This is a genomic window from Aeromonas eucrenophila (assembly GCF_000819865.1).
Classification (GTDB): Bacteria; Pseudomonadota; Gammaproteobacteria; order Enterobacterales; family Aeromonadaceae; genus Aeromonas; species Aeromonas eucrenophila.
On the sequence record NZ_CDDF01000005.1, the window covers coordinates 540127 to 597797 of the forward strand.

At 62.0% G+C, this 57671-nt stretch carries 50 protein-coding genes, 1 tRNA gene, 1 pseudogene and 1 riboswitch (1 of these 53 running past the window's edge); of the genes and pseudogenes, 31 read left to right on the forward strand and 21 right to left on the reverse strand.

What is annotated here, in order from left to right; all coding sequences use genetic code 11:
• The 12 genes from flgB to mgtE form a co-directional block, all read left to right on the forward strand.
• A protein-coding gene (flgB, locus tag BN1124_RS06415; protein WP_033131132.1) for a flagellar basal body rod protein FlgB crosses the window boundary here: on the forward strand, window positions 1-287 show its 3' portion. The gene continues 112 nt to the left of window position 1, outside the view; only the last 287 of its 399 coding nucleotides appear in the window; the start codon falls outside the window, past its left edge; it ends in the stop codon at window positions 285-287.
• Window positions 287-706, forward strand: coding sequence for a flagellar basal body rod protein FlgC (gene flgC / locus BN1124_RS06420; protein WP_005329775.1), 420 nt, complete (start codon window positions 287-289; stop codon window positions 704-706). Before flgB ends, flgC begins: the two co-directional genes overlap by 1 nt.
• Before the next feature lie 104 nt (window positions 707-810).
• Window positions 811-1536 (forward strand): flagellar hook assembly protein FlgD, encoded by a 726-nt coding sequence (locus tag BN1124_RS06425; protein WP_042640188.1) that lies wholly within the window; start codon window positions 811-813, stop codon window positions 1534-1536.
• Between the two features lie 23 nt (window positions 1537-1559).
• The gene (flgE, locus tag BN1124_RS06430; protein WP_042640190.1) at window positions 1560-2918 is read left to right on the forward strand and encodes a flagellar hook protein FlgE; all 1359 of its coding nucleotides are present in this window, start codon (window positions 1560-1562) and stop codon (window positions 2916-2918) included.
• A 146-nt stretch (window positions 2919-3064) separates the two neighbouring features.
• On the forward strand, window positions 3065-3811 hold the full coding sequence (gene flgF / locus BN1124_RS06435; RefSeq protein ID WP_042640192.1) for a flagellar basal-body rod protein FlgF: 747 nt from the start codon (window positions 3065-3067) through the stop codon (window positions 3809-3811).
• A gap of 14 nt (window positions 3812-3825) precedes the next feature.
• On the forward strand, window positions 3826-4614 hold the full coding sequence (flgG, locus tag BN1124_RS06440) for a flagellar basal-body rod protein FlgG (RefSeq protein ID WP_033131136.1): 789 nt from the start codon (window positions 3826-3828) through the stop codon (window positions 4612-4614).
• A 108-nt stretch (window positions 4615-4722) separates the two neighbouring features.
• Complete coding sequence (flgH, locus tag BN1124_RS06445) at window positions 4723-5394, forward strand: flagellar basal body L-ring protein FlgH (RefSeq protein WP_033131137.1); 672 nt, start codon at window positions 4723-4725, stop codon at window positions 5392-5394.
• A gap of 34 nt (window positions 5395-5428) precedes the next feature.
• Window positions 5429-6526: a flagellar basal body P-ring protein FlgI gene (locus BN1124_RS06450; protein ID WP_042640193.1), complete on the forward strand. Its 1098-nt coding sequence runs from the start codon at window positions 5429-5431 to the stop codon at window positions 6524-6526.
• A gap of 102 nt (window positions 6527-6628) precedes the next feature.
• Window positions 6629-7747, forward strand: coding sequence for a flagellar assembly peptidoglycan hydrolase FlgJ (flgJ, locus tag BN1124_RS06455; RefSeq protein WP_042640194.1), 1119 nt, complete (start codon window positions 6629-6631; stop codon window positions 7745-7747).
• Between the two features lie 3 nt (window positions 7748-7750).
• Window positions 7751-9748 carry a FlgK family flagellar hook-associated protein gene (locus BN1124_RS06460; protein ID WP_042640195.1) on the forward strand — a complete coding sequence of 666 codons (1998 nt, stop codon included), beginning with the start codon at window positions 7751-7753 and terminating at the stop codon, window positions 9746-9748.
• Window positions 9749-9751: 3 nt separating this feature from the next.
• Window positions 9752-10960 carry a flagellar hook-associated protein FlgL gene (gene flgL / locus BN1124_RS06465; protein ID WP_042640196.1) on the forward strand — a complete coding sequence of 403 codons (1209 nt, stop codon included), beginning with the start codon at window positions 9752-9754 and terminating at the stop codon, window positions 10958-10960.
• 199 nt (window positions 10961-11159) lie between these two features.
• A riboswitch (M-box (ykoK) riboswitch) is annotated at window positions 11160-11329 on the forward strand.
• A gap of 122 nt (window positions 11330-11451) precedes the next feature.
• Window positions 11452-12795: a magnesium transporter gene (gene mgtE, locus BN1124_RS06470; RefSeq protein WP_042640198.1), complete on the forward strand. Its 1344-nt coding sequence runs from the start codon at window positions 11452-11454 to the stop codon at window positions 12793-12795.
• Window positions 12796-12864: 69 nt separating this feature from the next.
• Here the strand turns inward: mgtE and ppx are convergent, their stop codons facing one another.
• From ppx to BN1124_RS06485, 3 genes are all read right to left on the reverse strand, one after another.
• Window positions 12865-14355 (reverse strand): exopolyphosphatase, encoded by a 1491-nt coding sequence (ppx, locus tag BN1124_RS06475; RefSeq protein ID WP_042640200.1) that lies wholly within the window; start codon window positions 14353-14355, stop codon window positions 12865-12867.
• A complete protein-coding gene (gene ppk1, locus BN1124_RS06480) occupies window positions 14345-16414 on the reverse strand; it encodes a polyphosphate kinase 1 (protein WP_042640202.1) in 2070 nt (689 codons plus the stop codon). Before ppk1 ends, ppx begins: the two co-directional genes overlap by 11 nt.
• 76 nt (window positions 16415-16490) lie before the next feature.
• On the reverse strand, window positions 16491-17003 hold the full coding sequence (locus tag BN1124_RS06485; RefSeq protein WP_042640203.1) for a glycine cleavage system transcriptional repressor: 513 nt from the start codon (window positions 17001-17003) through the stop codon (window positions 16491-16493).
• A 213-nt stretch (window positions 17004-17216) separates the two neighbouring features.
• On the opposite strand from BN1124_RS06485, the gene BN1124_RS06490 reads away from it, so the two are divergent.
• The 5 genes from BN1124_RS06490 (at window position 17217) to BN1124_RS06510 (ending at window position 23291) form a co-directional block, all read left to right on the forward strand.
• Window positions 17217-18068, forward strand: a complete 852-nt coding sequence (locus BN1124_RS06490; protein ID WP_042640204.1) for a DUF2726 domain-containing protein — start codon at window positions 17217-17219, stop codon at window positions 18066-18068.
• 268 nt (window positions 18069-18336) lie between these two features.
• Window positions 18337-19755 carry a sigma-54 dependent transcriptional regulator gene (locus BN1124_RS06495; protein ID WP_042640205.1) on the forward strand — a complete coding sequence of 473 codons (1419 nt, stop codon included), beginning with the start codon at window positions 18337-18339 and terminating at the stop codon, window positions 19753-19755.
• A 203-nt stretch (window positions 19756-19958) separates the two neighbouring features.
• Window positions 19959-20993 (forward strand): sensor histidine kinase, encoded by a 1035-nt coding sequence (locus tag BN1124_RS06500; RefSeq protein WP_042640206.1) that lies wholly within the window; start codon window positions 19959-19961, stop codon window positions 20991-20993.
• 88 nt (window positions 20994-21081) lie between these two features.
• A complete protein-coding gene (locus tag BN1124_RS06505; protein WP_042640207.1) occupies window positions 21082-22419 on the forward strand; it encodes a sigma-54-dependent transcriptional regulator in 1338 nt (445 codons plus the stop codon).
• Window positions 22420-22529: 110 nt separating this feature from the next.
• On the forward strand, window positions 22530-23291 hold the full coding sequence (locus BN1124_RS06510; RefSeq protein WP_042640208.1) for a Nif3-like dinuclear metal center hexameric protein: 762 nt from the start codon (window positions 22530-22532) through the stop codon (window positions 23289-23291).
• 217 nt (window positions 23292-23508) lie between these two features.
• On the opposite strand, the gene purN is transcribed toward BN1124_RS06510, so the two are convergent.
• Entirely contained in the window at window positions 23509-24147 is a 639-nt protein-coding gene (gene purN, locus BN1124_RS06515) for a phosphoribosylglycinamide formyltransferase (RefSeq protein WP_042640880.1), read from the reverse strand.
• Window positions 24148-24152: 5 nt separating this feature from the next.
• Window positions 24153-25190, reverse strand: coding sequence for a phosphoribosylformylglycinamidine cyclo-ligase (gene purM, locus BN1124_RS06520; protein WP_033131151.1), 1038 nt, complete (start codon window positions 25188-25190; stop codon window positions 24153-24155).
• A 175-nt stretch (window positions 25191-25365) separates the two neighbouring features.
• On the opposite strand from purM, the gene upp reads away from it, so the two are divergent.
• From upp to hda, 3 genes and pseudogenes are all read left to right on the forward strand, one after another.
• Window positions 25366-25992 carry a uracil phosphoribosyltransferase gene (upp, locus tag BN1124_RS06525; protein WP_005302745.1) on the forward strand — a complete coding sequence of 209 codons (627 nt, stop codon included), beginning with the start codon at window positions 25366-25368 and terminating at the stop codon, window positions 25990-25992.
• Between the two features lie 135 nt (window positions 25993-26127).
• Window positions 26128-27175, forward strand: a pseudogene (locus tag BN1124_RS06530) (DUF2066 domain-containing protein).
• A gap of 103 nt (window positions 27176-27278) precedes the next feature.
• Window positions 27279-27980 carry a DnaA inactivator Hda gene (gene hda, locus BN1124_RS06535; RefSeq protein WP_033131154.1) on the forward strand — a complete coding sequence of 234 codons (702 nt, stop codon included), beginning with the start codon at window positions 27279-27281 and terminating at the stop codon, window positions 27978-27980.
• Between the two features lie 95 nt (window positions 27981-28075).
• Here the strand turns inward: hda and aceA are convergent, their stop codons facing one another.
• From aceA to BN1124_RS06550, 4 genes are all read right to left on the reverse strand, one after another.
• Window positions 28076-29389: an isocitrate lyase gene (gene aceA, locus BN1124_RS06540; protein WP_042640212.1), complete on the reverse strand. Its 1314-nt coding sequence runs from the start codon at window positions 29387-29389 to the stop codon at window positions 28076-28078.
• A gap of 71 nt (window positions 29390-29460) precedes the next feature.
• The gene (aceB, locus tag BN1124_RS06545) at window positions 29461-31068 is read right to left on the reverse strand and encodes a malate synthase A (RefSeq protein ID WP_042640213.1); all 1608 of its coding nucleotides are present in this window, start codon (window positions 31066-31068) and stop codon (window positions 29461-29463) included.
• Between the two features lie 706 nt (window positions 31069-31774).
• A complete protein-coding gene (locus BN1124_RS21515; RefSeq protein WP_197066173.1) occupies window positions 31775-31915 on the reverse strand; it encodes a hypothetical protein in 141 nt (46 codons plus the stop codon).
• Window positions 31916-32205: 290 nt separating this feature from the next.
• Window positions 32206-32282, reverse strand: a tRNA-Pro gene (locus tag BN1124_RS06550).
• A 272-nt stretch (window positions 32283-32554) separates the two neighbouring features.
• Between BN1124_RS06550 and BN1124_RS21220 the strand changes: the two genes are divergently transcribed.
• From BN1124_RS21220 to BN1124_RS06585, 8 genes are all read left to right on the forward strand, one after another.
• Window positions 32555-32725: a hypothetical protein gene (locus BN1124_RS21220; RefSeq protein ID WP_156128104.1), complete on the forward strand. Its 171-nt coding sequence runs from the start codon at window positions 32555-32557 to the stop codon at window positions 32723-32725.
• Entirely contained in the window at window positions 32722-33261 is a 540-nt protein-coding gene (tadA, locus tag BN1124_RS06555) for a tRNA adenosine(34) deaminase TadA (protein WP_082041465.1), read from the forward strand. The genes BN1124_RS21220 and tadA overlap by 4 nt, the downstream gene beginning before the upstream one ends.
• 202 nt (window positions 33262-33463) lie before the next feature.
• Entirely contained in the window at window positions 33464-35701 is a 2238-nt protein-coding gene (locus BN1124_RS06560) for an ABC transporter permease subunit (RefSeq protein ID WP_042640216.1), read from the forward strand.
• 51 nt (window positions 35702-35752) lie between these two features.
• Complete coding sequence (pstA, locus tag BN1124_RS06565) at window positions 35753-37402, forward strand: phosphate ABC transporter permease PstA (RefSeq protein ID WP_033131160.1); 1650 nt, start codon at window positions 35753-35755, stop codon at window positions 37400-37402.
• Window positions 37403-37521: 119 nt separating this feature from the next.
• Entirely contained in the window at window positions 37522-38340 is an 819-nt protein-coding gene (gene pstB, locus BN1124_RS06570) for a phosphate ABC transporter ATP-binding protein PstB (protein WP_033131161.1), read from the forward strand.
• A 101-nt stretch (window positions 38341-38441) separates the two neighbouring features.
• Window positions 38442-39152, forward strand: a complete 711-nt coding sequence (phoU, locus tag BN1124_RS06575; protein WP_025327511.1) for a phosphate signaling complex protein PhoU — start codon at window positions 38442-38444, stop codon at window positions 39150-39152.
• Between the two features lie 193 nt (window positions 39153-39345).
• Complete coding sequence (locus tag BN1124_RS06580; RefSeq protein WP_042640218.1) at window positions 39346-40677, forward strand: polyamine export protein PaeA; 1332 nt, start codon at window positions 39346-39348, stop codon at window positions 40675-40677.
• Between the two features lie 165 nt (window positions 40678-40842).
• Window positions 40843-41385: a hypothetical protein gene (locus tag BN1124_RS06585; protein ID WP_042640220.1), complete on the forward strand. Its 543-nt coding sequence runs from the start codon at window positions 40843-40845 to the stop codon at window positions 41383-41385.
• A 69-nt stretch (window positions 41386-41454) separates the two neighbouring features.
• Here the strand turns inward: BN1124_RS06585 and BN1124_RS06590 are convergent, their stop codons facing one another.
• Complete coding sequence (locus tag BN1124_RS06590) at window positions 41455-42294, reverse strand: sterol desaturase family protein (protein WP_042640881.1); 840 nt, start codon at window positions 42292-42294, stop codon at window positions 41455-41457.
• Window positions 42295-42482: 188 nt separating this feature from the next.
• Between BN1124_RS06590 and BN1124_RS06595 the strand changes: the two genes are divergently transcribed.
• Window positions 42483-42854: a hypothetical protein gene (locus tag BN1124_RS06595; protein WP_042640221.1), complete on the forward strand. Its 372-nt coding sequence runs from the start codon at window positions 42483-42485 to the stop codon at window positions 42852-42854.
• A gap of 76 nt (window positions 42855-42930) precedes the next feature.
• On the opposite strand, the gene BN1124_RS06600 is transcribed toward BN1124_RS06595, so the two are convergent.
• The 3 genes from BN1124_RS06600 to BN1124_RS06610 all read right to left on the reverse strand — a co-directional run bounded on the left by BN1124_RS06600 (window position 42931) and on the right by BN1124_RS06610 (window position 45599).
• A complete protein-coding gene (locus BN1124_RS06600) occupies window positions 42931-43674 on the reverse strand; it encodes an amino acid ABC transporter ATP-binding protein (RefSeq protein ID WP_042640223.1) in 744 nt (247 codons plus the stop codon).
• A gap of 89 nt (window positions 43675-43763) precedes the next feature.
• Window positions 43764-44708, reverse strand: a complete 945-nt coding sequence (locus BN1124_RS06605) for an amino acid ABC transporter permease (RefSeq protein WP_042640225.1) — start codon at window positions 44706-44708, stop codon at window positions 43764-43766.
• 99 nt (window positions 44709-44807) lie between these two features.
• Window positions 44808-45599 (reverse strand): transporter substrate-binding domain-containing protein, encoded by a 792-nt coding sequence (locus BN1124_RS06610; protein WP_042640227.1) that lies wholly within the window; start codon window positions 45597-45599, stop codon window positions 44808-44810.
• 490 nt (window positions 45600-46089) lie between these two features.
• Here BN1124_RS06610 and BN1124_RS06615 point away from each other — a divergent pair, with 490 nt between their 5' ends.
• Window positions 46090-47217: a GGDEF domain-containing protein gene (locus BN1124_RS06615; RefSeq protein WP_042640882.1), complete on the forward strand. Its 1128-nt coding sequence runs from the start codon at window positions 46090-46092 to the stop codon at window positions 47215-47217.
• A 13-nt stretch (window positions 47218-47230) separates the two neighbouring features.
• Here the strand turns inward: BN1124_RS06615 and uhpC are convergent, their stop codons facing one another.
• From uhpC to BN1124_RS06655, 8 genes are all read right to left on the reverse strand, one after another.
• Window positions 47231-48565: an MFS transporter gene (uhpC, locus tag BN1124_RS06620; RefSeq protein WP_042640229.1), complete on the reverse strand. Its 1335-nt coding sequence runs from the start codon at window positions 48563-48565 to the stop codon at window positions 47231-47233.
• A gap of 27 nt (window positions 48566-48592) precedes the next feature.
• Window positions 48593-50110, reverse strand: a complete 1518-nt coding sequence (uhpB, locus tag BN1124_RS06625; RefSeq protein WP_042640231.1) for a signal transduction histidine-protein kinase/phosphatase UhpB — start codon at window positions 50108-50110, stop codon at window positions 48593-48595.
• Window positions 50107-50697, reverse strand: coding sequence for a response regulator transcription factor UhpA (gene uhpA / locus BN1124_RS06630; protein WP_042640232.1), 591 nt, complete (start codon window positions 50695-50697; stop codon window positions 50107-50109). The genes uhpB and uhpA overlap by 4 nt, the downstream gene beginning before the upstream one ends.
• A 179-nt stretch (window positions 50698-50876) precedes the next feature.
• Complete coding sequence (gene rnk / locus BN1124_RS06635) at window positions 50877-51272, reverse strand: nucleoside diphosphate kinase regulator (RefSeq protein WP_042640234.1); 396 nt, start codon at window positions 51270-51272, stop codon at window positions 50877-50879.
• A 375-nt stretch (window positions 51273-51647) separates the two neighbouring features.
• On the reverse strand, window positions 51648-52382 hold the full coding sequence (locus tag BN1124_RS06640) for a substrate-binding periplasmic protein (protein ID WP_156128115.1): 735 nt from the start codon (window positions 52380-52382) through the stop codon (window positions 51648-51650).
• An 81-nt stretch (window positions 52383-52463) separates the two neighbouring features.
• Window positions 52464-53147, reverse strand: a complete 684-nt coding sequence (locus tag BN1124_RS06645) for a hypothetical protein (RefSeq protein ID WP_042640238.1) — start codon at window positions 53145-53147, stop codon at window positions 52464-52466.
• A gap of 55 nt (window positions 53148-53202) precedes the next feature.
• A complete protein-coding gene (locus tag BN1124_RS06650) occupies window positions 53203-54582 on the reverse strand; it encodes an alkaline phosphatase (RefSeq protein ID WP_042640240.1) in 1380 nt (459 codons plus the stop codon).
• 11 nt (window positions 54583-54593) lie between these two features.
• Window positions 54594-55985 (reverse strand): alkaline phosphatase, encoded by a 1392-nt coding sequence (locus BN1124_RS06655; protein ID WP_042640242.1) that lies wholly within the window; start codon window positions 55983-55985, stop codon window positions 54594-54596.
• 348 nt (window positions 55986-56333) lie between these two features.
• Here BN1124_RS06655 and ylqF point away from each other — a divergent pair, with 348 nt between their 5' ends.
• Complete coding sequence (ylqF, locus tag BN1124_RS06660) at window positions 56334-57284, forward strand: ribosome biogenesis GTPase YlqF (protein ID WP_042640244.1); 951 nt, start codon at window positions 56334-56336, stop codon at window positions 57282-57284.
• The last annotated feature ends 387 nt before the right edge of the window (window positions 57285-57671 follow it).

Genomic DNA, 57671 nt, shown 5'->3' on the forward strand with positions numbered 1-57671 from the left:
TCAAGGCCAGGGACATCAACTTCTCCCAGGCGCTGCAGGATGCCCAGGGCCAGCAAGGCTTTGGCCTCGCCACCACCAGCGAGAAGCACTTCGCCTTGCAGATGGATGCCCCGGGCACGACCCAGTACCGCAACCCCCTGCAACCGGATACCGGTGACGGCAATACCGTGGATGTGCAACAGGAGCGCAGCGAGTTCCTGCGCAACAGCCTCGAGTATCAGGCCTCCCTCGAATTCATGAACGGCAAGATAAGCGGCCTGCTCAAGGCACTGAAAGGAGATCAATGATGAGTTTGTTCAAGGTCTTTGACATTGCAGGCTCAGCCATGAGTGCGCAGTCGGTTCGCCTCAACACGGTCGCCAGCAACATGGCCAACGCCGACAGCGTCAGCTCCAGCGTGGAAAAAACTTACCATGCCCGGCGGCCAGTCTTTGCCGCCCAGCTGGATCAGGCCATGTCCGACAAGCAGGCCTCGGTCGGGGTCGACGTGAAGGGCATAGTGGAGAGCGATGCGCCCCTGCTCAAGGAATACAACCCGAACCACCCCATGGCGGACAAGGATGGCTTCATCTTCAAACCCAACGTCAACATGGTGGAGGAGATGGCCGACATGATTGCCGCCTCCCGCAGTTACCAGACCAACGTCCAGGTCGCCGACGCGGCCAAGAAGATGCTGCAGCAGACGCTCGGCCTCGGCAAATCCTGATAGAGGTGAACCAGATGACAGAGACCTGTGACAGCCTGCCTGGCCGCAGCCATTGGCTCGGCCTGTGCGGCGCGCGGCAAACCCGAACAGAGGGGGGAGCATAAGTGGCAGATACCTATGACAGCCTGCTCGGTGTCAACCGGACGTCGACGAACCAGACCAGTACGGCCAACACCACGACCCAGAAGAAGGAGCTCGATCAGGCCTCCTTCCTCAAGCTGCTGACCATGCAGCTCTCCTATCAGGATCCGTTCAAGCCGGTGGACAACGCCCAGATGTTGTCCCAGATGACATCCATGTCGACTTCGGAGGGGATCAGCAGCCTCTCCACCCAGATGGGCAGCCTCAACAGCCTGATGACCTCCAGCCAGGCGCTGCAGGCGTCGGCGCTGGTGGGCCAGAATGTGCTCATCCCCTCCAACACCGGCTATCTGGAGAAGGGCGGGTCCGTCTCCGGCATGATCGCCACCGGCGACGGCGCCAGCAACCTCAAGGTGACGGTGAAGGACGAGAGCGGTCAGGTCGTCAAGGAGTTTGCCATCGAGGGCGAGAAAAAGGGCAACGTGGCCTTCGAGTGGGACGGCAAGGACAAGGACGGCAACCTGGCCAAGAGCGGCAAATACCAGATCGAGATCCACGGCACAGTGAATGGCAAATCGGAGGCTATCCCGGCACTGGCCTATGCCCAGGTCGAGAGCGTCACCCTCGGCACCAGCACCAACCCCAGCACCCTCAAACTCAAGGGCCTGGGTGGCATCTATCTGACCGACGTATTGGAAATTGGCGGCACGGGTGGCAAGTCGACTCCGACCCCGACCCCGACCACATAACGCAGTGATCTAAGGAGAAAGACATGTCATTCAACAATGCCCTCAGCGGCATCAATGCGGCTCAAAAAGACCTGAACGTCACCGCGAACAACATTGCCAACGTCAATACCACCGGCTTCAAGGAGTCTCGCGCCGAATTCGCGGACGTCTACGCCAACTCCATCTTCGTCAATGCCAAGACCCAGGTCGGCAACGGGGTGGCGACCGGCGCCGTGGCCCAGCAGTTCCATCAGGGGGCGCTGCAATTTACCAATAACGCGCTGGATCTCGCCATTCAGGGCAACGGCTTCTTCGTTACCTCCGATAGCATGAATAGCCTGGACCGCACCTATACCCGTTCAGGGGCCTTCAAGCTCAACGAAAACAGCTACATGGTCAGCAACTCCGGCGGCTACCTGCAGGGATACGAGACCAACGCCGACGGCACCCCCAAGGCGGTCAGCATCAACGCGACCAAGCCCATCCAGATCCCGGATCGGGCCGGCGAGCCCGTCATGACGTCCCGGATAGATGCCGGCTTCAACCTGCCCTCCACGGCGTCTCCGCTGGCGGCGGGCAACGGTGCCGCAGATGCCTCCAAGTTCGATCCCAAGGATTCGACCACTTACTCCTCCTCCACCTCTGTGGTGGTCTACGACTCCCTGGGGGAGCCGCACACCATCACCCAGTACTTCGTCAAGGAAGCCGATCCGGCGGATGTGACCAAGCCGGTCGTGCCGACCGCCTGGCGTATGTACCTTTATCAGGGCGACAAGCCCATCGACATCGCGGGTGGTACCGCCACCACCATGGCGACCGGCGTCAGCCAGGCCCCCCTGAGTGCCAAGGTGACCTTCGATGCCTCCGGCAAGATGGTGACCCCGACCACACCGGCGGTCATCAAGACGGAAGCACTGGGAACTCCGGGCGCCGGCATCATCACCAATGGCGCCGACGGCACCCAGGCGATCGAGCTCAAGTTCGGCACCGTGACCCAGTATTCCTCACCGTTCGAGGTCAACAAGTTGACTCAGGATGGCTCCACCGTCGGTCGCTTGACCAAGGTCGAGATCGGGGCGGACGGTATCGTCTCCGCGACTTACAGCAATGCGACCACGGTCAAGGTAGCCATGGTGGCCATGGCCAAGTTCGCCAACTCCCAGGGGCTGACCCAGGTGGGGGACACCTCCTGGCGCCAATCCATGCTCTCCGGCGATGCGCTGCCGGGTACTCCAAACTCGGGCACCTTCGGCTCCATCAAGTCCTCGGCGCTGGAGCAGTCCAACGTGGACCTGACCACTGAGCTGGTGGATCTCATCACCGCCCAGCGCAACTTCCAGGCGAACTCCCGCTCGCTGGAAGTGAACACCTCGCTGCAGCAGAGCATCTTGCAGATCCGCTAACCGGTTTTTTATCTACAGAGGGCGCTTCGGCGCCCTTTTTTGCGCCTGTTCCGGGCGTTTTTCCGCCTCTGCCGTGCCCTCTTTATTTGTCTTGGCATTCAACTTGCAGTCGTTCCCCCAGAGTCATCTGTTTGACGGAGGATCCCATGGATCACCTGCTTTATATCGCCATGTCCGGGGCCAAGGAGAACATGAACAGCCTGGCTGTGCGTGGCAACAACCTGGCCAACGCCAACACCATCGGCTTCAAGTCTGACTTCGAGCAGGCGCGCAGCATGCAGGCGTTTGGCGAAGGGCTGCCCACGCGGGTGTTCGCCATGACCGAGAGTCCGGGCCAGAACCTGCAACACGGCATGCTGATGACCACGGGGCGGGATCTTGACGTCGCCATCGACGGCCCGGGCTGGATTGCGGTGCAGGACCCCAATGGGAAAGAAGCCTATACCCGCATGGGCAACTTGCAGCTCAATGCGGCCGGCAACCTGCAGACCTCGACCGGGCTCAACGTGGTAGACGACGGCGGTCAGCCAATAGTGCTGCCGCTGCCCATGGAGAAGATCGAGATCAACCGGGATGGCACCATCAGCGGCCGTCCCGAAGGGGCAGCCGCCAACCTGCCGGAAGATTTCCAGCGCATCAAGCTGGTCAATCCGGCCAGCGACACGGTGGCGAAGGGGCAGGATGGCCTGTTCCGTCGCAAGGATGGCCAGAATGAAGCCGCCTCCGCCGAGGTCGGCCTGCTGGCGGGCTCGCTGGAAGGCAGCAACGTCAACGTGGTCGACGAGATGACCAACCTTATTCGCTTGCAACGTCAGTTTGAAACTCAGGTCAAGATCATGAAGACCGCCGAGGAAAATGACGAGGCCCAAACCCAGCTGCTGCGTATCAGCTAATCAAGGAGCACACCATGAATCCTGCACTCTGGATCAGCAAGACCGGCCTCGATGCCCAGCAGACCAACATCTCTGTCACCTCGAACAACCTCGCCAACGCCAGCACCGTTGGCTACAAGAAGGCTCGCGCCATCTTCGAGGACTTGCTCTATCAGAACATCAACCAGCCAGGTGGCCGCTCCTCGGCGGATACCGAACTGCCGTCCGGTCTGATGCTGGGGGCGGGGGCCAAGGTGGTCGCCACCCAGAAGAACCACAGCCAGGGCAACGTGCAGACCACGGACAACTCCCTGGACCTGATGATCAGCGGTCGCGGCTACTTCGAGATCCAGCTGCCGGATGGCAGCGCCGCCTATACCCGCAATGGCCAGTTCACCCTCAACGATGAGGGCACCATAGTGACCCCGGGCAACGGCTACCCGCTGCAACCGGAGATCCAGATCCCCGAAAATGCCCAGAGCGTGACCGTAGGGGAAGATGGCCAGGTCTCGGTGCAGCTCAAGGGGGACGGCCAGTCTCAGGTGGTGGGCCAGATCAATACCACCGACTTCGTCAACCCCACCGGCCTGCAACCCATGGGGGAGAACTTGTTCCTCGAGACCCAGTCGAGCGGTGCGCCCATCCAGGGCACGGCCGGTGCGGACGGACTCGGGGTCGTCAAGCAGGGCATGCTGGAGACCTCCAACGTCAACGTGACCGAGGAGCTGGTGAACCTCATTCAGGCCCAGCGGGTCTATGAGATGAACTCCAAGGTCATCTCGGCGGTGGACTCCATGATGTCCTTCCTGACCCAGCGGACCTAAGTGAAGGCGACATGATAAAGAGACTGTTTTGGCAACGCTTGGCGGTGGAGGTCCTAGTGCCCTTCCTGACCCAACGCACCTAATCAGGAACATAAGCGGAGACGCATGATGAAAGCCATCTGGATGCTGGGCCTGCTGACGCTGACAGGCTGCGCCAGCACACCCAATACCGCCAAACCCGACGATCCCGACTTCGCCCCCGTTTATGGCGAGTCTGAGCCGGTCTCTGTCCGGCCAACCGGCGCCATCTTCCAGCCCGAGCAGGTCAATGGCATCTATTCGGACATCAAGGCCCACAGGGTGGGTGACATCATCACCATCCAGCTGGCCGAATCGACCTCGGCGTCGAAGAAGGCCAACACCCAGAGCGGCAAGGACAACAAACTGGAGCTGGAGCCCGTCACCCTGGGCGGGGTGCCGGTGACGGCGAGCCCCTATGATCTGTCGGCCTCCATCGGCCAGACCAGCGCGTTCAAGGGCCAGGCCAAGGCGGATCAGAGCAACAGCCTGCAAGGCAACATCTCGGTCAGCGTGGTCAAGGTCTTGCCGAACGGCAATCTGCTGGTGCGCGGCGAGAAGTGGATCATGCTCAACAACGGCAACGAATACATCCGCATCACCGGCCTGGTGCGACCCGAGGATGTGACCTCGGAGAACAGCGTGTCGTCCCAGCGGGTCGCCAATGCGCGTATCCATTACGGCGGCACCGGCGATCTGGCCAACACCCAGGAACAGGGTTGGCTGACCAGCTTCTTCAACGGTCCTTGGTGGCCCATTTAGGATTCACTGGACCCAGGTCCAGTCAGGAGATCTCATGAATCGACTCCGTCTGCTCGCCCTGCTGTGCTGCTGCTTGCCGCTCGGGCTGGCGCACGCCTCCCGCATCAAGGATCTCAGCTCGGTGGAAGGGGTACGTAGCAACCAGCTGATCGGTTACGGTCTGGTGGTGGGTCTGCCCGGCACGGGCGAAAAGAACAACGCCTTCACCGAGCAGACCTTCAGGACCATGCTCAACAACTTCGGCATCAAGGTGCCGGACAACATCAAGCCCAAGATCAAGGACGTGGCGCCGGTCGCCATTCACGCCGATCTGCCGCCCTTCTCCAAGCCGGGCCAGACTATAGACGTTACCGTCTCCGCCATCGGCGAGGCCAAGAGCCTGCGCGGTGGCACCCTGCTGCAGACCTTCCTCAAGGGGCTGGATGGCCGCGTCTATGCGGTGGCTCAGGGCAGCCTGGTGGTCGGCGGCCTGGGTGCCGAGGGGGCCGATGGCTCCAAGGTGGTGGTCAATACCCCGACCGTGGGGCGCATCGCCAATGGCGCCACCGTGGAGCGCGAGGTACCGAACGCCTTCTCCCAGGGGGACACCATCACATTCAACCTGAACCGGCCTGACTTTACCACCGCCAGGCGAGTGGCCGACGTGGTCAACGATCTGGTGGGACCCAACACAGCCCAGGCGATGGATGCAACCTCCATCAAGGTGTTCGCGCCGCGGGACCCCAACCAGCGCGTCTCCTACCTGGCCACCATCGAGAACCTGGAGGTGGATCCGGCCACCGAGTCCGCCAAGATCATCGTGAACTCGCGCACCGGCACCATCGTCATCGGCAGTCAGGTCAAGTTGCGACCGGCTGCCATCAGCCATGGCGGGTTGACGGTGACCATCGCCGAGAATCAGCAGGTTTCCCAGCCCAATCCGCTGGCGGGTGGGCAGACGGCGGTCACCAACAACTCCACCATCAACGTGCAGCAGGAGCCGGGCCGGATGTTCAAGCTCGATACCGGTGCGACCCTGGACGATCTGGTGCGGGCGGTGAATCAGGTCGGGATAGCGCCCGGCGATCTGATGGCGATCCTGGAGGCGCTGCAGCAGGCAGGGGCCATCCAGGGGCAGCTGGTCATTCTGTAAATGACGGGGCATGACATCGGGTTGGCACCCTTCGAGGGCTCGGGTTTATTGAACAAGGTGTTGGGCGGCAAGGGTTTGCCACGGGCGGCAACGAGGTAGGTTATGGCAGAGTTCGACTCCCAGAGCGGGATCAATCTTGGCATGGTGCAGGATGTCCAGAACCTGGACAAGCTGCGCCGGATGAGCATGAGCAAGGAGGGGAAGGCCGATGCGCTGATGGCGGCGGCTCGCCAGTTCGAGTCCATCTTCACCCAGACCCTGTTCAAGGGGATGCGCCAGGCCAACGCGGTGCTGACCGAAGACAACCCCATGAACAGCAGCTACACCCAGTTCTACGAGGGGATGCTGGACGAGCAGCGGGTCGCCGACATGTCCAGCAAGGGTGGCCTCGGCATTGCCGAGATGGTGGCCAAACAGTTCTCCCCCGAGAAGAGCTTCACCCACAATGACGGGCGGGTGCTCAAGCTGCCCCAGCGCACCGAACGTGTCTATAAACCCTATCAGCCGCCGACCTCGGCCCCCAATGATTTGATCGCAGCCTCAAAAGTTGGCAAAGATTTTGCTGAGAAAGGGATGAATAGCGAGCTGAATGGGGCTGAACCCCGGTTTGCCTCACCCAGGCGCCCCCACCGTACGGTGCCCCCCATGGGGGACAGTCAGCCCCTGACCCGTCAAGGGGTCGAGGGGGCGGGCGGCAGCGCCAAGGTGTTCGATAGCCCGGAAGAATTTGTGCATCGGCTGATGCCGCTGGCCAAGAAGGCGGCGGACAAGCTGGGACTGAGCCCGGCGGTGCTGGTGGCACAGGCGGCGCTGGAGAGTGGTTGGGGCAAGCGGGTGATCAAGGACGGGGAGGGGCAGATGACCCACAACCTGTTCGGCATCAAGGCCGATCCGCGCTGGGATGGCCCCAAGGCGGTGGTCAGCACCCTGGAATATGAGCAAGGGGTGGCGTCTCGCCAGAAGGCGGCGTTTCGCTCCTACGAGTCGTTTGAAGAGAGCTTCAACGACTACGTGGATTTCCTCACCTCGGGCACCCGCTACAAGGGGGCACTGGCCAAGGCGGATAGTCCGGAGCGCTATTTCGAGGCGCTGCAGCAGGCCGGTTATGCCACGGATCCCCAGTACGCCAGGAAACTGAAACAAGTGTTGCACAGTGATGCCATTGCCGGCTACTCCTCGCCTGGCAACACTGCGACCAGGAACACAGAGATGGAGCTGTAAGTTATGGCAAGCGATCTGCTTGGAATTGGAACCTCGGGTGTGATGGCCCAGCAGCGCCTGCTGCAGACCACCAGTAACAACATCGTCAACGTCAATAGCCAGGGCTATGTACGTGAGCGCACCCTGATCTACACCAATTCCGTCGGATTGGGGACGGGGGACATGGTCACCCAGCGGGTCATCAACAACTATGCCCAGGGAGAGATGCGCCGCGATACTTCCGCCTACAATGCCTCTAACACGCGCTACAATCAGCTGTTCCAGCTGGATAGCCTGCTCGGTGACACCAGCAACAGCGTGGGCACCACTATTACCTCCTATTTCAAGGCGTTCCATACCGCCAACGAGTCGCCGGCCGAGATCGGCGGGCGCAAGACCACGCTTAGCGAGCTCAACGGCATGGTGGACAGGTACCACACCCTCTCCTCCCAGCTCGACAAGCAGTCCGACACCATCAACGCCACCATCAGCGACGAGACCGACAGGGTCAACAGCTTGCTCAATAGCATCAATGATCTGAACCAGGCCATCATCCGCACTCAGGGGACGCCGGAAGAGAGCCTGATGCTGTTCGATCAGCGCGACGAGGCCGTGCGCCAGCTCTCCGAGAAGATGGAGATCCGCACCGTGACCCAGCCCAACGGCAGCATGCTGGTGAACATGAGCACGGGCCACTCCCTGGTATTGGACGGCGGAGTGGCCCAGTTCAAGGTGGTGGCGGGGGATCCCGACTCCCGCGAGCCGACCCTGGAGCTCACTCTTGGTACCAATAAGGCCAGCGTCAACGACAAGGACATAGGTGGCGCCATCGGCGGGTTGTTCAACGCGCGCCGGGATCTGGAGCCCTCCAAGCGGGAGCTGGGGCAGCTGGCCGTTGCCATGGCCGATGCCATGAACCAGCAGAACCGGCTGGGGATGGATCTGGACAACGAGCTGGGGGGGGATCTCTTCTCCCTAAAGGGCAGCCAGGGCCTTCCCTATGGCAGCAACACCGGCAATGGCACCGCCAGCGTGAACTTCGTACCCGGCAAGGGCACAGAGGTGACCACCTTCGATTACGAGGTCAAGTTCAACAGCGCCACCGGCTATGAGGTGTTCTCCATCGATGGCGCTGGCAAGCGTACCTCCCTCATGACAGGCACCACCCCACCGGCCAAGTTCGAGGTGGCGGGGCATGGCATCGAGATCGATCTCTCCGGTACCCCGGCAGCGGGTGACAAGATACTGCTGCAACCGACCAAGCACGCAGCCGCCGGACTGGAAGCCGCCATCACCCGCCCGGAAGATATTGCACTGGCTTCACCTATAAAAGCAGATAAAAATTCTCAAAATATAGGCTCTGGTGAGATAAAAATGACCGGTGTCTATAACACTGGCACAGGGTCGGGTTTTGGGGCCAACAGCCTGAATCCAAACGCGCCTCAGGTGGTCAAGATAGACAACGGCGGCAACTACGAGGTCTATGACAAGAACAACAACCTCATCGGGGTCGCACCGGCATCCAGCAAGGGCCAGAACCTGATGGCCGCCCTCGAGAGCCCGCTGGGGGGGCCCAAGGTCTATGCCGATCCCAAGGCGGCGCCGGGCTACGACTTCAGCATCACCGGCAAGGTGGAGGCCAAGGACAGCTTCACCCTGAGCTACAACAAGGACGGCTTCGCCGACAACGCCAACGGCCTGGCCCTGGCGGAGCTGCAAAACAAGACGCTGGTGCGCAAGAACAACAATGCCGCTACCAGCAACGACAAGATGACCTTCAACGATGCCTACAGCGCGCTGGTGACCGGGGTGGGCAACAAGACCAGCCAGGCCAAGACCCTGCTGCAGGCCAACGAGGCCAAACTGACCCAGAGTACCGGTATTTACGAGAGCGTCTCCGGCGTCAACCTGGAGGAGGAGGCGGCCAACCTCATCCGCTTCCAGCAATCCTATGCCGCCTCGGCCCAGATAGTCAGCACTGCCAAGACCATCTTCGATACCCTGTTGTCTTCCGTGAGGTAACGCATGCGCATCACCACCAACATGATCTATGACCGCAACCTCGCCACCATGAGCAAGGTCAGCGAGCGCCAGAACACGGCCTACAACCAGCTGATGTCCGGGGACAAGTTCACCCGGGCGGGGGAAGATCCCTCCGGCATGAGCCAGAAGATGGCGCTGACCAAGGAGATCGACTTGTTCAAGCAGTACAGCGTCAACGGCAGCCTGCTGGAGAACAGCCTGGGCCACGAAGACACAGTCCTGACCTCCATCAACACCGCCATGCTCAGTGCCAAGACCCTGATCCAGAAGGCGAACAGCTCTGCCATGGGGTCCGAGGAGCGCAGCGCCATCGCGAGCGAATTGGAGGGGCTGCAAAAGCAGATGTTCGATCTGATGAACAGCAAGAACTCCCAGGGGGAGTTCATCTTCGGCGGCAACCAGAGCAAGACTCAGCCCTTCGTCAAGGATGCCAGCGGTAACTACGTGTTCCAGGGGGACACGGGCCAGCGCAGCATCCAGGTCTCTCCCACGGTGCAGATCCCGGCCAATGACTCCGGCTTCGATCTGTTCGAGATGGTGGGGACCCGGCGCACCGCCAGCGCCGCCAGTGCCAACATCAAGGTAGGGGTGGGGGATCAGGCGAACTTCGAGAGCTTCTATCGCAACAACTACGACTCGTCCCTGGCCAGCAACTCGTTCACCGTGAGCACCCTGGCGGGCCCACCGGATACCTACGAGATCAAGGACAGTGGTGGCACAGTAGTGCAGAGCGGGGGTTACAGCGCGGGCAACAAGATAGGCTTCAACGGGCTGGAGCTGACCCTGGACCTGCCCGCAGGCGGTGCGGATCAGACCTTCGCACTCGATGCACCTAAGAACGACAACGTGCTCAACGGCATGTCCGACTTCATCACGGCCTTGCGTGACCCCACCATCTCGGCGGACAACTTCCAGCTGGCAGTGGCCAATGCCACCACCCACATGGACAACGCCAGAACCAAGGTGGACAGGGGGCAGGGGGACGTGGGCAGCCGGCTCAACAGCCTGGAGCAGGTGATGAGCTCGAACGATGGCCTCAGTACCCTGAACCAGCAGGCGCGGGCCAAGGTCTCGGAGGCCGACATGTACGAGGTGATAGCGACCCTCTCCAAGGAGGATGCGGCCATGAGCGCTACCCAGCTCGCCTTCAGCAAGATAAGCAAGCTGACCCTGTTCGACTATATCCGCTGATCACTCTCCGTTGACCGCGGCGCTCCCCTGCGGGGGCGCCGCTTTCACTTCTGCCTCTTCTCCATCGCTTTCCCATCTGCTCTGCCCCAACTTCCCGCAATTTGTAACAACCCGTTGCCGGCGGGCCTATTGGCTTGACTCGGGCCAGCCCCTGGTCGATGATGCCGCCCGCACAGCCCAAGGCTGTGGCTATTTTTTCGCAGCATCTCGTTAGGCGAGGCTCCTGCATAAACACAGGCCACTGATCTCACGACGTCCAGAGACGCCCAAGATCAGGACAGTTTTCATCGGATTAAGGTGTAAACCCAAGTGGCTTCCGGCATGCCGGATACGTTATGTAGTGCTAAAGCTGGTACGTGGGGATGAAACACGCCGGACGGCGTCATTTCCTGCCTGTTACTCGTCAATCAAATTGCTGTTTTCTTGCAAACGGCAGCCGGTATGACCGGTTGCTCTCGGGTTCGACCCGGGATCACATGAGGATATCTGTGATGAAGAAAACACACCACCTGCTCAACCGTCATCAACTGCTCGACCTGGCTGCCCTGCAGGGCTGGCTCGCCCGCAACCTGGATCCGGTACAACGCGCCGACCAGCTGCTGACCCTGCGTCCGGAAGAGCTCAACTGTATCTTCGATACCCTGCCTACCCCCGAAGGCGCCGAGCTGCTCGTTTCCCTGCCGGCGGACTGTGCCGGCCGATTGCTGCTGCGGCTGCATGCCAGCATCGTCAGCCTGCTGCAAGGGGCCATTCCCAGACGCGAACTGCTCGCCATCTTGCGCAAGCTCGATGACGACGATCGCCACCAACTGCTCGCCCGTTTCCCCGAGCCGGTACAGACCAGCCTCCATTCGCTGCTGGACTGGCCGAGTGAATCGGTCGGTGCCAACATGCGTCACGAATACTTGGCTATCGACGGGCAGGAGACGGTGGGCCGCGCCAAGCAGCTGATCCACGACGCCTGGGACAAGGCCCAGCTGTTTCAGGACCTGTATGTGGTCGACGGCGAGCATCGTCTGCTTGGCAGCGTCTCCCTCAAATCCTTGCTGATAGCGGATCCCCTGCTGCCGGTGAGCGAGCTGATGGAGCGGGAGGCGGTGCGCATCGATGCCCGGGCGGATCAGGAGCTGGCCGCCCGCCTGCTGATCGATCGCGACCTCTCTATCCTGCCGGTGGAGGCTCAGGGCCGATTGGTGGGGGTCTTTCATGTGGACGATGCTGCCGACATCCTGGAGCGCGAGTCCACCGAGGATGCGGAGCTGCAGGGGGGCTCCTCGCCGCTGGATATTCCCTATCTGCAGGCGACCCCCTGGCAGTTGTGGCGCAAGCGGGTGGGCTGGCTGCTCATCCTGTTCGTGGCCGAGGCCTACACCGGCACAGTGCTGCGGGCCTTCGAGGAGCAGCTGGAGGCGGCCATTGCCCTGGCCTTCTTCATCCCTCTGCTGATCGGCACCGGCGGCAACAGCGGCACCCAGATCACCACCACCATAGTGCGTGCCATGGCGGTGGGGGAGGTGAGCCTGAAGAACCTGGGTACCGTGCTCAAGAAGGAGCTCTCAACCGGTCTGCTGATCTCGGTGGCCATCGCCATCGCGGCCTGGGTGCGGGCCTGGAGTCTGGGGGTGGGCCCCGAGATCGGCATGGTGGTGACCCTGACCATCATCGCCATCGTGCTCTGGAGTGCCACCGTCGCCTCGGTGATCCCCATGGTGCTGCGCCGCTTCCGGATCGATCCCGCTGTGGTCTCGGCCCCCTTCATCTCCACCCTGGTGGATGGCACCGGCCTCATCATCTACTTCGAAATCGCCAAGTGGTTGCTGCCCGAGTTGCAGTAAGCAGGCGTTCGAACCCGCAATAGCAAAGAGGCAGCCCATGGGCTGCCTCTTTCTTTCATGCAGGAGCGGTCAGCTCAGCTGGAACAACAGGGGCCAGCCCTGCTCCTGGCAATAACGGTGCTCCTTCTCCAGGTTCTGCATCAGCAGGCGGTTATCCTCACACCACTCGGTTGGCAGGGTAACCACCAGTTGATCCCCTGCGGCCAACACCTTCAACGGGGGCAGCAGGTTGTCCTGGCGTCTGTGGTGAGCCGCCACCGCGAGGCGCAGGATGCGGATGCAGCGCAGCACCGTCTGCTCGTCGTGGTTGGGCAGGGCGGGCAGCTCGGAGAGCTTGAGCCCCTTGCGCTGGAAACGCACCAGAGCTGCCAGCAGGGCCTGATCGTCCTGGTTGAAACCGGGCAGGTCGGTGTTTTGCAATATGTAGGCGGAGTGTTTGTGGATGCCGCTGTAGTTGATGGCGAGCCCAATCTCGTGCAGCCGCGCCGCCCAGCCGAGGATGGCGCGATAGGGCTCGATGGGCATCTGCCAGGGCTCGCTCAGGGCATCGAACAGGGAGAGCACGGTCTGCTCGACCCGGGCCGCCTGGCGCTTGTCGATGCGGTAGTGGCTGATGAGGGCAAGGGCAGTGCGCTCGCGGATGTCGTGATGCTGCAGCCTCTCTTCGAACTCGTACAGCAGACCTTCGCGCAGGGCACCGTCGGAATACTCCATCCGCTCTATGGGCAGGGAGGTGAAGAGGCCGAGCAGTATGGCCACGGCGGCGGCGAATACCCCCTGGCGCTCCTCGGTCAAACCGGCGAGTTTGAGCTGCTCGACCTTTTTGTGCTTGAGCATCTCTTCTTTGAGCCGCTCAAGCCCCGCCAGGGTGATGCTGCCATCGGTCCAGCCTTCCCCCTGCAACACGTCCCGCACGGTACGGATGGAGCCTGAGCTGCCGAGGCAGCTCTGCCAGCCGAGTTTGCGGTACTGGTTGACGATGGGGGCGAGCTGATGTTGCACCTCCAGCACGGCGTTGTTGATGGCCTTCTCGCTCAGCTTGCCGTTGCCAAAGAAGCTCTGGGTGAAGCTGACGCAGCCCATCTTGCGACTGGTGAGGGCCTTGTGGTCAAACCCCTCGCCGATGATGAGTTCGGTACTGCCGCCACCGATGTCCACCACCAGCACCTGGCCTTCGATATGCTGGGTGTGCGCCACCCCCTGATAGATGAGGCGGGCCTCTTCCTGACCGCTGATGATCTCGACGGGGTGATTGAGCACCAGGGCCGCCTCGCGCACGAAGTCACGGGCGTTGCTGGCACGGCGCAGGGTGTAGGTGCCGGCGATGCGGATCTGATCCGGCTTGATGTTGGTCAGCCGCTCGGCGAACAGGGCGAGGCAATCGAGGCCTCGCGCCATGGCCTCGTCCGACATGCGGCGCTGCTCGTCCATCCCCTCCGCCAGCCGGACTCGCTCCTTGATGCGATCGACGATCTGCATCCGTCCCTCATTGAGGCGGGCGATGACCATGTGAAAACTGTTCGAGCCCAGATCGACAGCGGCGTACAGACTATTGTCCATGGTTTGACTCTATGCGTTTGAGATAATCGTAAATCGCAACCTGAGAACGGACCTTGCGGCGGTTGCCCCGCTTCACGTACTCGTTGCTCTGGTTTGCATCGATGACCCTTGCCTTGCAGGTGTCGCTGAGCTGCAGCTGGAGGATGTCCAGGATGCGCTGCTTGAGGCGCTCGTCGTAGATGGGGGTACCCACCTCGATCCGGCCGTCGATGTTGCGGCTCATCCAGTCGGCGCTGGAGATGAACAGCTGGGGGTTGCCCCTGTTGTGGAACACCATGACCCGCGGGTGCTCGAGGAAGCGGTCGATGATGCTGATGACCTGGATGTTTTCGCTGAGCCCCGGCACCCCCGGGCGCAGGGCGCACATGCCGCGGATGATCATCTGGATCGGCACCCCCGCCTGACCGGCGGCGTAGAGACGGTTGATGAGGTCCCTGTCCACCAGGTTGTTGATCTTGAGGGTGATGCCGCTCGGCTGGCCCGCCTTGGCGTTGGCCAGCTCGGCGTCGATGAGGCGATAGAGCTGACGGCGGCTGTTGATGGGGGAGACCAGCAGGTGGTTGAACTTGTAGCGCCGGTAGGGATATTCGATGTATTCGAACACCCCCTCCACCTCGGCGGTGATGTCCGGGTGGCGGGTCAGCAGGGAGAAGTCGGTGTAGATCTTGGCGGTCTTCTCGTTGAAGTTGCCGGTGCCGATGTGGGCGTAGCGCACCGCCTCGCCGTGCTCGTGGCGGGTGATCAGGCAGAGCTTGGAGTGGATCTTGAGGCTCGGCACCCCGAACACCACCTTGACCCCCGCATCGGTCAGGATATTGGCCCAGTCGATGTTGGCCGCCTCGTCGAAGCGGGCGCGCAGCTCCACCACAACAGTCACCTTCTTGCCGTTGTTGGCGGCGTCGATGAGGGAGTGGATGATGCGCGACTTCTTGGCGACCCGGTAGATATTGATGCGGATGGCGCTCACCGCCGGATCAAAGGCTGCCTGACGCACCAGTTCCGTGAAATGGTGGAACTTGTGATAGGGGTAATACAGCAGAATGTCCTGCTTGGTGATGGCGTCGAAGGCGTTGACGAAGCCGTCGAAGTCGCGGCAATCGAGGGCCGGCAGCTTGGGGTTTTCCAGATAGTCCCGGCCCACGTTGGGGAAGCCGATGAAATCCTTGAAGTTGTGATAACGACCGCCGGGCATGATGGCGTCGTAGGAGCTGATCTGCAGCTTGAGCTTGAGGAAGCTTATCATGGCGGCGGGCATCTCCCGCTCGTAGACGAAGCGCACCGGCATGGCGGTGAGGCGCTGCTTCAAGCCGTCACTCATCTTGTCCACCAGACTCAGGTCGAGCTGGTCTGAGAGATCGTACTCCGCATCCCGGGTCAGCTTGACCGCGTAGGCCGCTATCTCGTCGTAGTCGAAGAAGCCCTTGAAGATCTCGTCGAGACAGAAGCGGATGACGTTATCCAGGATGATGATCTGTTTCTTGCGGCGGGTCCCCTCCGGCGGCAGCTGGAAGAAGCGGGGCAGATCGTCGGTCGGCACCTCCACCAGGGCGTACTGGATCACCTGGCCACCCTTCTTCATCTCGATGGCGAGGTAGGTGTGCTCGTCTTTGAGGAACTTGACCGGGTTGACTTCCTTGTTCAGCAGTATAGGGATGATGTGGCGCAGCACCTTCTCCCGGAAGAAGACCCGCAGCCACTGCTGAATGGAGTCGGAGATCTGGCTCTCGTTGACCAAGAAGATGTTGTGGCGGGCGAGGGCGATCAGCAGCTCTTTGTAGGTGTTGTCGAATGCCTCGCCGAGGGCCATCACCTTCTGCTGGATGGCGCGCAGCAGCACCTTGGCCTCGTCGTCGCCCCCGTGCACCTCGTTGATGAGGATGCGGCGCTTGACGTCCGAGACCCGTACCTTGAAAAACTCGTCCTGGTTGGAGGAGAAGATCCCGAGGAAGCGGACCCGCTCGATGAGGGGGACCGTCTTGTCCATCGCCTCTTGCAACACCCGTTCATTGAATGAGAGCCAACTCAGCTCTTTCTCTTCATACTGCTTGTCGGTGCTCATCTGGTGCCTCTGTGATCAGGTTGCGTCTGCGCGGCAGTTATGGCGTCAAACCATGACAATTTTATGACGGCCGGCACTATTCGGTCAGGTCTTGATCGATGTCGACGACGAGATCATCGGAGAGGGACTCCAGCGCCGCGACCAGATCGTCCTGCTCGAGCTGGGGAGGCAAGGCGACCAGGGCATGGGCGTAGAACAAGGGGGCACCCGAGTGGGGCGCGGGCTCGCAGCCGGTGGTGAGATCGGCGACGTTGATGTTGAGTTGACGCAGTATGCTGGCCACCTCGTGGACTATGCCGGGCCTGTCGTTGCCGGTGACGGTCAGCATCATCTGGCGGGCGGGCTCCTGGCTGAGCTGGCCTTCGGCGAAGCTCACGGTCAGACCCGGCAGCATCACCAGTGCCTCGCACAGGCTGCGGTAGTGCTCATCGGGGACGCTCACGTGCAAAATGCCGGCAAATTGTCCTGCCAGTTCACTCATGGAGCTGGCCAGCCAGTTACCCTGCTGCTGGGTGATGGTATGCGCCAGACTCTCGACGATGCCGGGCTTGTCTGCTCCGATGACGGTGACGACCAATTGCTTTTGCATCCTGCTCTCCTGTGAGTGGGTTCCACCCTCATTGTGCCTGCTGCGGCAGGCCATATGAAGCCCCGCCTCGCGCAAAAATGGTGAAAAAACACTAAGGCAGGGAGGAGGGCTTCATTTCTGCTCTGCCTGTGCCGGCCCCCCCGTGCTAGAGTGTTGCCCCTTCTTCTCCATGTTTTGTGAACAGGATATGTCTTGTGAATGGGATCTGCGCTTATGAATAGCCTTGTCGTATCGGGATTGGTGTTGTTGGTACTGCTCCTGCTGGCGATCGTCTGGGGCAGAGGCAAGAAAGGCAAGGTATCGCCCTATGAGCTGCAGGAGACCCTGTTCAGTCCGGCCGAGCGCTCCTTCCTCGGGGTGCTGGATCTGGCGGTGGGCGACAAGGCGCGGGTCTTCGCCAAGGTGCGGGTCGCCGACGTGCTGACCCCGCAAGCGCGTATGGGCAAGAGCAAGTGGCAGCAGGCCTTCAACCGGATCAGTGCCAAGCACTTCGATTATCTGCTCTGCCATCCGGCGGATCTCTCCTTCCTCTGCGCCATCGAACTCGATGACAGCTCCCACCGCCACCAGAAGCGCAAGGCGCGGGATCTGTTCCTCAAAGAAGCCTGTGACGGTGCGGGTCTGCCCCTGTTGCAGATCCCGGCCAGCAGCCACTATCAGGTGGAAGAGCTGCGCGAGCAGCTGTTGCCGCTGTTGAGCAAGGCCTCTCCCCTGGTCGAGGATCTGTTGCCAGGGGAGCGCCGCGAGCCCACCTTCAGCCCGCTGCTGCTCGATGGCGTGGATCTGAGCGAGCCGCGCCATGGGGGGCAAGCACCGGTCGCCTCGGTGCCGCAAGCCCCTAAGCCGGGACTCGCCGAGCCGGATCCCGAGCTGGTGGACAACCTGTTCGGCAGCCTGGACGAGGAGGAGGATCAGCCTTCTGCCACGCCGCACTGCCCTCGCTGCGATGCCCCGTTGGTGGAGCGGGAGGCCAAGAAGGGCCCCCATGTCGGTCGCCTGTTCCTGGCCTGCAGCCGCTTCCCCCAGTGCCGTTACGCCGCCCCCCACGGTCAGCTCAAACACTGAGTCCGCTTCTGGCTCCGGTTGCGACCGGAGCCATTCTCTCCTAGGTTTTCCTCTGACTCGGCGGTTTTTCCGCCTCCCGTCAATGACAAAGAAATGACTACGATGTGTGGATTGTGATCGCCGTCCCGGCCCGCTGTCGCGGGCGCGACAAATTTTGACAATCCGCCATTATTTTGGCACTTTGTGCCCCTTATAACGTGCATGGCTAGCCATATTAAGCACGAAAAAAACAACAGTTTGGCTTCAGGTGCAGAAAAGGATGGAGAGGATGGCAATGGAGGTATTGATTGTCGATGCCGATGAACAGCGGCGCCAGCAGCTGGGGACAGTGCTTTCGTTCATGGGGATCCCCTGGCAGGAGGTGGCCGAGCCCGAGCTCGATGTGGCCATCGAATCCTCCGGCCCGCTGCAAGGGATATTGACGGGCGAGCTGCAGGAGCGCCCCCTCGGCGAGCTGCTCGCCGCCTTCCCCCGGATCCCCTTCCTCTCCCTGATCGAGGCCAGTCACCCCAACAGCAACTTCATCGGTGGCAGTGACGCCCCCTTCACCTATGAGTCGCTGACGCGTCACCTGCATTTCTGCCAGGCCTTCATCTCATTGCACCCGCGCCAGCAATTGCACGACAAGGGCCAGACCCTGTTGCGGCTGCTGGTGGGCAAGGGCAGGGGCATTCAGGAGGTACGTCGCCTCATCGGTCAGGTTGCGGAAACCGACGCCAACGTGCTGATCCTGGGGGAGTCCGGGACCGGCAAGGAGGTGGTGGCCCGCGCCATTCACGAACTCTCTTCTCGCAGCAGCGGCCCCTTCGTGCCCATCAACTGCGGCGCCATTCCGGCTGAGCTCCTGGAGAGCGAGCTGTTCGGCCACGAGAAGGGTGCCTTCACCGGTGCCATCGCCGCCCGTCGCGGCCGCTTCGAGCTGGCACAGGGGGGCACCCTGTTCCTCGACGAAATTGGCGACATGCCGCTGCCGATGCAGGTCAAGCTGCTGCGGGTGCTGCAAGAGCGCCTGTTCGACAGAGTGGGCGGCGGCAAGCCGGTGCAGGCGGACGTGCGCGTCATCGCGGCGACCCACCGAGATCTGGAGGCGATGATCCGCACCCAGCTGTTCCGCGAGGATCTCTACTATCGCCTCAACGTCTTCCCCATCGAGACGCCGCCCCTGCGCGAGCGTGCCGACGACATCCCCCTGCTGCTGCAGGAGTTGCTCAATCGCCATGCCGAGCAGCACAGGGGGATCATCCGCCTGACCCAGCGCGCCATGGAATCCATCATGCAGTACCCCTGGCCCGGCAACGTGCGCGAGCTGTCGAACCTCATCGAGCGGCTGCTGATCCTCTATCCAAACCAGATCGTCGATGTGGTGGACTTGCCGAGCCGTTATCGCCTGCTGCCCTGCGAGCCGCGCGACGAGCGACTCACCGAGATGGACGAGCGCGATGCCTTGGCCGCCGTGTTCCAGACCCCCCTCGAGCCGGAGCCGAGCAGCGGTATGTCTCTCCCCATGCAGCTGCCGCAGGAGGGGGTCAATCTCAAGGAGATGCTGGCCGATCTCGAGGTGGAGCTGATCCGCCAGGCCCTGGAGTCCCAGGAGGGGGTGGTGGCCCGCGCCGCCGATCTGCTCAGCATGCGCCGCACCACGTTGGTGGAGAAGATGAAAAAATACGGCATGAGCAAGGATATTTGAACCGCGGCCATGGCTCTGGTTGCGAGATCCTGAGCAAGGACCCTGCGTGGCTCTCCCTGCCGAGGGCCTCTAGTGACAGAGCCTGAGCCGATCCTGAGGTCAATGCTTTGACACCGGATGTCTAATGCATTGATATACATCAATTATTTTAATGGCATGGAAATTGAATAGCCTGATCCCAAACCCAGTTTGAGGTCAGGTTTATGACAATCGCCCAGCAGGACAACCCGCTCCAGTCTCACGAGGTGAGCCAGCTCTACGCCATCTTCCAGGCACTGCCGACCGGCGTGCTGCTGCTCGATGGGGAGGGGCGCATCACCCGCGCCAACCCGGCCGCCCTTGCCTTGCTGGGAGAACCGTTGCAGGGCCAACTCTGGCGCCAGATCATCGATCGCTGTTTCGAGCCCCGCGAGGACGACGGCCACGAGATCTCCCTGCGGGACGGACGCCGCGTTCAGCTCTCGACCCAACCGCTGCAGGATCAACCCGGTCAGCTGGTGTTCATCACCGATCTCACCGAGACTCGCCAGCTGCAGGACAGGGTCAACCACATGAAACGGTTGTCGGCCCTCGGCAACATGGCTGCCTCGCTGGCACACCAGATCCGCACCCCGCTCTCCGCCGCCATGCTCTATGCGGCCAACCTCGCAAACCGCACCCTCAAGCCCGAGTCCCGCAGCCAGTTCCAGCAAAAGCTGATGGCGAGGCTCCAGGATCTGGAAAAACAGATCAACGACATCCTGCTGTTCGCTCGCAACGGAGATAACCAGGTGGTCGCGCCGGTATCGGTACAGGGGCTGCTGGCGGAGGTACAGGCCGGCGCCGAGGCGTTCTGCCAGCAGCAGGGCTGCAGACTGCAGATGGAGGCGCCGGAGCCGGATCTCTGGCTGCTGGCCAACAGCAATGCCCTGGCGGGCGCCATCAACAACCTGATCGCCAACGCCCAGCAGGCCGGTGCCAACTCGCTGCTCATCAGCGCGGTGCGCAGCGGTGGCCGGGTGGAGCTGCGCGTGCTCGACAACGGCAAGGGCATGCCCGCCCAGTTGCTCAACCAGATCTTCGAACCCTTCTTCACCACCCGCTCCCAGGGCACCGGCCTTGGGCTTGCGGTGGTGCAATCCGTGGTGCGCGCTCATCAGGGGGAGGTCGGTGTCGCCTCGGTACCCGGTGAGGGCACCTGCTTTACCCTGTCGTTCCCTCTGCATCAGCAGGCGGTGCGGCTTGGAGGTGTGGCATGAGCCATATCGGATCCCGCCTGTGGGCAGGCGTGAATATGAACGCGGATATCAATAACGATAAGGCCAGGTTGGCCGTGGGAGCCCTAGCATGACCCAAGCCCGTATCCTGGTAGTGGAAGATGATGATGGCCTGCGCGAGGCGCTGGTGGATACCCTGTTGCTCGGCGGCTACGAGTGCCGTGAAGCCGACAGCGGTGAGCGGGCCCTGCTCTCCCTGTCGCGCCAGAGCTTCGACATGGTCATCTCGGATATTCAGATGGGGGGCATGGACGGCCTGACCCTGCTGGCCAACATCCGCCAGCAATATCCCCAGGTGCCCGTGCTCTTGATGACGGCCCATGCCAACATCGATGGCGCCGTGCGCGCCATGCGGGAGGGGGCCATCGATTACCTCGCCAAGCCCTTCTCCCCCGAGGTGCTGCTCAACCAGGTCAGTCGCTACGTGCCGGCCCAGAAGGTCGAGAAGCGGGCCGTGGTGTACGGGGATCCCAGGACGGCCGAGCTGTTCCAGCTGGCGACCCGGGTGGCCAGAAGCGAGGCCACCGTCATGGTGACCGGCCCGAGCGGCACCGGCAAAGAGGTGCTGGCCCGCTACATTCACGACAACTCCAGCCGCGCCGAGCAGAGCTTCGTCGCCATCAACTGCGCCGCCATTCCGGAGAACATGCTGGAGGCGACCCTGTTTGGCTACGAGAAGGGGGCCTTCACCGGCGCCGTGCAGGGGTGCCCTGGCAAGTTCGAACAGGCCCAGGGCGGGACCCTGCTGCTGGATGAAATTACCGAGATGGACCTGGGGCTGCAGGCCAAGCTGCTGCGGGTGTTGCAGGAAAAAGAAGTTGAGCGGCTCGGCAGTCGCAAGATGATCCCCCTCGATGTGCGGGTCATCGCCACCAGCAACCGGGATCTCAAGAAGGCGGTGCAGGACGGCCTGTTCCGTGAGGATCTCTACTATCGTCTCAATGTCTTCCCCCTGCGCTGGAGCTCGCTCTGGGAGCGTCCCGGCGACATTCTGCCCCTGGCGGAGCACCTGCTGGCGCTCCATGCTGGCCAGATGGGCCTGCCTGCGCCGCAGCTGCTGGACGATGCCCGTGGGCGCCTGCTGGCCCACCCCTGGCCCGGCAACGTGCGCGAGCTCGACAACGTGGTACAGCGCGCCCTGATCCTGAGCCCGGACGGGGTGATTGGCTCCGCTCAGCTGATCCTGGAGGAGACGGACGGAGCCTTGGTGCGCCCGCTCGAGCGACTGGCGGCCGGGGACGATCTCGGCAGCGAGCTCAAGTTGCAGGAGCACCAGATCATCCTGGACACCCTGCAGGAGTGCAACGGCAGCCGCAAGGCCGTCGCCGACCGGCTCGGCATCAGCCCGCGCACCCTGCGCTACAAGCTGGCCCAGATGCGGGATGCGGGCATAGAGCTGTCCGCCTGAGTGCCATGGCCTTGGCGGCCCGGCTCGATTATCATGGTCTCCTGACGATTGATCCCAAGACCCTGGCGGTTGCCTGCAACCGCGGGGGCTGGCCCTGTTAGGAGACCCTCATGATCTCTCATCGAAAACTGGAAACCCTGCTCAACCACCTGCTCGAACCCCATGCCATCAAGGACTACTGTCCCAATGGCTTGCAGGTGGAGGGGCGTGAGCGCATTCGCCACGTGGTCACCGGCGTCACCGCCAGCCAGGCGTTGATCGACGCGGCCGTGGCGGTCAACGCCGATGCCATCCTGGTCCATCACGGCTACTTCTGGAGCGGTGAGCCGGCCCAGATCACCGGCATGAAGCAGCGTCGCCTCAAGACCCTGCTGACCCACGACATCAACCTGTTCGCCTATCACCTGCCGCTCGACGTGCATCCCGAGGTGGGCAACAACGCCCAGCTCGCCAAGCTGCTCGGCATCAAGGTGCGCCGCGGTCTCGAGCCCTGGAACAGCAAGAGCGTGGCCATGGTGGGCAAGCTAGAGGAGCCCATGAGCGGGCCGGATTTCGCGGCACTTATCGAAGAGCGGCTCGGTCGTACTCCACTGTACAGTGGTGAGACGGGGCCCGAGCTTATCCGCTCCGTGGCCTGGTGTACCGGCGGTGGACAGAGCTACATCAACCTGGCGGCGGAGCAGGGCATAGACGCCTTCATCTCAGGCGAGGCCTCCGAGCAGACCATCCACACCGCCCGCGAGATGGGCATGCACTTCTACGCCGCCGGCCATCACGCCACCGAGCGCTACGGCATCAAGGCGCTGGGGGAGTGGCTTGCCACCGTACACGGGTTGCAGGTGACCTTTATCGACATCGATAATCCGGTCTAAACCCGTCCACGATCTTGCTGCGAAGCCGTGATCAAGGCTCATGTGCTGCTCGGAATCCTCATGTATTCATATACACTCCGGTTCCTGCGCTGCTCTTCACCTTGCTGACGGCTTCTCGCGACAGCTCGTGAACCGGTTTAAGTCCTGTGTCAGCGGCACTGTAAAAGACAAAAAAAGGGAGGCCACAGGCCTCCCTTTTCACATCTCGGTGTTTCCGCTACTCGCTGGCATAACCCGCCGGGCCGAGCACTGCGCCATCCAAGAGGGCCGCGTCCGCTTGCATCCGCAGCCTCCCCTGGCAGAACCACTGCACCACCATCGGGTAGATGCTGTGCTCCTGGGCTTGCACCCTGGCCGCCACGTCGCTGGCATCATCGCCCTCGAAGATGGGCACACGAGCCTGCAGGATCACTGGGCCGCCGTCGAGCTCCTCGGTGACGAAGTGAACGCTGGCGCCGTGCTCGCTATCACCGGCGTCGATGGCGCGCTGGTGGGTGTGCAGGCCCTGGTATTTCGGCAGCAACGAGGGGTGGATATTGATCATCCTCCCCGCGAAGTGACGCACCAGGGGGGCGCTCAGGATCCGCATAAAGCCAGCAAGCACCACCAGATCCGGCTTGTAGTCAGCCATCAGCGCCTGCAGGGCGAGGTCGTAGTCATCCCGGTTGGCAAACTGCTGCTGGGCCAGGATGGAGGTTGCCACCCCGGCTTCCTTGGCGCGCACCAGCCCATAGGCATCGGCCTTGTTGCTGATGACGCCGACTACCTCGCCCGCTATCTTGCCGTTGGCGCAGTCGTCGAGGATGATCTGCAGGTTGCTGCCGCTGCCGGAGATCAGCACCAGAATGCGTGTCATCGGGCTCATCGGATGATGACCTGCTCCTCGCCATCGGCCGCCTTGGCGATATGGCCGATGTGCCAGGCGTTCTCCCCTTCGGCCTTGAGCAGGGTCAGCGCCTTCTCAAGCTGGGAGGCGGGCAGGGCGATGATCATGCCGACGCCGCAGTTGAAGGTGCGGTACATCTCGTGGCGGGTGACGTTGCCGGCCTGCTGCAGCCAGCTGAACACCGCCGGCCACTGCCAGCTCTGCTCGTCGATCACCGCCTGGGTGTTGGCGGGCAGCACGCGGGGGATGTTCTCCCAGAAGCCGCCGCCGGTGATGTGAGACAGGGCGTGGATCTCGCACTCCTTGATGAGCTTGAGCACGGGTTTCACGTAGATGCGGGTCGGCTCCAGCAAGGCGTTGGCCAGGGTGGTATCACCCAGCGGCTGATGCACGTCGGCCTTGGAGACTTCCAAAATCTTGCGCACCAGGGAGAAGCCGTTGGAGTGGGGGCCGCTCGCGGCCAGGGCGATCAGGGCATCCCCGTCGCCGACCTTGCTGCCGTCGATGATCTCGCTTTTTTCCACCACACCGACGCAGAAACCGGCGATGTCGTAGTCTTCCCCTTCATACATGCCCGGCATCTCGGCGGTCTCGCCGCCCACCAGGGCGCAGCCGGATTGCTCACAACCCACGCCAATCCCGGTGACCACGGCGGCAGCGGTGTCAACGTCCAGCTTGCCGGTGGCGTAGTAGTCGAGGAAGAACAGCGGCTCAGCCCCTTGTACTATCAGGTCGTTGACGCACATGGCGACCAGATCGATGCCCACTGTGTCGTGCTTCTTGAGATCGATGGCCAGACGCAGCTTGGTGCCCACCCCGTCGGTACCGGAGACCAGCACCGGTTCCTTGTAGCCAGCAGGGATTTGACACAAGGCCCCAAAGCCGCCAAGACCACCAAGGACTTCGGGACGACGAGTACGTTTTGACACGCCTTTGATACGTTCAACCAGTGCATTGCCGGCATCGATATCCACGCCAGCATCCTTGTAGCTCAGTGAGGTTTTGTCAGTCACGCGTATTCCCCGTCATATAAAGAAGTGGAGGGTAAAATTCGGGGCGTATTCTACCAGTGGGCGGGTAAAAGCAGAAAGGAAATCGTTTGCGCGTTTTTGCGTGGAAAAGCTCTACAAGCCGCGGCTTTTATTGTATGATTCCGCGATTTTTTGGCGCCGGTTTGAGGAGATAATAATGAAAGTCGTTGAAGTCAAACACCCCTTGGTCAAACACAAGATCGGGCTGATGCGCGAAGGCGATATCAGCACCAAGCGTTTCCGTGAGCTGGCCAAAGAAGTGGGCAGTTTGCTGACCTACGAAGCGACCTCTGACTTCGAAACCGAGAAAGTTACCATCGATGGTTGGAACGGGCCAGTAGAAGTTGACCAGATCAAGGGCAAGAAGGTCACAGTCGTGCCCATCCTGCGCGCCGGTCTTGGCATGATGGATGGCGTGCTGGAGCACATGCCAAGCGCCCGCGTCAGCGTGGTCGGCATCTACCGCGATGAAGAGACTCTGCAACCTGTCCCTTACTTCGAGAAGATCGTCAGCAACATCGAGGAGCGCCTGGCGCTGGTTATCGATCCCATGCTGGCCACCGGTGGCTCCATGATCGCCACCATCGATCTGCTCAAGAAGAAGGGCTGCCAGTCCATCAAGGTGCTGGTACTGGTCGCGGCGCCGGAAGGCATCAAGGCGCTGGAAGCCGCTCACCCGGATGTGGAACTCTTCTGCGCTTCCATCGATCAGGGCCTGAACGAGAAAGGCTACATCGTCCCGGGTCTGGGCGATGCCGGTGACAAGATCTTCGGCACCAAATAAGTCTTGGTTCTGTCTTCGTGAAGCCGGCCCTGTGCCGGCTTCACGCTTTTTGGTGCTGCGCCTGCCGGTTGCCTTGCTGGGAGGCGCGCCTTGCCGCTACCATAAGCACCATCTCCCATTTCGAGAATCTTCTTTATGTTGAAACGCTTAGTGACTGCCCTCTGCTGTTGCCTGTCGTTTGTGGTGTCGGCCGCCCAGGTGACCGATCTCTATCAGGGCAAGGCACCCACCAGCGGCGACATGACCGCCGCCCAGTCCCAGGCGCTGGGGGATGTGCTGATCAAGGTGACCGGCAAACGGGACATCCTCACCCAGCCGGAGGTGGTCAAGGCGCTGGCCGCACCGGGGGACTATGTGCAGCACTACGGCTATCAGGATGTGGGACCGGTCAAGTTCCTCAAGGCCGACTTTGACGTCACCAAGGTCAACGCCCTGATTGCCCAGAGCAAGTTTGCCCTGCTCGGGCCCGCTCGTCCGCAGTTGGCCATCTGGCTGGTGCTCGATCAAGGTGAGCGTCGCATCCTGCCGGATCAGTCGAGTGATGGCTGGGCCGCCGCCCTGCGTACCCAGACCCAGGCCATGGGCCTGCCGGTCAGCATTCCCTTGATGGATCTCGATGACAACATGGCGGTCAATGCCACCGACGTGTGGGGGCGTTTCGCCGATCCCATCCTCAAGGCGAGCCAGCGTTACGGCGCCGAGATGGTGGTGCTGGGCAAGCTGGCTCCTGATGAGAAAGAAGAGGGCAAGTGGAGCATCGACTGGGGTCTGTACGGGCCTAAGCCGGGTGCCCAAACGGGCGCTGAGTTGGTGGAGCTGACCAAGGGTGAGGGTTCAGGTTCCCAGGCCGAGGTGGCGCAGGGCTTCGCCGATGCCCTGGCCGGCTGGCTGGTGCAAAACTACGGCACCCGCCTCTCCGGCACCATCTCCAGCCAGACCCTGGTGGTGGAAGGACTCGCCGGCATCGACGGCATGATCCAGCTGCAGAAGATGCTGCAAGGCATGGCCAGCGTCAGCAAGGTGGCAATCGGCAATCGGCAAGCTGGAAGGGGACAAGGTCACCTTCAATCTCTCTCTGCAGGGGGACAAGGCCGAGCTGGTGCGGGGGCTGCAACTGGAGAGCCGGCTGCGCCAGATCGAAGACAACGAGAGCGGCTTGCGCTACCAATGGTCGCAGCCTTGATCCTGTCAGCTTTGTTATCACCGCCCGGCCGAGTCCGGGCGGTTCTCTATCTGCCGCTGCGATGATACACTTGGCATCAAATATCACAGTCAAAGCCCAACGAGTGAAGCAACCGGCCCAACTGTCTTTAGCCGTACAATTACCGGATGATGAAACCTTCGTCAGTTTTTATCCCGGCAACAACGCCCATCTGATCACCGCCCTCAAGAACGCGGCCATCGGTCAGGGCGCGCCTTTCCTCTATTTCTGGGGTGCCAAGGGGTCGGGACGATCTCATCTGCTGCACGCCACCTGCGCCGAGGTCAACGCCCGCGACGCGGCCGCCGCCTATCTCTCCCTCGATCAGTTCGAGCAGCTGGATCCCAGCATGCTAGACGCCCTCGAGAGCCTGCCCCTGGTCTGCCTCGACAGCCTGGAGGCCATCGCTGGCAACGCCCTGTGGGAGCGGGCCCTGTTCGATTTCTACAATCGCTGGAAAGAGAAGGGCGAGGGGACCCTGGTGGTCACCGGCTGTAGCGCGCCGCGCAAGCTGGGTCTGCAACTGCCGGATCTTGCCTCGCGCCTCGACTGGGGGGTGAGTTTTCATCTGGACGAGCTCGACGACGAGGGCAAGCTCAGTGCCCTGCAGCTGCGCGCCGAGCTGCGGGGCTTCAAACTGCCCATCGACGTGGGCCGCTTCCTGCTCAACCGGCTGTCCCGCGACATGCGCACCCTGCTCGCCACCCTCAATCAGCTCGACAACGCCTCCTTTCGCGCCAAGCGCAAGCTCACCATTCCCTTTGTCAAAGAGATACTCGAACTCTGATCCCCACTGGTGGCGGCGTCACGTCTCCCCCTGTGACACGAGCAAAAAGAAACCCCGGCACCAGGCCGGGGTTTTTTATTTCTATCAAGGCGTTATCAGTGGAACTGATCTTCTTCGGTGGAGCCGGTCAGGGCGGTCACCGAGGACTGGCCGCCCTGGATGACGGTAGTGACCTTGTCGAAGTAGCCGGTGCCCACTTCCTGCTGGTGCGCCACGAAGGTGTAACCACGCTCGGCGGCGGCAAACTCCGGCTGCTGCACCATCTCGACGTAGTGCTTCATCCCCTCGCCACGGGCGTACTGGTAGGCCAGCTCGTACATGTGGAACCACATGTTGTGGATGCCCGCCAGGGTGATGAACTGGTACTTGTAGCCCATGTCGGACAACTCCTGCTGGAAGCGGGCGATGGTGGCATCGTCCAGGTTCTTCTTCCAGTTGAAGCTCGGGGAGCAGTTGTAGGCCAGGATCTTGTCCGGGTACTGGGCCTTGATGGCCTCGGCAAACTGACGTGCCTCGTCCAAGTCCGGCTTGGCGGTTTCACACCACACCATGTCGGCGTAAGGGGCGTAGGCCAGGCCGCGGGAGATGGCCTGCTCGATGCCGGCCTGCACTTTGTAGAAGCCCTCTGCGGTGCGCTCACCGGTCAGGAAGCCTGCATCGTAAGGATCCGCATCTGTGGTCAGCAGGTCTGCCGCGTTGGCGTCGGTACGGGCGATCACCAGGGTAGTGGTACCGCACACGTCGGCAGCCAGACGGGCCGCGATGAGTTTTTGCACCGCTTCCTGGCTCGGTACCAGCACCTTGCCGCCCATGTGGCCGCACTTCTTGACGGAGGCCAGCTGATCTTCGAAGTGCACGCCGGCGGCGCCCGCTTCGATCATGCCCTTCATCAGCTCAAACGCGTTCAGCACGCCACCGAAACCGGCCTCGGCATCCGCCACGATCGGCAGGAAGTAGTCGATGAAGCCCTTGTCTTGCGGGCCCACCTTGTTGGCCCACTGGATCTGGTCGGCGCGAGCGAAGGAGTTGTTGATGCGCTCCACCACGGACGGCACAGAGTTGGCCGGGTAGAGGGACTGATCCGGGTACATGGTGGAGGACAGGTTGTTGTCCGCCGCCACCTGCCAGCCGGAGAGGTAGATGGCCTCGATGCCGGCCTTGGCCTGCTGCACCGCCTGACCACCGGTCAGGGCGCCGAGGCAGTTGACGTAGCCTTTCTTGGCGCCGCCGTGGATCAGTTCCCACAGCTTGTCGGCGCCGCGCTGGGCTAGCGTGTGCGCCGGCTGCAAGCTGCCGCGCAGGTTCACCACGTCTTCGGCGCTGTAGCCGCGCTTGATCCCTTTCCAGCGGGGGTTCTCTGCCCAGTCTTTCTCGATAGCCTGGATCTGTTGCTCACGGGTCAGTGCCATATCAGTTCCCTCTTTCATTGATTTCACGTGTCCATTGACTTGTTATTGGTGGCCCCGCGAGGGGCTCATATTCAGAGCCGCTCGTAACCGGGCAGCGTCAGAAAATCGATCAGGGTGTCGGCGCAGGTGATCTGCTCCATCAACTCGCTCGCCTCGGCGAAGCGACCAGCCTGCCAGCGGGCCTCGCCCACCTCGGCTTTGACCACCTCCAGCTCCTCGGCCAGCATCTGGCGGAACAGCGCCTTGGTCACCACCTGGCCGTTGGACAGCGATTTGCCGTGGCGGATCCACTGCCAGATGGAGGTGCGGGAGATCTCGGCGGTGGCCGCGTCTTCCATCAGGCCGTAGATGGGCACACAGCCGTTGCCATTGATCCAGGCTTCCAGGTATTGCAGGGCGACTCGGATATTGGTGCGCATGCCTGCCTCGGTGCGATCCCCGCCGCAGGGGGCCAGCAGCTCGGCGGCGGTGATGGGGGCATCCTGGGAGCGCAGCACCCCGATCTGGTTCTTCTCACCGGCAGGAATGGCGGCGTTGAACACGGCCATGGCGGTATCGGCGAGGCCGGGGTGGGCCACCCAGGTGCCGTCGTGGCCGTTGTTCGCCTCCCGCTCCTTGTCTGCCTTCACCTTGGCGAACACCTCGGCGTTCACCGCCGGATCCTTGGCCGGGATGAAGGCGGCCATGCCACCCATGGCCAGGGCGCCGCGGCGGTGACAGGTCTTGATCAGCAGGCGCGAGTAGGCGCTGAGAAACGGCTTGTCCATGGTGACCACCTGGCGGTCCGGCAGGACGCGATCCGGGTGGTTCTTCAGGGTCTTGATGTAGCTGAAGATGTAGTCCCAGCGGCCGCAGTTGAGCGCGACTATGTGATCCTTCATCTGATAGAGCAGCTCGTCCATCTCGAACACCGCCGGCAGGGTCTCGATGAGCACGGTGGCCTTGATGGTGCCGCGGGGCAGGCCGAACCTGTCTTCGGTCCAGGCGAACACCTCGCTCCACCAGCGTCCTTCCAGATGGCTCTGCAGCTTGGGTACGTAGAAGTAGGGGCCGGAGCCCTTGGCCAGCAGCGCCTTGTGGTTGTGCAGGAAGTAGAGCGCGAAGTCGAACAGGCCACCGGGGATGGGGTCACCGTCGAAGGTGACGTGTTTTTCCGGCAGGTGCAGGCCGCGCACCCGGCAGATGAGCACGGCGGGATCGGCCTTGAGGGTATAAGCCTTGCCCTCGGGATTCTGGTAGGAGATGGTGCCGTTGACCGCATCGCGCAGGTTGATCTGACCCTCGATCACCTTATTCCAGGCCGGCGCCAGGGAGTCCTCGAAGTCCGCCATAAAGACTTTCACGTTGGCGTTGAGGGCGTTGATCACCATCTTGCGTTCGACCGGGCCTGTTATCTCCACACGGCGGTCTTGCAGATCGGCGGGGATGCCGCGCACCGTCCACTGGCTCTCGCGAATATGGGCGGTTTCCGGCAGAAAATCGGGGAGTTCACCACCGTCGATCCGGGCCTGACGGGCCACCCGCTGCTTCAGCAGTTCGTTGCGCTGGGGGGCAAAACGTTCCACCAGTTCGGATACCAGGGCCACCGCATCCGGCGTCAGGATCTGCGCGTATTCGGGAAGCATCTCGCCTTGCATGCGCAGGCGGTGGCTGCTGTGGGTCTGGGCCGGTGCCGACATAGGGTTCACTCCTTTGAAAGTTACATTTTGAACTTATTAACTACGACTAACGTCGATCCCTGTTTTCATTAAACTCCCCGTAACAGCGGAGTAACACGACTCATAAGGTGCAAAAGTTTGCCCGCTCCGTCAACCTGATTTTTAAAACGACTGTTTTCGACTGGTGCTTAAGTTGATGTTTTTAATGGATTTACGTGATTAGCATAAAAGCTCTACGCAGATGGTTATGCTCTTGCTTATTCCCCTCGCCAGGTGGGCGTGAGGCGCGCCGCATCGAGCGGAGAAAATGTAATTAATTACGTAATAAAATTACCAATGCAAAAACAAATCCCGACCTTACTCCAGGCTTTGTAAAAACATCTGTATGAAATCCATTCTACGAATGCAGTCGGCATCCAGCTCCCAACGGGATTGATTGATGAACTGTTGTTTAAAACCTGATGGTGAATTCTATGGGCGGGGCATGGATGACGCTGTCGGGGCTGAAATGACGCGCAATAACGTAGGTTTGTATCAAGGGGCCCAGGGGGGAGGGGAGGTAGAGGTGGGGATATAAGCAGCGAATAATATCGACATGGTGCAGTTAGCTAGCATTTTGTCGTTATTTTTGTCGGCGGCTATTTGGGGGTATCCAAGATGCGGTGCCGGACAACAAAACCGGCCGTTCGTCTGTGGTGTCGATGGGAAGGGGATGAGTGGCTTTGCCTCAGTAATCCTCGTCCGGGGCGGCGAGATCGATCACATCGAGGTGTACCATGCTGCCGCCTTCGGCATCGCCGGACTCGAGCGCGGGATGGGAGGTCGAGAGAAGGGGCTGCTCGGGCTGAGTATCAACTGCGTGTGTCATGGGTGCTTGCCTCATTGGATTGCAAGCCGGTCGGTGACTCCCTCACCCGAATATCCACCTCCCTGTATGCATGGCCGGCGGAAAAGTTGCGTATCCTAGCGGCACTTTATGAAAGCTTCAAGTGGTTCTGTATAAAAAACATTCCAGCACTGTGTTTACGGTTGCTGGCAGCAGGATGCGGGTGTGAAGAGGCGAATAAGAGAAGAAGATAGCGAGAGGGGTGATGCAGGCAAAGAGATGCAGGCAAAAAAATAGCCCAGTCGCGAGACTGGGCTATTTTTCGGGGAAAATGGTCGGTGTGAGAGGATTCGAACCTCCGACCCTCTACACCCCATGCAGATGCGCTACCTGGCTGCGCTACACACCGACGAGGTCAGTTCGAGCTGACGGAAGGGAGTCTAATGATATGAGCAACGGGGTGCAACTCCTTTTTTATCAGACAGATGCCGACTGCTTCTTTATTGCGCAGCCCCTCCGTTTCACGGGGAAGTGCGACTTGGGCCCGGGCGAGAGATTTGGCATAATCGCCGCCCGCTTGCCGGGCGGTATCTGACGATGGCGACGCCTGATACCCTGAGTTCGTCACGGATCGAACCGGTGTTATCGTCTTTTGAATGCAGATAAACGAGAGGAGCGGGCGTGGAGCCAGCAGAGAACACTGACGCCATCAATCAGGCACAGCAAGACGAGCGCTGGATACGCCATACCATGGCGCTGGCCGCCAGGGCCGAGGGGGACACGGGTGAGATCCCGGTCGGCACGGCGCCGATGTTCAAGGCACACAGGCAATATAAAGAGGTAAGGGCGTGACGCCATCAGAGAATGCTGATTCCGTTGAACAAGCACAGCAAGACGAGCGCTGGATGCGCCATGCCATGGCGCTGGCCAGCAAGGCCGAAGGGATCGGCGAGATCCCGGTGGGGGCCGTGCTGGTGCTGGGGAACGAGGTGATAGGCGAGGGTTGGAATCGCTCCATCAGCGAGCACGACGCCTGCGCCCATGCGGAGATCATGGCGATCCGTGCCGCCGGCACCCGGCTGCAAAACTACCGGCTTCTCGACACCGTGCTCTATGTGACCCTCGAGCCCTGCTGCATGTGCGCCGGCGCCCTCATTCACAGCCGCGTCAAGCGGGTGGTGTTTGGCGCCCGGGATCTCAAGACGGGGGCGGCGGGCTCGGTGTTCGAGATCCTGCAGGATCCCCGCCACAACCACAGGGTCGAGCTCCGTGGGGATGTGCTGGCGGATGCCTGCTCGGCCCAGCTGTCGGCCTTTTTCAAACGGCGCCGGGCCGAGAAGAAGGCGCAGAAACTGGCATCGCAACCCGCGAGTGATACGCCCGCCTGACTCCCGCAAGGGGGCGCCCGCCCTCCTGTCCTACTCCCTTTTAAATACCCTTATATAAACAAGCGGTTGGCGCTCTCTCACCGAGACGGGTCCAGCCCTGTTTGTCCTTGAAAGAACCTGCGTTTCATCGCGTCCGATGTAACAAAACTGTCATGCAACCGCCATATAATGCCGCCAAGCCTAGCTCACATTGAGGTTTTGCATGTCATCGGAATCGATCAACCTGGTCATGGCGGGCAGTAGAAAACGCCGGATCAAGGACAAACTGGCCAAGTACGGAGTCACCACTGGGGGTGGTCTGGTACTGGTGGCCTTGCTGCTTATATTCTTCTACCTGCTCTATGTGGTGAAGCCCATCTTCAATGGCGCCAGCATGGACGCGACCTCTTCCTTTACGCTGCCGGTGCAGGGCAAGACCGCCTGGCTTGGCGTCGAGGAGCAGAACGAGATCGGCTATCGCTTCAGCGACAAGGGAGAGGTCAGCTTCTTCGTGGTGCAAGCCGATGGCAACCTCAAGGTGGGTCAGGTACTGGGTCAGACCCAGATCCCCGGCAACATCAGCGCGGTCGCCGCCCCTGCCCCTGGCCAGAAACTGATCGCCTACGGCTTTGCCGATGGCAAGGCGCTGGTGGTTCAGCCCTACTTCAAGGTCTCCTATCCCAACGACGTGCGCGTCATCGAGCCCAGCCTGCAGTATCCCTTCGGTGAAGCGCCCATGGTGCTCGATCCACAGGGCAAGGCGCTTACTCGCATGGTGTTCGAGGCGACCAAGGACAAGATGGCCGCCGCCGCCGTGACCGAAGATGGCCGTGGCGTGATGGCGGTGCTGAGCGGCGAGGAGAACTTCCTCTCCGGCGAGATCGAGTGGAGCAGCCAGAACTACAGCATTCCCTCCCTGCCGCGCCAGGTGGATCAGATGCTGCTGACCCCCAACCTGCGCATCCTGTTCGTGCGCGAGGGCAACCGCCTGTCGGTCTATGACATCCACAACCTGGATGATATCTCCCTGCGCGATGTCATGGAGATCAATGCCCCGAACGCCAACGTGACCCAAGTCGCGCTGCTCTCCGGCGCCTCTTCCCTGCTGGTGGGCAATGACAACGGCGTCATTTCCCAGTGGTTCGAAGTGGCCAAAGATGGCAAGCGCTCATTTACCCAAATTCGTGACTTCAAGGGCGATGGCCCGGTCGATCTGCTGACCCCTGAGCACTTCCGTAAAGGCTTCATCAGCAGCGCCAAGGACGGGACAGTCAACTTCTTCCACGCCACCGGCGAGACCAAGCTGCTGAGCGAGAAGGTCGAAGGCGGCACCATGGCGGCGCTGGCCATTTCCCCCCGTCACAACCTGCTGCTGGCGCAGCAGGAGAACAACTTCAAGCTGTTTGACGTCGAAAACGATCACCCCGAGGTGACCTGGTCGGCGCTCTGGCAACAGGTGTGGTACGAAGGCTATCCCGAGCCGCAATACGTGTGGCAGTCCACCTCCGCCAGCAACGACTTCGAAGCCAAGCTGAGCCTGGTACCGCTGGTGTTCGGGACCCTCAAGGCCTCCTTCTACGCCATGCTGTTCGCGGTGCCTCTCGGCGTGGCCGGAGCCATCTACACCGCCTACTTCATGTCGGCGGGTCTGCGCAAATACGTCAAGCCGACGGTGGAAATCATGGCGGCGCTGCCGACCGTGATCCTGGGCTTCCTGGCCGGTCTCTGGCTCGCCCCCATCATCGAAGGGGCGCTGCCCGGGGTGATCCTGCTGCTGATCCTGCTGCCGATGGGGATGCTGCTGACGGCGCTGGTCTGGAACTATTTACCGGAGCGTGGCCGCCAGTGGCTGCCGGAAGGCTGGCACGCCATCCTGCTCATTCCGGTGTTGCTGTTCATCGGCTGGGGCGCCTTCGCTTTGAGCCCGCTCATCGAGAACGCTTTCATGCACGGGGATTCCCGCATCTGGCTGACCCACGAGATGGGCATCAAGTTTGACCAGCGCAACTCCCTGGTGGTCGGTATCGCCATGGGCTTCGCGGTCATTCCCACCATCTTCTCCATCGCCGAAGATGCGGTGTTCTCGGTGCCCAAGCACCTCACCCAGGGGTCCCTGGCACTCGGCGCCACCCCCTGGCAGACCCTGAGCCGCGTGGTGATCCTGACCGCGAGTCCGGGCATTTTCTCGGCGGTGATGATGGGCCTTGGCCGCGCCGTGGGCGAGACCATGATAGTGCTGATGGCGACCGGCAATACCCCCATCATGGACTTCTCCATGTTCCAGGGGCTGCGTACCCTGGCGGCGAACATCGCCGTGGAAATGCCGGAGTCGGAAGTGGGCAGCTCCCACTACCGGGTGCTGTTCCTCGCAGCCTTCGTCCTGTTTGTGTTCACCTTTATGTTCAACACCCTGGCCGAGTTCATTCGTCAGCGGTTGCGCGAAAAATACAGCTCTCTGTAATGAGCCGTTCTATTGAAAAGCGGCGTTCTGTATATGGACAAGGAATCAACAATGGGTAAGTGGTTTAAATCAGGGGCCCCCTGGATCTGGATGACAGGCGGCGCCGTCAGCCTGAGTCTGGTGGCCGTACTGGGTCTGTTGCTGCTGATCGGCTGGCGTGGTCTGGTCTACTTCTGGCCGCACCCCATCTATGAGTGGCAGTTGGAAGACGCGGCCGGCAACAAGAGCGTGCTGATCGGCGAGATCAACGATCGCGAAGAGGTGCCGGTGGAGCGCCTGCGTGCCGCCGGCCAGGCGCTGGCCGGAGAAGAGCGCGAGCTGCTGACCCGTTATCTGGTCAAGACCGGCAACCGTGAGTTCGTCGACCTCGACTTCCGCTGGGTGCTGGAGACCGACATCAAGTCTCGCACCCTGCCGGCCGAGCTCGCCATGGTGGAACGCACCACCAACGGCAACTTCTACGGCTACATCACCTCGGTGAAGGAAGATGGCAAGGAGCTGACGTCGGATCTGCACCCAGCGCTGCAGCGGGTGCTGGCCCGGGCCAACGCGCTTTCCGAACAGGCCAACGACCTGCAAAAGGGTGACATCGGCAGCATCAACTATCAGCTCGAGAAGCTGCGCCTCAAGGAGCGCAAGGCCGAGCTGGATGGCAAGCTGACCGATCAGCTGAAATCCCAGCTGGCCGCCGAGCGCCAGGCGTTGGGCGAACGCTACCAGGGGCTGGAGAAGGAGCTGTTCTCCCTGCGCAGTCAGGCGGACAGGGACAGCATCGTCGTCAAGGACATGCGGGGCGAGCTGGTCACCATGCCCATGTCCAAGGTACTGGACGTGGTCTGGCCCAACGACATGAGCCTGCCGGCCAAGGTGGGACACTGGTTCCATCAGATTGGCAAGTTCGTCTCCGACGATCCCCGTGAGGCCAACACCGAGGGCGGCGTCTTCCCGGCCATCTTCGGCACCGTCTTCATGGTGCTGCTGATGGCGATCATCGTCACTCCACTCGGGGTGGTGGCGGCGGTCTACCTGCACGAATATGCGGGCAAGAACAGCCTGACCAAGATCATCCGCATCGCGGTGATCAACCTGGCGGGCGTGCCCTCCATCGTGTACGGCGTATTCGGTCTGGGCTTCTTCGTCTATACCCTGGGCGGCTCGCTGGATCAGCTGTTCTACCCGGAAGCGCTGCCGAGCCCGACCTTTGGCTCCCCCGGCGTCATCTGGTCGGCACTGACCCTGGCCATCCTGACCCTGCCGGTGGTGATCGTCTCCACCGAAGAGGGGCTGGCGCGTATCCCCAGCACCATCCGTCAGGGTTCCCTGGCGCTGGGTGCCACCCAGGCAGAGACCCTGTGGCGCATCGTGCTGCCCATGGCGAGCCCGGCCATCATGACCGGCCTTATCCTGGCGATAGCGCGCGCGGCGGGTGAAGTGGCGCCGCTGATGCTGGTGGGGGTGGTGAAATTGGCACCGACCCTGCCGATGGATGGCAACTTCCCGTACCTGCACGTGGAGCGCAAGTTCATGCACCTGGGCTTCCACATCTACGATGTGGGCTTCCAGAGCCCGAACGTCGAGGCGGCGCGGCCGCTGGTGTATGCCACTTCCTTCCTGCTGGTGACGGTGATCGTCGGCCTGAACCTGACGGCTATCGGTATTCGTAACCACCTGCGCGAGAAATTCCGGTCGCTGGAGCATTAATCCGGCCACCCAGTACAGAGACAGGCGATGAGCGGCCCGAGAGCGGGTAGCCATCTGCCGCAACGCATGAGACGGTCGCTGGAGTCGCTCCGGCCACCTTGAACTGATTGAGGTAACAGATGATCAACGTAACACCGACTTCGACCCAGCATACCGCCCTGGACTTGCTCAACCTGAGCCCGGAACAGACCGCGCTTGAGGTCAAGGATCTCAACCTGTATTACGGCAACAAGCAGGCGTTGTTCAACGTCAACATGAAGATCCCCAAGGGGCAGGTGACAGCCTTCATCGGCCCGTCCGGCTGTGGCAAGTCGACCCTGCTGCGCTGCATCAACCGGATGAACGATCTGGTGGAGATCTGCCGCATCGAGGGGGAGATCCAGCTGCATGGCCACAACATCTATGACAAGGGGGTAGATGTCTCCGCCCTGCGCCGTCAGGTGGGCATGGTGTTCCAGCGCCCGAACCCCTTCCCCAAGTCCATCTATGAGAACGTGGTCTATGGCCTGCGCCTGCAGGGCATCAACGACAGACGCACTCTGGATGAGGCCGCCGAGCGTTCACTGCGCGGCGCCGCCCTCTGGGAAGAGGTGAAGGATCGTCTGCATGACAATGCGTTCGGCCTGTCCGGTGGTCAGCAACAGCGGCTGGTGATCGCCCGGGCCATCGCCATCGAGCCGGAAGTCTTGCTGCTCGATGAACCGACCTCGGCGCTGGATCCCATCTCCACCCTCACCATCGAGGAGCTGATCAACGAGCTCAAGAGCCAGTTCACCGTAGTCATCGTCACCCACAACATGCAGCAGGCGGCGCGGGTGTCGGATCAGACCGCCTTCATGTACATGGGCGAGCTCATCGAGTACTCGAACACCAACACTATCTTCACCACCCCGGCCAAGAAGAAGACCGAAGACTACATCACCGGTCGTTACGGCTAAGGGGCGAGGGAAAGAGTGGTATGAACAGCATGAATTTCAGCGAACACATTAGCGGTCAGTTCAGTGGCTAAGGCATAATCGGAGCGATAAGGATTATTTGTATGGACAATATGAACCTCAATAAACACATCTCCGGTCAGTTCAATGCCGAGCTGGAGAACGTTCGCAATCAGGTGCTGGTGATGGGTGGCCTGGTGGAGCAACAGCTGACCGACGCCATCTCGGCCATCCACATCCAGGATCTGGATGCGGCGCGCAAGATCGTGGCCAACGACCACAAGGTCAATGCGATGGAAGTGGCGATCGACGAGGAGTGCACCCGCATCATCGCCAAGCGTCAGCCCACCGCCTCCGACCTGCGGCTGGTGATGGCCATCATCAAGACCATCACGGATCTGGAGCGCATCGGCGACGTGGCGGACAAGATTGCCCGCATGCTGACCGACAACGCCAACAAGCCGCAACCGCCGCTGGTGTCGCTCGAGAACATGGGGCGCCGCACCATCAAGATGCTGCACGATGTGCTCGACGCCTTCGCTCGCATGGATCTGGAGGCGGCCATCGCCGTCTACAAAGAAGACGACAAGGTGGATCGGGAGTACGAGTCCATCATCCGCGAGCTGATGACTTACATGATGGAAGATCCCCGCACCATTCCCCAGGTACTGAACGTGCTGTGGGCGGCGCGGGCCATCGAGCGGGTCGGCGATCGTTGCCAGCACATCTGCGAATACATCGTCTATTACGTCAAGGGCAAGGACGTGCGCCACACCAAGGCGGATGAACTGAGCGATCTGCTCGGCAAGCACTGAGTTAGAAATGAATAAAAAGGCGCATTAAGCGCCTTTTTTGTTGCATTGAACGACGGCTTGAGATAACGCCACTCACCGAGTGCTTTTTCTGCTAGAATATGGCCCCTGTGTGAGTCTCGGATGGACTCACGGTCTGGTATCCTGGGCCCAGTTTGCCGTCTTGTGCTAAGGCGGCTGTCGCAATAGGTTAATCATGAGTTTTGCCGATAGTTTATTCTTTTTGATGCTGCTGGTAGCCGGCAGCGTGTTCTTCTCCCTTTCCGAGATCTCTCTCGCCGCCTCCCGCAAGATCAAGTTGCAGGTGATGGCCGACGAGGGAAACCGCCATGCCGAAAAGGTACTGGCGCTGCAGGCCCAGCCGGGTAACTTCTTCACCGTGGTGCAGATTGGCCTCAACACCGTCGCCATCCTGGGCGGCGTCTTGGGCGAATCTGCCCTGAACCCTGCCATCAAGACCTTCATCGCCGGCTTCTATCAAGGCCCATGGCTCTCCCAGCTGAGCTCGGTCGTCTCCTTCGTGGTCGTCACCAGCCTCTTTATCCTGATAGCGGACCTGATGCCCAAGCGTCTGGCCATGAGCATGCCGGAGCGGGTTGCCGTGGTGGTGGTGCGCCCCATGCTGCTGTGCGTGACCCTGCTGATGCCGCTGGTGTGGTTCTTCAACGGCATGGCGAACGCGCTGTTCCGCCTGCTGCGGGTCTCCATGATCCGCAACGACGAGATCACTTCTGACGACATCTATGCGGTGATGGACGCGGGCGCCGAGGCCGGCGTCATCCAGCGCGAGGAGCATCAGCTCATCGAGAACGTGTTCGAGCTGCAGTCCCTTGGCGTCACCTCCGCCATGACGGCCCGCGAGAGCCTCATCTACTTCACCCTGCAAGAGGGCGAAGAGAGCATCAAGGCCAAGATTGCCGAGCACCCCCACAACAAGTTCCTGGTGTGCGATCACAACCTCGACAGCATCAAGGGCTTCGTCGATGCGAAAGAGCTGCTGATCCGCGTCATCAGCGGCCAGAGCATCGATCTCAACAGCGGCTCTCTGGTGCAGAACGTCATCATCATCCCCGATACCCTGAACCTCTACGAGGCGATGGAGTACTTCAAGAATCATCGCGGCGACTTCGCCGTGGTGATGAACGAATACGCTCTGGTGGTGGGCATCGTCACCATGAATGACCTGATGAGCACCGTCATGGGGGAATGGGCCACCCATGCGATGGAAGAGCAGATAGTGCAGCGGGACGAGAACTCCTGGCTGGTGGACGGGGTGACCCCCATCTCCGACGTGATGCGGGCCTTCGACATCGAGGAGTTCCCGGGGAACCAGAATTACGAGACCATCGCCGGCTTCATCATGTTCATGTTGCGCAAGATCCCCAAGCGCACCGATTCGGTCAAGTACGCGGGCTACAAGTTCGAAGTGGTGGACATCGACAGCTACAAGATCGATCAGCTGCTGGTGACCCGGGTCGAGCCCGTCAATACCGACAAGCAGGTGCCGGAGTCGCACCCCGCGGTCTGATCATCGGTTTGCCTCGAGATAAAAATGGCCCTGTATGGGCCATTTTTCGATAAGATGTGCAGCCGAGCAGTATGAAGTGGTGGGACAGGCCGGGATTCGCCGCTGACCACCAGAGTGGAACCCATGAATGGAAACCATAGTGACCGAAGAGGTCGTTCAGGAGTCATGAAGATGCCGTCTTATTCCCGTGCGCTCGGTTGTGTGGCGCTGGCCCTCGCCCTCGGAGCCTGTAGCCAGAGTGCCCCGCGCAAACCTGTCGCCACACCCAAGCCCGCCGCCCCCCAGGCCGCGGTGGTGGTTCCCCAGCCGGATCCCGATGCCGTGGTGCAAAGCGCCGTGGCAGAGCCGAGCCCGGTCTTCGATGAAGAGTATCAGGGGCCGGATCAGGGCTCGCTGGAGTCGGTGACCGCCCTGTTTGCCCGCGGCTACATCGAGTCTGCCATGCGCGAGACCATGCTGGCGGCGGTGCACAGCGACTACCCGCTGCTCGGCATGCGGGACGTGCGCCTCACCGATCCTGTGTCCAAATTCCTCACCTCCGCCCAGGCCCGTACCACGGCCCACGATTACCTCTATGCCGGGGTGCAGCGCAGGCTGGGCCGGCCCCTGAGCCCGGCGCAGTGGGAGCAGATCTGGCAAGGTTTCCCCCAGCAGGGGCGTGTCTCCGACTGGGTCAAACAGACCAAACGGGTGCTGGCGGGGCGATAAGCCGTCATGACCGGATAAACGATGAGGCCACCCCAGGGTGGCCTCATTCATTGGGTGCACAGCGCTTGCTCAGGAGGCGGCAGGACCCGCCGGCTTGCCAAACAGCACCCTCAATTTCGCCCGCCAGGGCAGGCCACGCGCCTCGCGCAACATGTCGCGCCACTCGTGGAAGGTGAGGGTGAGGGGGTTGAAGCTGCAGATGGGCTTGGTGATGCCGAAGCGGCAGGGCTCGGCGGGATCTTCTTCCACGAAGGTGCCAAACAGCCTGTCCCAGATGATGAGCACCCCGGCGAAGTTGCGGTCTATGTACTTGGCATTGCTGGCGTGATGCACCCTGTGATGGGAGGGCGTATTGAAGATCCACTCCAGCCGGCCGAGCTTGCCCACCACCTGGGTGTGGACGAAGAACTGGAAACCCAGGCTCAGCAGCACGGTGGCGACCACGGCCTCTGGTGGGAAGCCGATGAGGATCATGGGGATCCAGAACAGCCACATGCCGGAGATGGGGTACATCAGGCTCTGGCGAAAGGCGGTGGAGAGGTTGAGTCGCTCGGAGCTGTGATGCACCACGTGGGAGGCCCAGAGCCAGCGCACATGATGGCTCGCGAAGTGAAACAGCCAGTAGCAGAGATCCTGGAGCAGGAACAGCAGCAGCAGGCTCCAGACATTGAGCTCGATATCGAACAGCCGCCAGCCCCAGAGCCCGTCGTAGAGGTAGGCGATGGCGATGGCCGCCAGGGCATCCCCACCCTGATGCATCAGCGCAAGGGCGGCGTTGGCGAACAGGTCCCGCCACTGATAGGTCGCGGTGGGGAAAGCCGCCCCGTGTCTGCGCAGATAGAGCATCTCCCAGCCGACGAAGGCCAGAAAGATCGGGGCGAGGTAGAGCAGCAGCAGTTGCACATCCATGTGAGCTATCCGGTTGGACCAGTTGGCTCCCAGCATACCGGACGGATTTAAAAATTCATTAACATTTGGCGATCAAAGTGGCGATGGGCCCAGCGCCGTCTCCCGGCGGGATCCTCACATACACTGGAAGAGAAAGCGCTCGAGTGGGAGGCGCCATAAGCGGCATGACATCAGCTGAGGAGGAGAGGATGAGAGCAAACCAGGTTTGCGTCATGCTCAGCCTGTTGACCGCGAGTGCAGGGGCCAATGACAGTTTCAACAGCGAGTTGAGTCATTTTGCCGGCGGCGCGGCCATGGGGGCCGGGTTCACGGCCATCGCCGATCACTACGGTTATCGGGAGCACAGGGGCTGGATCGGGTTTGGTGTCTCCACCGGTATCGGGGTGGCGGGGGAGTTGCTCGAACTGGCATCGGGCAAGGGGGATTTTTCAGCCCTGGATGCGGGTGCCAATGCGCTGGGCGCGGCGGTGGGGGCCTATGGCACGGATCGCTGGCTGCTGGCGCCGGTCGTGTTGCCAGAGGCCCACTACGTGGGGCTGATGAGCCGCTACCGCTTCTGATGGCAAGGTGGCCCGGGGCCGTCTGAATGAGAGGAGGGAGCCTGGGCTCCCTCTTTTGTTTTCAGACCTTGCGGTATTACAGCACCTGACTCAGGAACTGGCGCAGGCGGGGGGAGGGGGGATTGTCGAAGAAGTCGGTAGGCTTCTCATCCACCAGCAGCTCGCCGCTCTCCATAAACAGCACCCTGTCGGCTACTTCCCTGGCGAAGCCCATCTCGTGGGTCACCACCACCATGGTCATGCCCTCGCGGGCCAGCCCCTTCATCACGTCCAGCACCTCGCCCACCATCTCGGGATCCAGCGCGCTGGTGGGCTCGTCAAACAGCATGATGCGCGGCTGCATGGCGAGTGCCCTGGCGATGGCCACCCGTTGCTGCTGACCGCCGGAGAGCTGGGACGGGTAGCTCGCGGCCTTGTTGGACAGGCCGACCTTGAGCAGCAGCGCCTTGGCTCTGTCCTCGGCGTCCTTGCGGGAGAGCCCGCGCACCTTCTGGGGGGCGAGGCTGATGTTCTCCAGCACGTTGAGGTGGGGGAAGAGGTTGAAGGACTGGAACACCATGCCCACCTCTTCGCGCAGCTTGTTGACGTCGCCGGGCTCGGTCAGGCAGATACCATCGACCCAGATGTCGCCATCGTTGATGGTCTCGAGCTGATTGAGGGTGCGCAGGAAGGTGGACTTGCCAGAGCCGCTCGGGCCCACAATCACCACCACTTCCCCCTCCGCCACCTGGGTGCTGACGTTCTTGAGGGCGTGCACCTCGGTACCGTAGAACTTCTCGACCGCCGTCGCCTTGATGATGGGATCAGTTGTTTGTCGCATGTGTCACCTCCAGGTGATGGACCAGGAAGGCGCGGGGCGTGCCGGTCATGGCAAAATATCTCGACTCCCGTTGGGCTCGGGTGAGGTGGTTAGTTGCTTTTCGCATATTTCACCTCGAGACGGCGTACCAGGAAGGAGAGGGTGCCGGTGAGCACCAGGTAGAGCAGGGCCACGGTGAACCAGACCTCGAACGGGCTGAAGGTGGAGCTGACCACCTCCCGTCCGGCCTTGGTGAGATCCGTGATGGAGATGACCGAGACCAGGGAAGAGTCCTTGATGAGGTTGATAAACTGGCCGGCCAGCGGCGGCAGCACCCGCTTGAACGCCTGGGGCAGGATCACGTAGCGCATGGTCTGGGCCGCGGTCATGCCGAGGCTGCGCCCTGCCTCCATCTGCCCCTTGTGGATGGAGCTGATGCCGGCGCGCACGATTTCGGCCACATAGGCCCCGGTAAACACCGCCAGCGCCGCGACCCCGGCGGTGAAGCGATCGAGGTTCAGCACTGTGCCGATAAAGAAGTAGACGATGAAGATCTGCACCAGCAGCGGGGTGCCGCGAATGAGCTCCACGTAGGTGACCGCCAGATTGCGCAGGGCGGGATTGGGGGAGAGGCGGGCGAGGCCTGCCAGGGTGCCGAGCAGGATGGCGAAGACGCCGGCGACCAGGGAGAGCTTGACCGTGACCCAGACGCCCCAGGCGATGGGGCCGGCGGTCCAGCTGAGCTGAGTGTCGAGGGTATCACCGAGGAAGACGGTATCCCCTTCGGCCACCTGGGCGCCCTGGGCGGCGATGGCCTGGCGGTGGTTGGCATCGAGGTCGTCTTGCAGGAACAACTGTCCCTTCTCTGCGACCACGGTGCCGTCGAACTCGGCATACTGTTTTTGTTCGGCCTGGTAGGCGATGTACTGGGGGATACGTTCCCAGCGCCAAGTGTAATCCACGGCCTGCACGGCCTTGTAGATGCCGAAGACGGCGACCAGCAGCATCAGCAGGAAGACGCCGTGCCAGAGCAGCTGGTTGGGTTGTTTTTCCATCTGTCTTGTGGGTGTTGGGTTGTGCACTGTCGCAACCTCTTTGTAGTTATTGTGTGGGGATCATCTGCGTGAAGGGGCGGCAAGCCGCCCCTTGAGAGGTTATTTCAGCTGGTTGAGCCAGGTGTTGGACTCAAACCATTTCTTGTAGAGACGGTCGTAGCTGCCGTCGCCCTTGATCTGGCGCAGGTAGTTGTTCAGCCAGTTGAGGGTGTCCTGATCACCCTTGCGGATGGCCCAGGCCAGGGGTTCGAAGGTGAAGGGCTTGTCCAGGTGCACCACGGCGCCCTTGTTCTGGGATGCGAAGATGGCGTTGTAAGGCAGGTCATAGATGAAGGCATCCACCTTGCCGTTGATCACTTCCAGCTTGGCGTCGTCCTGGGTTTCAAACTGCAGCAGGGTGGCTTTCGGGATCATGCGCTTGACCGCCTGCTCGCCCGTGGTGCCGAGCTTGACCGCGATCTTGTACTTGGGATCGTTCAGATCGCTGAAGGACTTGATCTCGCCCGCCTTGTCCTTGCGCAGCACGATTGTCTGACCAACGACGATGTAGGGGTCGGCGAAGTTGACGCGCAGGTTGCGCTGGGGGGTGACCGTCATGCCACCCATGATGACGTCGAACTTGTCGGTCAAGAGGGCCGGGATGATGCCGTCCCAGGCGGTGTTGACGAACTCCACCTTGACCCCCATCTCCTTGGCGACCATTTTGGCAAGATCCACGTCAAAGCCGATGTATTGGCCCTGCTTGTTGGTCATCTCGAAGGGTTGATAGCCGGCATCGAAGCCGACCCGCAGCACACCGCGCTCCAGCACGGCATCCAGGGTGGAACTGGGGGCGGCGGCGTTGGCCAGCCCGCACAGCAGCAGGGTAGAGAGAATGAGTTTTTTGATCATAAGTGACGTCTCTGTCGAAAAGTGTGTTCGGCCTTGAACCTGCTCCCGTGCGACTCCATGGCACAAGAGACTGCTGCATCCGGCAACAGGCAAGACAGGATTATTGTCTTGGGTCGGGCAAAAGCCCCATATGAGATTCTATGAATGGTCAGCTGAGTGAAAAATGTACCAAAAGTTGATTGTGCCAGAAGACTCAATAAGTTAGTGGGACTTTTTCCTCGCGGCTTGGCTCATAAAACCACATGAAAACAACATATCTATCTAATGGCGTGGGTTCAAGTGCAAAAGTTTGCGCGGGGCACTTTGCGCCCTTTTCCCCGGCAAAGGGGAATCAAATGGACTCGCTTATCGCCACCCGTCGTTGAATTTCCCTCCCTCTTTCCCCTGGCGGCAGGGACCCGGAAAATTATTTCATCGGGAAGGATGGCTCCCTCTGTGTCTTGTCATGGGCTTCCAATATACTCAGCCATCCTCATCGGAAGGCCTGGGTATGGACGCCTCAATACTGCTCAAACTGGATGTGTTCACCCTGATGCTGATGGCCCTCGGGGGCTACGCCCTGGGTTTCATCACCCTCTCCATCATCTGGCTGACCCACAGGGAGATCCCGGGCCTCGGGCTCTGGTGGTGGTCCAGCCTGTGCGCCCTGGCGGCCCAGTCACTGTTCTTCCTGCAAGCCTTCATGCCCAACATGACGGGGATCTGGCTCGCCAATCTGCTGATCACCCTCTGCATCGCCCTGATGCCGCTGGCCTTGCAGCGCTTCTTTGACAAGGCGCCGAGCTGGCGGGCATTCGCGTCGTTCATGCTGGTCTATGTGCTGCTGTTGAGCTGGAGCGTGCTGTTCAACGACGAGATGGCGCCCAGGGTGTTGCTGGCTTGCCTGAGCTACATGGTGCTGGGGGCGGTGATCGTCCTGCTCATCTGGCGCCACGGCTATCCGGCCTACCTGCCCGCGGTGCTGGTCTTTACCGTGGTCAACATACTGCTCTATGGCTTCAATCTGGTGCGCATGGGGGCCCTGCTCAGCGGCGAGGTACGGGTGCTGATGGATCAGCATGCGGTCAATGTGCTGCCCTTCCTCTCCATGCTGATGGGCAACTATCTCTCCACCTTCGGGGTGTTGTTGCTCTGTACCCAGTACCGGGCCCTGGCACTGCGCCAGCAGGCCAGCCACGATCCTCTGACCGGCCTGCTCAACCGGCGGGGCTTTATGGCGCGCGCTGGCAAGGCGAGCAGGCGTGGCGCCCTGGTGATGCTGGATCTCGACGATTTCAAGCAGATCAACGATCGCCACGGTCACGAGGCGGGGGACAGGGCGCTGGCGGCGGTTGGCCGCTATCTCGCCAGCCAGCCTGGGCTTATCGCCAGCCGCTTCGGCGGTGAAGAGTTCGTGCTGTTGCTGGCAGAGCGTGACCCCGCCGCCCAGCAGAGGCGCTGCGAGCAGATCTTGCAAGACATAGCGGCGCTGCCGCTGGATGGGATGAAGATCACGGCCAGCATAGGCCTGGTGCCCTGCCTGAACGACTGGCACTTCGATAGCCTGTTCAGCCTGGCCGATCGAGCCCTCTATCAGGCCAAGCGGACGGGCAAGAACCGGGTCTGCCAGAGCGCCTGATGCGCTATCCGTATTAACTCGGTTCGGCGGCGAGGGTGCGCGGCGCCTGGGCCTTGAGGAAGGGCAGCAGCAGCAGGGCGGAGACACCGGCCGCCACCGAGATCACCACGAAGAAGCCGTTCCAGTGCCAGATCTCCATGACCTTGGCCAGCGGGTAACCCGACAGCGCCGCCCCCATGTAGGCGAACAGGCCGACGAAACCGGTGGCGGCTCCCGCGCAATCCTTGTGAGAGCACTCAGCCGCGGCCATGCCGATCAGCATCTGGGGCCCGAACACGAAGAAGCCGATGGTGAAGAAGCAGGCCGCCTGCATCACGTAGCTGAAGAAGGGCATCAGCCAGAGCGACCCCACCGAGAGCAGGATCCCGATGGCGAAGATGAGGTTCATGGGCCCCCGGTTGCCGTTGAACAGCTTGTCCGATCCCCAGCCCGCCACCAGGGCACCGATAAAGCCCCCCACCTCAAACATCGAAATGGCCGAGTTGGCGCTCATCAGATTGAAGCCGCGCTGCTCCGTCATGTAGAGATTACCCCAGTCATTGATGGCGGTGCGCACCACGTAGACCAGCACATAGCAGCAGGCCAGCAGCCAGATATAGGGGTTGCCGAGCACGTATTTTCGCAGGATCTGGCGCGGTGTGAGTCCGACATCCTGGGTTTGCTGGGCGATTTCCAGGGCATCGCTGCGCCACTCGCCGACCGTGGGCAGCCCCAGGGTGCTCGGGGTGTCGCGCAGCCGCCAGCACAGCACCAAGCCGACCAGAATGGCGATGACGCCGGGCACTATCATGCCGTAGCGCCAGCCATGCTGCAGGGCTATGGTGCTGACGATGAGCGGGATCAGCGCCCCGCCCACGTTGTGGGCCGTGTTCCAGGCCGACCACCAGAAGCCGCGCTCGGTGCGGGAATACCAGCTGGTCAGCAGCTTGGAGCAGGGGGGCCAGCCCCAGCCCTGGAAGAAGGCGTTGGCAATCCAGAGCGCCGCGAACAGCCAGAGCGACGATGAGAGCCCGAACAAGATGTTGATGACCCCGGTCGCCATCAGCCCCAGCCCCATGAAGTAACGGGGATTGGCTCTGTCGCTGATGATACCGGAGACGAACTTGGAGCCGCCGTAGGTGAGGTAGAACAGGGTCCACAGCATGCCGATGTCGGATTTGTCGAGCATGCCCTCGGCCAGCATGTCCGGCATGGCGAAGTTGAAGCTCTTGCGGGTGAAATAGAACACCGCGTAGCCCAGGTACATGGTCAGCAGAATATGGAGGCGCCAATGTCGATAGCTGGCGTCGATCTCGGCCCTATCCAGGATCCGGGGGGCCGGCTGGGGGCTCTTGATAAAACTCAGCATGAACGCGGACCCTTCTGGCATGGGAACTCAGGCATCGGGATCCTCCCGTCGGCGGCAGGGCAGGCTCAGGGTCAGCTGGGTGCCGTGCAGGCAGGAGAGCTGCAGCGTGCCGCCGAGCGCCTGCACCCGTTCGCGGATGCCGAGCAGGCCATAGCCCTGAGGCGTCTGTTCCGGCAGGCCGCAGCCGTCATCTTCGAGCCGCAGGTGCAGGCGCTCTGCCTGCTGGTGGGCCTGGATACTGACCGAGCCGGCGTTGGCGTGTTTCACCACGTTGTTGAGCCCCTCCTGACAGACCCGAAACAGGGTGACCCGCTGGGCATCGGAGAGCGCCTCGTCCGTCAGCTGCCAGTCGAGCCGGGTGACGATGCCGCGGCGCTCGAGTTCCAGCTCCCGCAGCAGGCCGCGCACCGCCTGCTCCAGGCTCATGTCGTCGAGTTGGCGGGGGCGCAGCCGGCCGAGCAGGCCGCGCACCGCGTCATAGATGCCAAGGGACAGGGTATCAATGAGGGCGCTGCTCTGGCCGACGCCGCCGTTGTCCGGCGCGAGCCGGCGCACTATGCCCGCCTGGGTGCGGATGGCGGTGATGGTCTGGCCTATGTCGTCGTGCAGCTCCCGGGCCACCTCTTTGCGGATGCTCTCCTCGGTCTCCAGCAACCGCTCGGTGAGTTGGCGGTTGTGGGCGAGCTGGCGGGTGAGCGCCTGATTGAGCTCGCGCTGGCGCTGGATGCCGGCGCCGAGCAGCAGGCCGGTCAGGCTTTGGGCCAAGAGGGAGAGCAGCAAGTCCAGCGGGTGCTCGTGCCAGGCCTGGCCCGCCATCAGCGCCACCGTGTTCATCAGGGTGGCGAGCAGGGCGCCCTGCCAGCCGTAGCGCCAGGCCATGGCCATGATGGGAATGGCGAGGCAAAAGGGGGTGAAGCGCACCAGGGAGTCGGGCAGGCCGAGCTGGAGCCAGAGGCTCAGCACGAACAGCAGCAGGTACCAGAACAGGTGGCGAAAGCGCCAGTCCACCGGCTGATCGATGAGGGCCGGACCGAGCGGCACCCAGGTGGCGCGGGTCAGGTAGTGCCAGATCAGCATGCAGGTGGAGGTGAGGGTGAGGCCGCCGGTCAGGGTCAGCAGCAGGGCTGTGAGGCCATCCTCCCCGGCCAGATGCCAGAGCAGGGATTGCAGCAGCGCCGCCATGGTCACTGTGGCGAGCAGCACCAGCAGCTGTTGCCAGTCGTCGCGAATGCGCTGGCGCCGGGCGATGAGCAGGGGCAGCAGGGTGAGCAGGCTGCCCGCCTGGATGAGGGGCCACAGGGGCATGCCCACTTCGCCATCGAGCCAATAGAGCAGCAGGGATTCGCACAACAGCAGCGGCGGCCAGTAGGCGAGGGGGCTTTGCAGCAGCAGGCCGAGCCGCAGCCCGAACGGGAACAGCAGCACCGCCAGCACGGGGCTGCCCGCCAGGTGCAGGCCTATGCTCCAGAGGCAAAACCAGCCGGCGGCGAAGATGAAGCTGGCCGCCAGGGCGATGGCGACGTAGCTGGCAAGGCGGGGGATCACCAGCTGTCCAGCATGCGGTGGGCCAGCTCCACGTTGTTGCTGACGTTGAGCTTGTCCATCAGGTTGGCGCGGTGCACGTGCACCGTCTTGGGAGAGAGGCCGAGCTGTTCGGCGATGGCTTTCACCTCCAGCCCGCGGGCCAGCAACTGCGCCACCTCCCGCTCCCGGTTAGTGAGCGGATCACGGCTATTGCTGGCGAGCTTGTGGGCGATGTCCGGGGTGAGATAACAGCCGCCGTGGGCGGCGGTGCGCACCGCGGCGATCAGCTCCTCCGGGCTGCAGCGCTTGGAGAGAAAGCCCTTGGCGCCCGCCTGCAGGGCCTGCTCCACCAGGGCCGGACTGTCGTGTACCGACAGCATCACCACGGCGAGGCTGGTGGGCAGTGCCTTGAGCAGATCCAGCCCGGAGCGATCCGGCATGGAGATGTCGCACACGCACAGTTGCACCCCGCTGCCCGGCAGACCCGCAAGGGCCTCGGCGGCGCTGCCAAATTCGGCAACGACCCGTAGATCGGGTTCCAGATTGAGCAGTTGGGCGAAGCCGGAGCGGACGATCTGGTGATCGTCGATGAGGGCAATGTTTATCATGATGTCAGCCTGAGATCGGTGGCCAGGGTGCTGGCGCGGCCAACAAGATACCCGTCACCGCACGCGGGCTCAAGGGGGAGGGCAAATTGTGAGCAAGATAAGTGGCGGCGGCTTGACGGGGATCAGGCAGAGGGCGCGCGCTGCTCGCCCCTGGGCCGGGCAGCGCGCGCCAACGCAGGCTAGCGGTGCAGTTCGCCCGCCCGCTCAGGCTGATAGACCACCTCCAGGATCTCCACCTGGATGGTGCGCCCGGCGGGGCCCGGCCAGGCGATGCTGTCACCCACCTTCAACCCGAGCAGGGCGCTGCCGACCGGGGCCAGCACCGAGATCTTCGACTCATCCCCCTGCACGTCTTTCGGGTAGACCAGGGTCAGGCAGAAGGCGCTGTCGCTGTTTTGCATCTTGAAGCGCACCGTGCTGTTCATGGTCACTACGTCAGGCGGCATGTCGGCGGGTTCACGGATCTCGGCGCGATCCAGCTCCTCTTGCAGGGCCAGGTGCTGCGGGTGGTTGCCGAGCAACTGCTCGATGCGATCCAGATCCAGGCTGGAGATCACGAGATTTGGCTGTGTCATAAGGCATTCCTTATCAATGGCTGACGGGACCAGGATGGCGGGCAAGCTGGTCGAAAACAGAGTGTTGGATTGTGAAAAACAGATCGAAAGCACGATGCCCCCGAACGACTCGCGTGGAGGGGCGAGGGCGGGGGCTCAGCGGGGTGTGAGCAGACTTGAAAAAATCATGAGCGCTTTCATGTGGATACCATAACCATTCCGGGCGGCTTTGGCAATTGCCCGTACCCGTGCTCAGAACCTGCCCCCGATCTTGCTGCGAGGCCGTGATCAAGGCTCATGTGCTGCCCGGAATCCTCATTTATATCTATAAACTCCGGTTCCTGCGCGGCTCTTCACCTTGCTGACGATCTCTCGCGACAGATTGTGAACAGGTTCTCAGGGCGCCTGATAATCGTACTGCTTGAGGATGCGGGTCAGGCTGCCGTCTTGCTGCATCCCCTGAATGGCCTGGCGCCAGCGCGCGGCCTCTCTGGGGGGAAAGTCGGGGTGGGCGGCGAGGTAGATGGCGGTCTCTTGCAGGGTTTCGCCCCGCACCAGATCCGCGAGCGGCAACCCGGCCTGCTGCTGGGTGTAGCGCGCCGTGTTCCAGGCCACGGCCCAGCCCTGGATACGACCCCGGGCCAGCTTGTTGGCGTTGCTGAGCTCCTCCGTCACCGCCTCCTCCCGCGCCTTGGCCAGGGGCTGGCTCAGGCTCTGACCGTAGGAGCCGCGCATCACCCCAAGGGATCCGCCGGGCAGCGCCGCTATGGTGAGCGGTGCCGGGTGATAGTGGCGATTACTGACCAGCACGAAGGCCTCCTCCAGCAGGGGGGCGACCCAAAGAAACTGGGCGTCGCGCTGGGGGCTCCTGACCGGCGGCACCAGCAGCACGTCCGGCCTGTGACGAGTCTGCAGCAGGGCGCGGGCCATCGGCATCAGCTCTATGGTCAAAGGCTCGTGCAACCGGCGCGCTGCCTCTTCCAACACCTCTATGGTCATGCCGCTCGGCGCCCCTTGCCGGATCGCAATCACATAGGGTGGCACCTCGGCTGCGATGACCGTCACGGCGTGGGCCGCATCAGCCGCCAGCAAGGGCAGACCGAAGGTAAGCAGCAGGGCAAGAGTGCGCATAGGGAGCCGGCTAGGGAAGGAGGTGGTCGAGTGTAGCATCCCACCGACTCAAATCGGCCAGCCCCGCTTGAAGATGGGGTCTCAGTCAAAGAAATCCCGCAGATCCAGGGTCTGGTAATCGCCGAGCTGTGACCAGGGCAGCTGTTTTGGCAGGGGTTTGAGGGTCAGCTCCATCCGGTAGCTGCGATAACCGTCCAGACTCGCGGACTCCACCACCAGGGGGAGCTGCCATTGGCTCGACCAGAGGATGCGGGTGCGCTGCCTGCCCTCGCGCTTCTCGTACCAGCGCGCCTGCTTGGGGGCCGCCTCGTCGAGGGGGGTCATGTCCTGCAGCAGGGCCGGATCCACCAGGTGGCGGATGCGCGCCCAGTCGGGTTTGAAGGCGACCTGGCCGTACTCCTCCGCAGGTACCTCCACCAGCTGATTGTGCCAGGCGTCGGCGTAGCGCAGTTGCAGCTCGCCATCCTCGGTGCGGCTGACCCAGCGGGCCGCCATCTGGTGGGTGAAGTGTTTGTGACCCGGATTGGCGTCGTGGGTGGCGTGATAGGCACGGGCCAGGGGCAGGGGGATCAGCCGCTGGCTCCACACCTGGTCGCCGACCCGTATCCACCTCTCCTGCCACTCCTGCTGTTTGGTGACGCCATCGCTGCTGGTAACGCTGTCCTGATAGCGGATGCGGGCCGCCAGGTCGGGTACCTCGTCGGCCTGCGCCTGGGGGAAGAGGGTGCTGCCGAGCAGCAACAAGGGGAGCAATATTCTCATCATATCGTCGCTCGAAAGAGCGGGGGCCCGTGCGCCTTGGCAGCCGGGCCCCCGGGTCTTACAGGCCGAGCGCCTCCCGCAGTTTGCCGAACACCTTGGTATTGTCGAGCGTGCCCTTGAAGCTGCCGCTGCCGGCCCCGCCCGCGAACAGCATGATGTCGCCGCCGCCGTGGGTCTCGGCGCCGAGCTTGACGCCAGTCTCCTGCAGATAGTCGTCCGCCATCACCTGATCGCTGGTGAGGGTGGGGCGCTGGTCCTGGCGGTTCGGGCCGTTGCCGAATACCAGGGTGGTGAACGGTTTGCCATCCACGTCGTTCTGGGTGGAGCCGTCGGCGTTCTTGACCAGATCCAGCACCTTGTTGCCCTTGGCGGAGTAGCCGTTGATGGTCATGGTGTGGTCGTGATCGGCGGTGACCACGATCAGGGTATCGCTCAAGTCCACCTTGCCCAGCGCCGTCTTGACCGCCTCGTCCAGCGCCACCGCATCGGTGAGGGAGCGCTTGGCGTTGGTGGCGTGCAGGGCGTGGTCGATGCGGCCCCCCTCCACCATCAGGAAGTAGCCCTGGCTGTTCTGGCTCAGCAGATCGATCGCCTTGGCGGTCATCTCGGACAGGGACGGCTGGGTGTTGGCGGCGCCCTTGGCAACGCGGTCCAGCTCGTAGTCGAGGTGGGACTTGGCGCTGAACAGACCCAGCACCTTGCCGCTGTTGACCTTGGCCAGATCGCTCTGGGTGGTGACGTAGCTGTAGCCCTGGGCACTCAGTTCGGCGGTGAGATCCCGGCCATCGGCCCGGCCCCCCTTGTTGCTGGCGCTGTAGGGGGTCCAGTGGTTGGCACCGCCCCCGAGCAGCACGTCCACCCCGTCCCCGAGCGCCGCGTTGAAGCCGGCGCCGCCCGGCACCGCCTGCTCGGCGATGGCGTAGGCCGCATCCCGGTGGCAGATGTGGGAGTAGGTGGCAGCCGGGGTGGCATGGGTCAGCTCGGTGGTGGTGACGGCGCCGACGGATTTACCCGCCGCCTTGGCCAGCTCCAGTATGGTGGGCACAGGCGTGCCGTTGTCGCTGGCGCAGTTGTTGACGCCCTTGTTGCCGTTGGCATCCTTGCCGGGGGCCACTGCCTTGGTGTCGCTGCTCATGGCGATCACCTCGTTGTTCATCTTGACGCCGGTGGTGTAGGCCGCCATGGAGGGGGCCGAATCCGTGGTCTGGGCGTCGTTGGAGAAGGTTTTGATGCGCGCGCTCTGGGGCAGCTTCATGATCTCCAGATCCCCCTCTTCCCCCACCTTGAACAGCCGGGTGGCGGTGAGGACGGTGGGGCCCATGCCGTCACCGATAAACAGGATCACGTTCTTGGCATCGCTTGCCTGAGCCTGGGGAAGCCCACTCAGGGCGCCGAGCAGGGCGGTGCAGACCAGCGTCTTTTTCATGATGATTTTCATCCTATAGTCCCTTACAGCTTGGCCGCAGCCTTGATCTTGCCGAACACGGCAGTGTTGTCGAGGGAGCCGTGGAAGCTGTCAGCCCCCTGGCCGATGGCGCCGAGGAAGACGTCGGTGCCGCCGTGGGTCTCGTTGCCAATCTCTCCCACCTTGACCACCACCTCCTGGTGATAGTCGTTGGCCGAGACGGTGGCGTCGTCGAGGGCCGCCACGCTGCTGCGTGGGCCATCCACCCGGTTGTAGCCGTTGCCAAAGCCGATGATGGTGTAGGGCATGCCGTCGGCATCCTTGCTGGGTTCACCGGTCTCGTAGTTCTTCACCAGCCCCAGTACCCCCGGATTGCTGGCGGTGGTCTTGCCGGTGCGCTTGGCATAACCGTTGAGCACCAGGGTGTGGTCATGGTCGGCGGTGACCACGATCAGGGTGTTCTTCAGCTCGGGGTCTGTCTTCTTCACCTCGTCGATGGCGGCCTTGATGGCGTCGTCGAAGGCGAGGGTATCTTGCAGGGCACGCTTGGCGTTGGTGTCGTGCAGGGCGTGATCGATGCGGCCCCCCTCCACCATCAGGAAGTAACCCTTCTCCTTGTCCTTGAGCTGCTTGATGGCGGCCAGGGTCATCTGGGCCAGGGACGGCTCGCTGGCCGGTCTGTCCAGGTCGTATTTCATGTGGCTAGAGCCAAACAGTCCCAGTAGCGGCTTGCTGGCATCGGCCTGGTTCAGCTGATCCAGAGTGCTGGCGAACTGATAGCCCTTGGCCTGCATCTCGTCGATGAGGTTGCGGCCATCGGTACGCTTGCCCTTGTCGGCGGTGGGCAGGAAGAAGCTGCTGCCGCCCCCGAGCACCACGTCCAACCCCTCCTTGAGGTTGCCGTTGTAGCCGGCACCGCCCGGTACCAGCTGGGCGGCGATGTCCGCCTCCAGATCCCGGTTGCAGATGTGGGCATAGGTGGCGGCCGGGGTGGCGTGGGTCACCCGGGTGCTGGTAACCACGCCGGTGCCGCGGCCATCGGCCTTGGCCAGCTCCAGCAGGGTGGTGACCGGCTTGCCGGCACTCTTGCTGCAGTCGCTCTCCTGGGTGGCGTCACTGTCCATGCTGATGACGCCGTTGTTGCTCTTGACCCCGGTCATGTAGGCGGCCATGGAAGGGGCCGAGTCGGTGACCTGGGAGTCGTGGGAGAAGGTCTTGATGAAGGCCGTCTGGGGCAGGGTATCTATGGTGAGATCCCCCTCTTCACCGACGCCGTAGATGCGGGCCGCGGTCAAGGTGTTGAGGCCCATGCCATCCCCCAAGAAGAAGATCACGTTCTTGGCGCTGGGCTCGGGGGTGGTGCTGTCGTTTGTGGAGTTGCAGCCGGCGGCCAGGGCGGCGCCGATCATCAATGCAAGTCCTGCCATTTTTCTCATTGGGGTTCGCTCCTTGTAAAACCTGAGCGCAGCCTAGAGGCAGGGGATGACATTTTTAGTGGAATTCGATGACAATCCGGTGAAGGTACCCGCCGAATGTGATTCTGTATCAATCACTTATTCACGGATTTGGAGCCAAACGTCTGTCATGCCGGCTCGCCCAGCGGCTTGGAGGTTCCCGTCCATCCGGCTAGAATGGCCTGTCAAATCGGGGCGCCAACGGGTAGAATGCGCGCCCCTATGATTGATGTCCGGTGACGCCCGGCGTCCACCATCGCTCGCCGTTTTTGTTGCCGGTCACAGCCGCCAGCCACAGAGCGCCCGCAGTCCTTACAGAGAGTCACGGATATGTCCATCAACTGGTTCCCAGGCCACATGCACAAGGCCCGCAAAGAGATTGCCGAGGTCATGCCCCAGGTCGATGTCATCATCGAGATGCTCGACGCCCGCATTCCCTTCTCCAGCGAGAACCCGCTGGTGCCCGAGCTGCGCGGCGATACTCCGGTGATCAAGGTGCTGAACAAGGCGGATCTCGCCGATCCGGCCATCACCGAGCTGTGGGTGGCGCACATGGAACAAGAGAAGGGGATCAAGGCCTTGCCACTGACCCAGCAGGAGCCGGAGAAGATCAAGGCGCTGCTGACCCTGTGCCACGAGATGCTGCCGGACAGAAACTTCGACCTGCGCGGGGTGCGCGCCATGATCATGGGCATCCCCAACGTGGGTAAATCCACCCTGATCAACACCCTGGCCGGGCGCACCATAGCCCGCACCGGCAACGAGGCGGGGGTGACCAAGTCCCAGCAGCGGATCAAGCTCGACAACAACGTCATCCTGACCGATACCCCGGGCTTCCTGTGGCCCAAGCTGAACCCGCCCTCCTGCGGTTACCGGTTGGCGATCACCGCCGCCATCAAAGACACTGTGTTCGACTACGCCGACATCGCCATGTTCGCGGCCGATTACTTCATCAAGGCCTATCCGGAGCGCATCAAGGCACGCTACCAGATTGCGGATCTGCCAGAGACCGAGATAGAGCTGCTGGAGCTCATCGCCCGCCAGCGCGCCTTCGTGCGCAAGGGCGGCCTGGCTGACCTGCACAAGGCATCCGAGATCCTGGTCAACGAGTTCCGCTCCGGCTTGCTGGGGCGCATCTCCCTGGAGACGCCTGAGATGGTGAGCACCGAGATAGTGGAAGCCGAGGCCGACGCCGCGCAGAAGGCTGCAGAGAAGGCCGAGCGGGAAGAGGAGCGCCAGGCGCGCGCCCGTCGCAAGTACGCCAAGAAGCGTCAGAAATAGCCGCCATTGTGCTTGGTATGAAGAAGAGGCGACCCCAGGGTCGCCTCTTCTTTTTGATGTCCATGGTCAGGGCTGGGGTCAGCACAGTTGCCAGGCAAGGCAGTGACGCACCTCGGCCGACACTAGGGTGTGCCGTCTCGAACGGGGCGAGGGGCAGGGGGAGCAGCTGCTGCCAGTCGATGTCATCGACTGATTTGTGTTTGACCTGCCTCACTGCTGGGCAGCAACAGCACGTCTTTATCTTTATGCTTTAGCTAGCATCTTTGGCATGAATTTACATTCTTTTTCAGTCAAATATCTCGTCAATAAAGAAGATAAATTTGGCGTCGAGCAGGCACTTCGCGGTGAAGATTAGCGGCTAAAACCGCTGGATGAAAAAAAGCCGCT

Coding starts and splice junctions, on each gene's coding strand:
- BN1124_RS06595 (WP_042640221.1), top strand. CDS start 42,483: ATGAGAGCAAACCAGGTTTGCGTCATGCTCAGCCTGTTGACCGCGAGT.
- BN1124_RS06605 (WP_042640225.1), bottom strand. CDS start 44,708: ATGGAAAAACAACCCAACCAGCTGCTCTGGCACGGCGTCTTCCTGCTG.
- flgL (WP_042640196.1), top strand. CDS start 9,752: ATGCGCATCACCACCAACATGATCTATGACCGCAACCTCGCCACCATG.
- BN1124_RS06450 (WP_042640193.1), top strand. CDS start 5,429: ATGAATCGACTCCGTCTGCTCGCCCTGCTGTGCTGCTGCTTGCCGCTC.
- BN1124_RS06645 (WP_042640238.1), bottom strand. CDS start 53,147: ATGATGAGAATATTGCTCCCCTTGTTGCTGCTCGGCAGCACCCTCTTC.
- pstB (WP_033131161.1), top strand. CDS start 37,522: ATGATCAACGTAACACCGACTTCGACCCAGCATACCGCCCTGGACTTG.
- BN1124_RS06655 (WP_042640242.1), bottom strand. CDS start 55,985: ATGAGAAAAATGGCAGGACTTGCATTGATGATCGGCGCCGCCCTGGCC.
- BN1124_RS06580 (WP_042640218.1), top strand. CDS start 39,346: ATGAGTTTTGCCGATAGTTTATTCTTTTTGATGCTGCTGGTAGCCGGC.
- BN1124_RS06600 (WP_042640223.1), bottom strand. CDS start 43,674: ATGCGACAAACAACTGATCCCATCATCAAGGCGACGGCGGTCGAGAAG.
- BN1124_RS06615 (WP_042640882.1), top strand. CDS start 46,090: ATGGACGCCTCAATACTGCTCAAACTGGATGTGTTCACCCTGATGCTG.
- BN1124_RS06460 (WP_042640195.1), top strand. CDS start 7,751: ATGGCAAGCGATCTGCTTGGAATTGGAACCTCGGGTGTGATGGCCCAG.
- BN1124_RS06485 (WP_042640203.1), bottom strand. CDS start 17,003: ATGCAAAAGCAATTGGTCGTCACCGTCATCGGAGCAGACAAGCCCGGC.
- flgJ (WP_042640194.1), top strand. CDS start 6,629: ATGGCAGAGTTCGACTCCCAGAGCGGGATCAATCTTGGCATGGTGCAG.
- BN1124_RS06650 (WP_042640240.1), bottom strand. CDS start 54,582: ATGAAAATCATCATGAAAAAGACGCTGGTCTGCACCGCCCTGCTCGGC.
- ppx (WP_042640200.1), bottom strand. CDS start 14,355: ATGGACAATAGTCTGTACGCCGCTGTCGATCTGGGCTCGAACAGTTTT.
- flgC (WP_005329775.1), top strand. CDS start 287: ATGAGTTTGTTCAAGGTCTTTGACATTGCAGGCTCAGCCATGAGTGCG.
- BN1124_RS06505 (WP_042640207.1), top strand. CDS start 21,082: ATGACCCAAGCCCGTATCCTGGTAGTGGAAGATGATGATGGCCTGCGC.
- BN1124_RS06585 (WP_042640220.1), top strand. CDS start 40,843: ATGAAGATGCCGTCTTATTCCCGTGCGCTCGGTTGTGTGGCGCTGGCC.
- mgtE (WP_042640198.1), top strand. CDS start 11,452: ATGAAGAAAACACACCACCTGCTCAACCGTCATCAACTGCTCGACCTG.
- flgF (WP_042640192.1), top strand. CDS start 3,065: ATGGATCACCTGCTTTATATCGCCATGTCCGGGGCCAAGGAGAACATG.
- uhpC (WP_042640229.1), bottom strand. CDS start 48,565: ATGCTGAGTTTTATCAAGAGCCCCCAGCCGGCCCCCCGGATCCTGGAT.
- BN1124_RS06495 (WP_042640205.1), top strand. CDS start 18,337: ATGGCAATGGAGGTATTGATTGTCGATGCCGATGAACAGCGGCGCCAG.
- BN1124_RS06590 (WP_042640881.1), bottom strand. CDS start 42,294: ATGGATGTGCAACTGCTGCTGCTCTACCTCGCCCCGATCTTTCTGGCC.
- purN (WP_042640880.1), bottom strand. CDS start 24,147: ATGACACGCATTCTGGTGCTGATCTCCGGCAGCGGCAGCAACCTGCAG.
- BN1124_RS06560 (WP_042640216.1), top strand. CDS start 33,464: ATGTCATCGGAATCGATCAACCTGGTCATGGCGGGCAGTAGAAAACGC.
- rnk (WP_042640234.1), bottom strand. CDS start 51,272: ATGACACAGCCAAATCTCGTGATCTCCAGCCTGGATCTGGATCGCATC.
- flgH (WP_033131137.1), top strand. CDS start 4,723: ATGAAAGCCATCTGGATGCTGGGCCTGCTGACGCTGACAGGCTGCGCC.
- BN1124_RS06610 (WP_042640227.1), bottom strand. CDS start 45,599: ATGATCAAAAAACTCATTCTCTCTACCCTGCTGCTGTGCGGGCTGGCC.
- ppk1 (WP_042640202.1), bottom strand. CDS start 16,414: ATGAGCACCGACAAGCAGTATGAAGAGAAAGAGCTGAGTTGGCTCTCA.
- pstA (WP_033131160.1), top strand. CDS start 35,753: ATGGGTAAGTGGTTTAAATCAGGGGCCCCCTGGATCTGGATGACAGGC.
- BN1124_RS21515 (WP_197066173.1), bottom strand. CDS start 31,915: ATGACACACGCAGTTGATACTCAGCCCGAGCAGCCCCTTCTCTCGACC.
- flgG (WP_033131136.1), top strand. CDS start 3,826: ATGAATCCTGCACTCTGGATCAGCAAGACCGGCCTCGATGCCCAGCAG.
- ylqF (WP_042640244.1), top strand. CDS start 56,334: ATGTCCATCAACTGGTTCCCAGGCCACATGCACAAGGCCCGCAAAGAG.
- phoU (WP_025327511.1), top strand. CDS start 38,442: ATGGACAATATGAACCTCAATAAACACATCTCCGGTCAGTTCAATGCC.
- aceB (WP_042640213.1), bottom strand. CDS start 31,068: ATGTCGGCACCGGCCCAGACCCACAGCAGCCACCGCCTGCGCATGCAA.
- BN1124_RS06640 (WP_156128115.1), bottom strand. CDS start 52,382: ATGCGCACTCTTGCCCTGCTGCTTACCTTCGGTCTGCCCTTGCTGGCG.
- upp (WP_005302745.1), top strand. CDS start 25,366: ATGAAAGTCGTTGAAGTCAAACACCCCTTGGTCAAACACAAGATCGGG.
- flgE (WP_042640190.1), top strand. CDS start 1,560: ATGTCATTCAACAATGCCCTCAGCGGCATCAATGCGGCTCAAAAAGAC.
- aceA (WP_042640212.1), bottom strand. CDS start 29,389: ATGGCACTGACCCGTGAGCAACAGATCCAGGCTATCGAGAAAGACTGG.
- BN1124_RS06490 (WP_042640204.1), top strand. CDS start 17,217: ATGAATAGCCTTGTCGTATCGGGATTGGTGTTGTTGGTACTGCTCCTG.
- BN1124_RS06510 (WP_042640208.1), top strand. CDS start 22,530: ATGATCTCTCATCGAAAACTGGAAACCCTGCTCAACCACCTGCTCGAA.
- BN1124_RS06500 (WP_042640206.1), top strand. CDS start 19,959: ATGACAATCGCCCAGCAGGACAACCCGCTCCAGTCTCACGAGGTGAGC.
- uhpA (WP_042640232.1), bottom strand. CDS start 50,697: ATGATAAACATTGCCCTCATCGACGATCACCAGATCGTCCGCTCCGGC.